This window comes from Kineosphaera limosa NBRC 100340 (assembly GCF_000298215.1).
Classification (GTDB): Bacteria; Actinomycetota; Actinomycetes; order Actinomycetales; family Dermatophilaceae; genus Kineosphaera; species Kineosphaera limosa.
On record NZ_BAHD01000015.1, the window covers coordinates 1 to 55,162 of the forward strand.

56 protein-coding genes and 2 riboswitches (1 of these 58 cut by a window edge) are annotated in these 55,162 nt (G+C 70.7%); of the genes, 30 read left to right on the top strand and 26 right to left on the bottom strand.

Translation table 11 applies throughout. The annotated features are described in order from the left end of the window. Nucleotides 1-8: 8 nt before the first annotated feature. Nucleotides 9-223, top strand: a riboswitch (cobalamin riboswitch). Between the two features lie 108 nt (nucleotides 224-331). The 4 genes from KILIM_RS04640 (at nucleotide 332) to meaB (ending at nucleotide 6,053) form a co-directional block, all read left to right on the top strand. After that, nucleotides 332-790 (top strand): hypothetical protein, encoded by a 459-nt coding sequence (locus tag KILIM_RS04640; protein ID WP_006591474.1) that lies wholly within the window; start codon nucleotides 332-334, stop codon nucleotides 788-790. Between the two features lie 87 nt (nucleotides 791-877). Then, on the top strand, nucleotides 878-2,794 hold the full coding sequence (gene mutA / locus KILIM_RS04645) for a methylmalonyl-CoA mutase small subunit (protein WP_255247608.1): 1,917 nt from the start codon (nucleotides 878-880) through the stop codon (nucleotides 2,792-2,794). Further along, complete coding sequence (scpA, locus tag KILIM_RS04650) at nucleotides 2,794-5,022, top strand: methylmalonyl-CoA mutase (protein ID WP_006591476.1); 2,229 nt, start codon at nucleotides 2,794-2,796, stop codon at nucleotides 5,020-5,022. The genes mutA and scpA overlap by 1 nt, the downstream gene beginning before the upstream one ends. Nucleotides 5,023-5,030: 8 nt before the next feature. Next, nucleotides 5,031-6,053 (top strand): methylmalonyl Co-A mutase-associated GTPase MeaB, encoded by a 1,023-nt coding sequence (gene meaB, locus KILIM_RS04655; RefSeq protein ID WP_006591477.1) that lies wholly within the window; start codon nucleotides 5,031-5,033, stop codon nucleotides 6,051-6,053. A 15-nt stretch (nucleotides 6,054-6,068) separates the two neighbouring features. Here the strand turns inward: meaB and KILIM_RS04660 are convergent, their stop codons facing one another. Together KILIM_RS04660 and KILIM_RS04665 are read right to left on the bottom strand one after the other, a co-directional pair. Next, nucleotides 6,069-6,347, bottom strand: a complete 279-nt coding sequence (locus KILIM_RS04660; protein ID WP_006591478.1) for a type II toxin-antitoxin system Y4mF family antitoxin — start codon at nucleotides 6,345-6,347, stop codon at nucleotides 6,069-6,071. A gap of 203 nt (nucleotides 6,348-6,550) precedes the next feature. Then, a complete protein-coding gene (locus KILIM_RS04665) occupies nucleotides 6,551-7,294 on the bottom strand; it encodes a (2Fe-2S)-binding protein (RefSeq protein ID WP_083875915.1) in 744 nt (247 codons plus the stop codon). 112 nt (nucleotides 7,295-7,406) lie between these two features. Next, a riboswitch (cobalamin riboswitch) is annotated at nucleotides 7,407-7,587 on the top strand. A gap of 257 nt (nucleotides 7,588-7,844) precedes the next feature. Here KILIM_RS04665 and KILIM_RS04670 point away from each other — a divergent pair. From KILIM_RS04670 to KILIM_RS04705, 8 genes are all read left to right on the top strand, one after another. Then, nucleotides 7,845-8,663: an ABC transporter substrate-binding protein gene (locus KILIM_RS04670; RefSeq protein WP_217997050.1), complete on the top strand. Its 819-nt coding sequence runs from the start codon at nucleotides 7,845-7,847 to the stop codon at nucleotides 8,661-8,663. 6 nt (nucleotides 8,664-8,669) lie between these two features. Then, entirely contained in the window at nucleotides 8,670-9,734 is a 1,065-nt protein-coding gene (locus KILIM_RS04675) for a FecCD family ABC transporter permease (protein ID WP_006591481.1), read from the top strand. Between the two features lie 28 nt (nucleotides 9,735-9,762). Then, nucleotides 9,763-10,560 carry an ABC transporter ATP-binding protein gene (locus tag KILIM_RS04680; RefSeq protein ID WP_006591482.1) on the top strand — a complete coding sequence of 266 codons (798 nt, stop codon included), beginning with the start codon at nucleotides 9,763-9,765 and terminating at the stop codon, nucleotides 10,558-10,560. Then, nucleotides 10,554-11,222, top strand: a complete 669-nt coding sequence (locus tag KILIM_RS04685) for a (2Fe-2S) ferredoxin domain-containing protein (protein WP_006591483.1) — start codon at nucleotides 10,554-10,556, stop codon at nucleotides 11,220-11,222. Before KILIM_RS04680 ends, KILIM_RS04685 begins: the two co-directional genes overlap by 7 nt. A 204-nt stretch (nucleotides 11,223-11,426) precedes the next feature. Further along, complete coding sequence (locus tag KILIM_RS04690; RefSeq protein WP_006591484.1) at nucleotides 11,427-12,170, top strand: hypothetical protein; 744 nt, start codon at nucleotides 11,427-11,429, stop codon at nucleotides 12,168-12,170. Nucleotides 12,171-12,426: 256 nt separating this feature from the next. Further along, nucleotides 12,427-12,750, top strand: a complete 324-nt coding sequence (locus tag KILIM_RS04695; RefSeq protein WP_157551463.1) for an alpha/beta hydrolase — start codon at nucleotides 12,427-12,429, stop codon at nucleotides 12,748-12,750. Nucleotides 12,751-12,753: 3 nt separating this feature from the next. Beyond that, nucleotides 12,754-13,038, top strand: a complete 285-nt coding sequence (locus KILIM_RS04700; RefSeq protein WP_006591486.1) for a hypothetical protein — start codon at nucleotides 12,754-12,756, stop codon at nucleotides 13,036-13,038. A 112-nt stretch (nucleotides 13,039-13,150) separates the two neighbouring features. After that, nucleotides 13,151-13,951 (top strand): hypothetical protein, encoded by an 801-nt coding sequence (locus KILIM_RS04705; protein WP_157551465.1) that lies wholly within the window; start codon nucleotides 13,151-13,153, stop codon nucleotides 13,949-13,951. 24 nt (nucleotides 13,952-13,975) lie between these two features. On the opposite strand, the gene KILIM_RS04710 is transcribed toward KILIM_RS04705, so the two are convergent. Beyond that, entirely contained in the window at nucleotides 13,976-14,611 is a 636-nt protein-coding gene (locus KILIM_RS04710) for a DNA-3-methyladenine glycosylase I (protein ID WP_051988645.1), read from the bottom strand. A 283-nt stretch (nucleotides 14,612-14,894) separates the two neighbouring features. Here KILIM_RS04710 and KILIM_RS04715 point away from each other — a divergent pair, with 283 nt between their 5' ends. Next, nucleotides 14,895-16,283 (top strand): citrate:proton symporter, encoded by a 1,389-nt coding sequence (locus tag KILIM_RS04715; protein WP_006591489.1) that lies wholly within the window; start codon nucleotides 14,895-14,897, stop codon nucleotides 16,281-16,283. 36 nt (nucleotides 16,284-16,319) lie between these two features. Here KILIM_RS04715 and prpB read toward each other — a convergent pair whose 3' ends face one another. From prpB to KILIM_RS04730, 3 genes are all read right to left on the bottom strand, one after another. Then, nucleotides 16,320-17,219 (bottom strand): methylisocitrate lyase, encoded by a 900-nt coding sequence (prpB, locus tag KILIM_RS04720; RefSeq protein WP_006591490.1) that lies wholly within the window; start codon nucleotides 17,217-17,219, stop codon nucleotides 16,320-16,322. Between the two features lie 64 nt (nucleotides 17,220-17,283). Beyond that, a complete protein-coding gene (locus KILIM_RS04725; protein ID WP_040562252.1) occupies nucleotides 17,284-18,798 on the bottom strand; it encodes an MmgE/PrpD family protein in 1,515 nt (504 codons plus the stop codon). A 2-nt stretch (nucleotides 18,799-18,800) separates the two neighbouring features. Next, nucleotides 18,801-19,478: a GntR family transcriptional regulator gene (locus KILIM_RS04730; protein ID WP_006591492.1), complete on the bottom strand. Its 678-nt coding sequence runs from the start codon at nucleotides 19,476-19,478 to the stop codon at nucleotides 18,801-18,803. 188 nt (nucleotides 19,479-19,666) lie between these two features. Here KILIM_RS04730 and KILIM_RS04735 point away from each other — a divergent pair, with 188 nt between their 5' ends. Then, complete coding sequence (locus KILIM_RS04735; protein ID WP_006591493.1) at nucleotides 19,667-21,037, top strand: citrate:proton symporter; 1,371 nt, start codon at nucleotides 19,667-19,669, stop codon at nucleotides 21,035-21,037. Between the two features lie 36 nt (nucleotides 21,038-21,073). Here KILIM_RS04735 and KILIM_RS04740 read toward each other — a convergent pair whose 3' ends face one another. Next, a complete protein-coding gene (locus KILIM_RS04740) occupies nucleotides 21,074-21,781 on the bottom strand; it encodes a VIT1/CCC1 transporter family protein (RefSeq protein WP_006591494.1) in 708 nt (235 codons plus the stop codon). Nucleotides 21,782-21,913: 132 nt separating this feature from the next. On the opposite strand from KILIM_RS04740, the gene KILIM_RS04745 reads away from it, so the two are divergent. Continuing rightward, nucleotides 21,914-22,504: a protein-L-isoaspartate O-methyltransferase family protein gene (locus tag KILIM_RS04745; RefSeq protein ID WP_051988638.1), complete on the top strand. Its 591-nt coding sequence runs from the start codon at nucleotides 21,914-21,916 to the stop codon at nucleotides 22,502-22,504. 68 nt (nucleotides 22,505-22,572) lie between these two features. Further along, nucleotides 22,573-23,037, top strand: coding sequence for an SRPBCC family protein (locus tag KILIM_RS04750; RefSeq protein ID WP_006591496.1), 465 nt, complete (start codon nucleotides 22,573-22,575; stop codon nucleotides 23,035-23,037). A 183-nt stretch (nucleotides 23,038-23,220) separates the two neighbouring features. Here KILIM_RS04750 and KILIM_RS04755 read toward each other — a convergent pair whose 3' ends face one another. From KILIM_RS04755 to KILIM_RS04775, 5 genes are all read right to left on the bottom strand, one after another. Then, nucleotides 23,221-23,826 carry a response regulator transcription factor gene (locus KILIM_RS04755; RefSeq protein ID WP_006591497.1) on the bottom strand — a complete coding sequence of 202 codons (606 nt, stop codon included), beginning with the start codon at nucleotides 23,824-23,826 and terminating at the stop codon, nucleotides 23,221-23,223. After that, on the bottom strand, nucleotides 23,823-25,124 hold the full coding sequence (locus KILIM_RS04760) for a sensor histidine kinase (protein WP_246308474.1): 1,302 nt from the start codon (nucleotides 25,122-25,124) through the stop codon (nucleotides 23,823-23,825). Before KILIM_RS04760 ends, KILIM_RS04755 begins: the two co-directional genes overlap by 4 nt. 67 nt (nucleotides 25,125-25,191) lie before the next feature. After that, a complete protein-coding gene (locus KILIM_RS04765) occupies nucleotides 25,192-26,088 on the bottom strand; it encodes an ABC transporter permease (protein WP_006591499.1) in 897 nt (298 codons plus the stop codon). Next, on the bottom strand, nucleotides 26,085-27,005 hold the full coding sequence (locus KILIM_RS04770; RefSeq protein WP_040562255.1) for an ABC transporter ATP-binding protein: 921 nt from the start codon (nucleotides 27,003-27,005) through the stop codon (nucleotides 26,085-26,087). The genes KILIM_RS04765 and KILIM_RS04770 overlap by 4 nt, the downstream gene beginning before the upstream one ends. A gap of 106 nt (nucleotides 27,006-27,111) precedes the next feature. Further along, entirely contained in the window at nucleotides 27,112-27,603 is a 492-nt protein-coding gene (locus tag KILIM_RS04775; protein WP_006591501.1) for a DnaJ family domain-containing protein, read from the bottom strand. Between the two features lie 129 nt (nucleotides 27,604-27,732). On the opposite strand from KILIM_RS04775, the gene KILIM_RS04780 reads away from it, so the two are divergent. Continuing rightward, complete coding sequence (locus KILIM_RS04780; protein WP_006591502.1) at nucleotides 27,733-28,923, top strand: MFS transporter; 1,191 nt, start codon at nucleotides 27,733-27,735, stop codon at nucleotides 28,921-28,923. A 303-nt stretch (nucleotides 28,924-29,226) separates the two neighbouring features. Then, nucleotides 29,227-29,913 (top strand): winged helix-turn-helix domain-containing protein, encoded by a 687-nt coding sequence (locus KILIM_RS24595; RefSeq protein WP_006591503.1) that lies wholly within the window; start codon nucleotides 29,227-29,229, stop codon nucleotides 29,911-29,913. A gap of 13 nt (nucleotides 29,914-29,926) precedes the next feature. Here KILIM_RS24595 and KILIM_RS04790 read toward each other — a convergent pair whose 3' ends face one another. The 5 genes from KILIM_RS04790 to KILIM_RS04810 all read right to left on the bottom strand — a co-directional run bounded on the left by KILIM_RS04790 (nucleotide 29,927) and on the right by KILIM_RS04810 (nucleotide 35,628). After that, entirely contained in the window at nucleotides 29,927-31,003 is a 1,077-nt protein-coding gene (locus KILIM_RS04790; protein WP_217997051.1) for a Glu/Leu/Phe/Val dehydrogenase dimerization domain-containing protein, read from the bottom strand. Nucleotides 31,004-31,155: 152 nt separating this feature from the next. Next, nucleotides 31,156-32,688, bottom strand: coding sequence for an amidohydrolase (locus KILIM_RS04795; protein WP_006591505.1), 1,533 nt, complete (start codon nucleotides 32,686-32,688; stop codon nucleotides 31,156-31,158). Nucleotides 32,689-32,816: 128 nt separating this feature from the next. Continuing rightward, nucleotides 32,817-33,734, bottom strand: coding sequence for an AEC family transporter (locus tag KILIM_RS04800; RefSeq protein WP_006591506.1), 918 nt, complete (start codon nucleotides 33,732-33,734; stop codon nucleotides 32,817-32,819). A 183-nt stretch (nucleotides 33,735-33,917) separates the two neighbouring features. Then, a complete protein-coding gene (gene fmdA / locus KILIM_RS04805) occupies nucleotides 33,918-35,171 on the bottom strand; it encodes a formamidase (RefSeq protein WP_006591507.1) in 1,254 nt (417 codons plus the stop codon). A 34-nt stretch (nucleotides 35,172-35,205) separates the two neighbouring features. Further along, nucleotides 35,206-35,628, bottom strand: a complete 423-nt coding sequence (locus KILIM_RS04810) for an FmdB family zinc ribbon protein (protein ID WP_006591508.1) — start codon at nucleotides 35,626-35,628, stop codon at nucleotides 35,206-35,208. Nucleotides 35,629-35,677: 49 nt separating this feature from the next. Here KILIM_RS04810 and KILIM_RS04815 point away from each other — a divergent pair, with 49 nt between their 5' ends. Then, complete coding sequence (locus KILIM_RS04815) at nucleotides 35,678-35,911, top strand: helix-turn-helix transcriptional regulator (protein ID WP_040562256.1); 234 nt, start codon at nucleotides 35,678-35,680, stop codon at nucleotides 35,909-35,911. Next, nucleotides 35,904-36,431, top strand: coding sequence for a hypothetical protein (locus KILIM_RS04820; RefSeq protein WP_006591510.1), 528 nt, complete (start codon nucleotides 35,904-35,906; stop codon nucleotides 36,429-36,431). Before KILIM_RS04815 ends, KILIM_RS04820 begins: the two co-directional genes overlap by 8 nt. Nucleotides 36,432-36,438: 7 nt before the next feature. Here KILIM_RS04820 and KILIM_RS23875 read toward each other — a convergent pair whose 3' ends face one another. Further along, nucleotides 36,439-36,612, bottom strand: coding sequence for a hypothetical protein (locus KILIM_RS23875; protein ID WP_006591511.1), 174 nt, complete (start codon nucleotides 36,610-36,612; stop codon nucleotides 36,439-36,441). A gap of 22 nt (nucleotides 36,613-36,634) precedes the next feature. Between KILIM_RS23875 and KILIM_RS04825 the strand changes: the two genes are divergently transcribed. The 3 genes from KILIM_RS04825 (at nucleotide 36,635) to KILIM_RS04840 (ending at nucleotide 40,747) form a co-directional block, all read left to right on the top strand. Further along, on the top strand, nucleotides 36,635-38,329 hold the full coding sequence (locus tag KILIM_RS04825; protein WP_006591512.1) for a plasmid pRiA4b ORF-3 family protein: 1,695 nt from the start codon (nucleotides 36,635-36,637) through the stop codon (nucleotides 38,327-38,329). A 15-nt stretch (nucleotides 38,330-38,344) separates the two neighbouring features. Further along, entirely contained in the window at nucleotides 38,345-39,523 is a 1,179-nt protein-coding gene (locus tag KILIM_RS22070; protein ID WP_006591513.1) for a bifunctional GNAT family N-acetyltransferase/NUDIX hydrolase, read from the top strand. Between the two features lie 93 nt (nucleotides 39,524-39,616). Then, nucleotides 39,617-40,747 (top strand): hypothetical protein, encoded by a 1,131-nt coding sequence (locus KILIM_RS04840; RefSeq protein WP_006591514.1) that lies wholly within the window; start codon nucleotides 39,617-39,619, stop codon nucleotides 40,745-40,747. Nucleotides 40,748-40,843: 96 nt separating this feature from the next. Here the strand turns inward: KILIM_RS04840 and KILIM_RS04845 are convergent, their stop codons facing one another. Both KILIM_RS04845 and KILIM_RS04850 read right to left on the bottom strand, forming a co-directional pair. Further along, entirely contained in the window at nucleotides 40,844-42,352 is a 1,509-nt protein-coding gene (locus KILIM_RS04845; RefSeq protein ID WP_006591515.1) for a fatty acyl-CoA synthetase, read from the bottom strand. 43 nt (nucleotides 42,353-42,395) lie between these two features. Continuing rightward, the gene (locus KILIM_RS04850; protein WP_006591516.1) at nucleotides 42,396-43,586 is read right to left on the bottom strand and encodes a ferrochelatase; all 1,191 of its coding nucleotides are present in this window, start codon (nucleotides 43,584-43,586) and stop codon (nucleotides 42,396-42,398) included. Nucleotides 43,587-43,755: 169 nt separating this feature from the next. On the opposite strand from KILIM_RS04850, the gene rocD reads away from it, so the two are divergent. Beyond that, the gene (gene rocD, locus KILIM_RS04855) at nucleotides 43,756-45,033 is read left to right on the top strand and encodes an ornithine--oxo-acid transaminase (protein WP_006591517.1); all 1,278 of its coding nucleotides are present in this window, start codon (nucleotides 43,756-43,758) and stop codon (nucleotides 45,031-45,033) included. A 10-nt stretch (nucleotides 45,034-45,043) separates the two neighbouring features. On the opposite strand, the gene KILIM_RS04860 is transcribed toward rocD, so the two are convergent. Next, complete coding sequence (locus tag KILIM_RS04860) at nucleotides 45,044-45,706, bottom strand: LON peptidase substrate-binding domain-containing protein (protein ID WP_006591518.1); 663 nt, start codon at nucleotides 45,704-45,706, stop codon at nucleotides 45,044-45,046. Nucleotides 45,707-45,790: 84 nt separating this feature from the next. After that, on the bottom strand, nucleotides 45,791-46,282 hold the full coding sequence (locus tag KILIM_RS04865) for a hypothetical protein (RefSeq protein ID WP_006591519.1): 492 nt from the start codon (nucleotides 46,280-46,282) through the stop codon (nucleotides 45,791-45,793). Nucleotides 46,283-46,512: 230 nt separating this feature from the next. Here KILIM_RS04865 and KILIM_RS04870 point away from each other — a divergent pair, with 230 nt between their 5' ends. The 6 genes from KILIM_RS04870 to KILIM_RS04895 all read left to right on the top strand — a co-directional run bounded on the left by KILIM_RS04870 (nucleotide 46,513) and on the right by KILIM_RS04895 (nucleotide 51,285). Beyond that, the gene (locus KILIM_RS04870; RefSeq protein WP_006591520.1) at nucleotides 46,513-47,535 is read left to right on the top strand and encodes a metal ABC transporter substrate-binding protein; all 1,023 of its coding nucleotides are present in this window, start codon (nucleotides 46,513-46,515) and stop codon (nucleotides 47,533-47,535) included. Next, entirely contained in the window at nucleotides 47,532-48,428 is an 897-nt protein-coding gene (locus tag KILIM_RS04875) for a metal ABC transporter ATP-binding protein (protein ID WP_006591521.1), read from the top strand. The genes KILIM_RS04870 and KILIM_RS04875 overlap by 4 nt, the downstream gene beginning before the upstream one ends. Beyond that, nucleotides 48,421-49,542, top strand: a complete 1,122-nt coding sequence (locus tag KILIM_RS04880) for a metal ABC transporter permease (RefSeq protein ID WP_006591522.1) — start codon at nucleotides 48,421-48,423, stop codon at nucleotides 49,540-49,542. Before KILIM_RS04875 ends, KILIM_RS04880 begins: the two co-directional genes overlap by 8 nt. Further along, entirely contained in the window at nucleotides 49,542-49,958 is a 417-nt protein-coding gene (locus tag KILIM_RS04885; RefSeq protein WP_006591523.1) for a Fur family transcriptional regulator, read from the top strand. Before KILIM_RS04880 ends, KILIM_RS04885 begins: the two co-directional genes overlap by 1 nt. A 51-nt stretch (nucleotides 49,959-50,009) precedes the next feature. Then, the gene (locus tag KILIM_RS04890) at nucleotides 50,010-50,837 is read left to right on the top strand and encodes a hydroxymethylpyrimidine/phosphomethylpyrimidine kinase (protein ID WP_040562291.1); all 828 of its coding nucleotides are present in this window, start codon (nucleotides 50,010-50,012) and stop codon (nucleotides 50,835-50,837) included. A 184-nt stretch (nucleotides 50,838-51,021) separates the two neighbouring features. Next, complete coding sequence (locus tag KILIM_RS04895) at nucleotides 51,022-51,285, top strand: hypothetical protein (protein ID WP_157551469.1); 264 nt, start codon at nucleotides 51,022-51,024, stop codon at nucleotides 51,283-51,285. Nucleotides 51,286-51,392: 107 nt separating this feature from the next. On the opposite strand, the gene KILIM_RS04900 is transcribed toward KILIM_RS04895, so the two are convergent. From KILIM_RS04900 to KILIM_RS04915, 4 genes are all read right to left on the bottom strand, one after another. After that, complete coding sequence (locus tag KILIM_RS04900; RefSeq protein ID WP_255247609.1) at nucleotides 51,393-52,754, bottom strand: multidrug effflux MFS transporter; 1,362 nt, start codon at nucleotides 52,752-52,754, stop codon at nucleotides 51,393-51,395. Next, nucleotides 52,751-53,278 carry a gamma carbonic anhydrase family protein gene (locus KILIM_RS04905; RefSeq protein WP_006591527.1) on the bottom strand — a complete coding sequence of 176 codons (528 nt, stop codon included), beginning with the start codon at nucleotides 53,276-53,278 and terminating at the stop codon, nucleotides 52,751-52,753. Before KILIM_RS04905 ends, KILIM_RS04900 begins: the two co-directional genes overlap by 4 nt. Before the next feature lie 82 nt (nucleotides 53,279-53,360). Continuing rightward, a complete protein-coding gene (locus KILIM_RS04910; RefSeq protein WP_006591528.1) occupies nucleotides 53,361-54,263 on the bottom strand; it encodes an N-acetylmuramoyl-L-alanine amidase in 903 nt (300 codons plus the stop codon). 359 nt (nucleotides 54,264-54,622) lie between these two features. Continuing rightward, nucleotides 54,623-55,162, bottom strand: partial view of an alkaline phosphatase gene (locus KILIM_RS04915; protein ID WP_006591529.1) — the final stretch only. It continues 810 nt past the right edge of the window; only the last 540 of its 1,350 coding nucleotides appear in the window; its start codon lies beyond the right edge, outside the window — the gene reads right to left on this strand; its stop codon occupies nucleotides 54,623-54,625.

Genomic DNA, 55,162 nt, shown 5'->3' on the forward strand with positions numbered 1-55,162 from the left:
GCACCGGGATAGAGTGGCGATGCTGGTTCTCCCGCCCTCGGGCGGGAGTCGTAAGAGGGAATCCGGTGTGAATCCGGGACTGCCCCCGCAGCGGTGAGTGGGAACGACCGCCGTATTACGCACTGGGACGACCACCTGGGAAGCGACGGCCAGTAGGAGCCCGATCGGCAGCTCGATCGACGTGCCCGCGAGTCCGAAGACCTGCCAGTGCGTCGCGCTCCCGCGCGGCGCGCCCGCACTCACCGCCTCGAGGGACGGCGCGGCTGCTGTGCGATGCCGGAGCGTCGCCAGGGTTCGCGCAGCTCCCGAGAGCAGCATTGGGAGGTCTGACATGTCCGCCGTTCTCCTCACGTCGCACGGATCCGCGACGCTTCGCCGTTACGACGCCATGGGTGTCGCGGCCCTCTCCGAGCACCTTGAGGCGATTCACGCCTCCGCGCTCGCCCTGCCCGACCGGTTGTTGGCGGCCGGTGAGCAGCCTGGTTTCGCCCTCATCACGGCCGCGCTCGATGCCCGGCTCGTGGGCTTCGCGGCGAGCGCGCAGCACGACCACCTGCTGCGCATCGACCCGATCGTCGTCTCGAACCAGCTGGACACCGGGCTGGCGCACGACATCGCGACCGAGCTCGTCGCCGCCATCCTCGCCGAGAGCGACCTGCCGTGGGCCGACGTCGCCGTCACCCATGACTCGTTGGCGTTGCCGGTGCTGTTGCGCGCCGGGTGGCGGCCCACGTCCGCCCAGAACGGGTCGGGCCTATTGGTCCTTTCGGGTGCGCATGCGGTCCCATAGTCTGCCGTGAAAGGCCACGGCACGCGCCCTGCCTGATCCTCTAATCGTCATCCCTGCACGCGAAAGGCAAGAGCGAACGTGACCTCCGTGGACGAAACCGATGACATCACACCGTCGCTGGCAGACGGCTTTCCCGAGTTGAACCACGAGCAGTGGCAGGGCTTGGTCGCCAAGGTGCTCAACCGAGGGCGCCCCGCCGACCGGGCGTTCGACGGTCCGGCCGCCGAGGCCCGGCTGCGCACGAGCACGGTCGACGGCGTGGCCATCGACCCGCTGTACGAGCCCGGCGATCAGATCGCGCCGACGGGGCACCCGGGCGTCATGCCGTTCACCCGGGGCAGCGGCTACCGGCCGGCGCACGTGCCGTGGGGGGTGCGGGCGCTCTACGACGATCCCGACGCTGCGGTCACCCGTAAGGCGGTCCTGACCGACCTCGAGCACGGCGTCACGTCGTTGTGGTTCGAGGTCGGTGAGCACGCGGTGTGCCCTGAGGATCTGGGCGCGGTGCTCGCCGAGGTGCTCCTCGACCTGGCTCCGATCGAGGTGACGAGCGCCTCCGATCAGGCCGCGGCGGCGAACGCGCTGCGCGCAGTGTGGCGCGATCGCGGTCTGGTGACCCGGCAGGCTCGCGGCAACCTCGGGTTCGACCCGCTGGGCCACGTGGCGCGCACGGGGGCGGCGTTCGAGCCCGAGCCGATGCTCGCGGCCGCGGCCGACTGCGTCGCCGACTACCCGCAGGTGCGGGCGATCTCGGTCGACCTGCGGCCCTACCACGACGCGGGCGCCGGCGACGTGGAGGAGATCGCGTTCGCGGTCGCCACCGGCGTCGAGTACTTGCGGCTGTTGGAGCAGCACGGCATCGACCCGGCGAGCGCGTTCGGGCAGATCGAGTTCCGCGTCAACGCGACGGCCGACGAATTCGTCACCATCGCCAAACTGCGGGCGTTGCGCCGGTTGTGGGCCCGCGTCGGCGAGGAGTGCGGGGTGCCAGCAGCGCAGCGCGGCGCCCGGCTGCACGCCGTGACGTCGTGGCGGATGCTCAGCCGCGACGACCCCTACGTCAACATGCTGCGCACGACAATCGCCTGCTTCGGTGCGGCGGCGGGCGCGGCCGAGGCCATCACCGTGCTGCCGTTCGACACGGTCATCGGGCTACCCGACGCGTTCAGCCGCCGCATCGCCCGCAACACCGGCATCTTGCTCGCGGAGGAGTCCAACGTCGGTCGCGTGCTCGACCCGGCCGGCGGCAGTTGGTACGTCGAGACGTTGACCGACGAGTTGGCCCGCGCCGCGTGGGCGATCTTCGGTGAGGTGGAGGGGTCCGGCGGCATGATCGACGCGGTCGCCTCGGGTGCGGTGCGCGAGCGCATCGACGCGACCAGCAAGGAGCGCGACCGGCGCCTGGCCACCCGCTCGTTGCCGTTGACGGGCGTCAGCATGTTTCCCCAGGTCGATGAGCAGCCACTCACGCGCGTGGCCCGATCACCGCGACCGGAGGGCGACGGGTTGGTGCCGCGCCGCGACTCCGAGATCTTCGAGGCGTTGCGCGACCGCTCGCTGGCGCACGCCGCGCAGCACGGGCAGCCGCCCGCAGTGTTCCTGGCCTGTCTCGGCCCGCGGCGCGAGTTCGGCGCCCGCGAGACGTTCATCAGCGCGCTGCTGGCGGTGGCTGGGTTGGCCACTCCGCGCAGCGAGGGCGGTACCCCCGAAGAGATCGCCGCCCAGGCCAAGGAGGCCGGCGCGCGCGTCGCGGTGCTGTGTTCGTCGGCCGGGCAGTACGCCGAGTCCGGCGGCGCTGTCGCCGCCGCGCTGCGGGACGCCGGCGTCGAGCGCCTGTACATCGCTGGCAACGCCAAAGAACTCGGTGACGACGCGGGAGTCGTCGACGACGCGCTGTTCGCGGGCATGGATGTCGTGACCGCCTTGACGTCGATCCTCGACCTGCTCGGCGCACCCGAGACCGCTGACAACCCCGACCTCGTGACGGCCAGGAAGGACGCCTGATGAGCACCATCCCCCGGTTCGACGCCGTCGACCTCGGTGACGGCAACCCGCCGTCGGACTCCGCGCAGCGCTGGGCCGACCTCGTCGAGAGCAACGCCTCGTACAGCAGCGGTTGGCAGACGCCGGAGCACATTCTCGTGCCGCCGCTGTACACCGATGACGACCTGGCCGGTCTCGACTTCTTGCAGACCGTGCCGGGCGCGCCGCCGTTCCTGCGCGGCCCGTATTCGACGATGTACGCCAGCCAGCCGTGGACGATCCGCCAGTACGCAGGGTTCTCGACCGCGGAGGAGTCCAACGCGTTCTATCGGCGCAACCTCGCGGCCGGGCAGAAAGGCCTGTCGGTCGCGTTCGACCTGGCCACGCACCGCGGCTACGACTCCGACCACCCGCGGGTCGCCGGCGACGTGGGCATGGCCGGCGTGGCGATCGACTCGATCTACGACATGCGCACGCTGTTCGACGGCATCCCGCTGGACCGCATGAGCGTGTCGATGACGATGAACGGCGCGGTGCTGCCGGTGCTGGCGCTCTACGTCGTCGCCGCCGAGGAGCAGGGCGTGAGCCCGGCGCAGCTCTCGGGGACCATTCAGAACGACATCCTCAAAGAGTTCATGGTCCGCAACACCTACATCTACCCGCCGACGCCGAGCATGCGGATCATTTCCGACATCTTCTCGTTCACCAGCGCGAACATGCCGCGGTTCAACTCGATCTCCATCTCCGGCTATCACATGCAGGAGGCGGGGGCGACCGCCGATCTCGAGCTCGCCTACACGTTGGCGGACGGGGTGGAGTACATCCGCGCGGGCCGCACCGCGGGCCTCGATGTCGATGCGTTCGCGCCGCGGTTGAGCTTCTTCTGGGCGATCGGCATGAACTTCTTCATGGAGGTCGCCAAGATGCGGGCGGCCCGCCTGTTGTGGGCGCGCCTCGTGCGCGATTTCGACCCCAAGAACGACAAGTCGATGTCGCTGCGCACGCACAGTCAGACCTCGGGCTGGTCGCTGACCGCCCAAGACGTGTTCAACAACGTCATCCGCACGTGTATCGAGGCGATGGCCGCCACGCAGGGGCACACGCAGTCGCTGCACACCAATGCCCTCGACGAGGCGATCGCCCTCCCGACGGACTTCTCCGCGCGCATCGCCCGCAACACTCAGCTGTTCTTGCAGCAGGAGTCGGGCACGTGCCGGGTCATCGACCCGTGGGGCGGCAGCGCCTACGTCGAGAAGCTCACCGGTGACCTGGCGCGTCGCGCGTGGCAGCACATCAGTGAGGTCGAGGCGGCCGGCGGCATGGCCAAGGCGATCGAGGCCGGCATCCCCAAGCTGCGCATCGAGGAGGCCGCGGCCCGCACGCAGGCCCGCATCGACGCCGGGCGGCAGCCGGTGATCGGCGTGAACAAGTACCAGATCGAGGGCGACGAGCCCTTGGAGGTGCTCAAGGTCGACAACGCCGGCGTGATGCGCAGCCAGCTGGCCAAGCTCGAGCGGCTCAAGGCCGAGCGCGACGACGAGGCGGTGGCCCAGGCGCTGGCGCGGCTCACGCACGCGGCGGCCAACCCGGGCGGCGACAACCTCATGGCGTTGATGATCGACGCGGCGCGGGCCAAGGCGACGGTCGGTGAGATGTCGGAGGCCCTGGAGCGGGAGTTCGGGCGGTACACGGCGCAGATCCGCACGATCAGCGGGATCTATTCGAAGGAGGCCGAGGGCGTGGAGGCGGTGGCGCAGGCGCGCGACCTCGTCGCGGAGTTCGAGAAGTCGCAGGGTCGCCGGCCGCGCATCCTCGTGGCCAAGATGGGCCAGGACGGGCACGACCGCGGGCAGAAGGTCATCTCGACGGCCTTCGCCGACCTCGGTTTCGACGTCGACGTGGGCCCGCTGTTCCAGACCCCGGCGGAGGTCGCGCGGCAGGCCCTGGAGGCCGACGTGCACGTCGTCGGGGTGTCGTCGCTGGCCGCGGGGCACCTGACCCTCGTGCCGGCGCTGCGCAAGGAGCTCGACGGGCAGGGGTTGGAGGACCTCATGATCGTCGTCGGCGGCGTGATCCCCACCCAGGACTTCGACGAGCTGCGGGCCGCCGGTGCGGACGAGATCTACCCGCCCGGCACGGTCATCACCGAGGCCGCGGTCGGTCTGCTGCACCGGCTGCTGGAGCGACTCGAGGGTGACTCGGTTGGCGACTCGACCGGCGACTCGGCCACCAGCTCGGCGACCTCCTAGGCAGCCTCGTGGCAGACCCTTACGACGTCGACATCCTGGTCGAGGGAGTCCTCGCGGGCCGGCGGTTGCAGCTGGCCCGCGCCATCACCCTCGTCGAATCGTCCCGACCCGACCACCGCCAGCGAGCCCGGCTGCTGCTGCAGCGGCTGCTGCCGGCCGCCGGACAGGCCGTGCGGGTGGGCATCTCCGGGGTGCCCGGCGCGGGTAAGTCGACCTTCATCGACGCCCTCGGTAGCCGCCTGGTGCGGGCCGGGCACAAGGTGGCGGTGCTGGCCGTCGACCCCAGTTCGTCGCGCACCGGTGGCAGCATTCTCGGTGATCGCACGCGGATGGCCGAGTTGGCGGCCAGCGACAACGCGTTCGTGCGGCCCTCCCCGTCGGGCGGGCAGCTCGGCGGGGTGGCGCGCGCGACGCGGGAGTCGATGACGGTGCTGGAGGCGGCCGGCTTCGACGTCGTCATCGTCGAGACCGTCGGGGTGGGCCAGTCCGAGGTGGCGGTCGGCGACATGGTCGACACGTTCCTCATGCTCGCGCTGGCCCGCGCCGGTGACCAGCTGCAGGGCATCAAACGCGGCATCCTCGAGCGGGTCGACGTCATCGCGGTCAACAAGGCCGACGGTGACCAGGCCGGCGAGGCCCGGGTGTGCGCCCGCGAACTGCGGGGCGCGATGCGGCTCATGACGGGGGACTCGGCGAAAGCGCCGGAAGTTCTGACCTGCAGCGCCCTGACCGGAGACGGTCTGGACGAGGTGTGGGAGAAGGTCACCGCGCACCGCGCAGCCCTTGTCGAGGCCGGTTCGCTGGCGCAGCGTCGGGCCGACCAGCAGCGCTCGTGGTTGCACACCCTCACGGAGAGCGAACTGCTCGACGCCCTGCGCTCCTCCCCGCAGGTGCGCGCAGCCCGCGCAGAGGTCGAAGCCGGCATGACCGACGGCACCGTCAGCGCGCCTGAGGGCAGCCAGCGACTCATCGAGACGTTTTACGCAACCGTCCGAGCGGTCGACCCCCGACGAGCACATCGGCCTGAGTGACCCGGCGTGGGTCGTTCACGTGGTGCTCCGCAGGCGGGCGGTCAGCTCGAGGCCGAGCACCTCAAGGAGGGGCCGCAGCTTGTCGAGGCGGATCGTCGCCTTGTCGTGTTCGACCGCGCGGACGAAACGCTCCGAGACTCCCGCCAGGTCGGCGACTTCGGCCTGGAGGAGCCCGAGCTCGAGTCGGCGGCGGCGCACCTGCTCACCCAGGGTGGGCGCCGACTCGCCGGCGCGGGGGTTGTCGGCTGACTTGTCGTCAGCCGTCTGCTCCCTCGGAGTACCGCCCTCGCCCATCACGCTCCCTTCGTTGGATCAGCACGATCGTGCCGATTTGCCAATGATGTCCGTTCAGTCGGGGCGGATACAAGGTTGAGCGGCACGATCGTGCTGGTTCGGTGGTCAAGTTGGTCGTCAACCGCGAATCGCCCGCAAACCGGCACGATCGTGCTGATTCACACTGCCGTGCTGCCCGATGCCTGCGCTCCTCCCCGGAGGGGTCAGGCCGACTGTTGCAGGACGCAGTCGCCGCAGATTGCCTGACGGTCTGCGGCGAGGCGGTAGATGAGGCAGCAGCTGCGGCGGCGGTAGCCCGCGCCGCTGCGGGTGCTGCCGCCGTCGACGCGGGGGTCGCGCAGAGTGTCGTCGGCGGCGGATCGGGCGGCGCTGGCCAGGTCGGGTCGGGCCCGGGCGACGCTGTTTGCGGCGCCGTTGGCGGCCGAGCCGACGTTGCCCCAGGCGACCGCCTGCCCCAGCCGATGCCGGTCGGCCATGAGCACCGTGAGCGCCTCGACTCCGATGGGGATGCGATCGGGCACCGACCCCGCCTGCGTGCCGGAGGTGGGTGCCGGCCGGGCCACCACCGACAGCGGCACCGGGCCACCCAGCACGTCCTGCCACCAGATGGACCCCGGGTCGGGGTCGATGTCGAGCGGCTCGGGCAACGGTATGGCGCGGGTCGCGATGACGGGGGCCAGCAACCGCGCGACGATTCCCAGGTGTGCCACCGACGCCGCAACACGCGCATCGATCGGGCCCGCCGCGCCGGCCGGTCGGCGCTCCCCGAGGGCAGCGGCGACGGCGGCAACTCGCGCCTCGATTGCGTCCGCGCGCGTGAGTAGGTCGGTCAGCGGCAGCCAGGGCGGTGTGGGCATCGCGTCGTCGTCGTGGGTCTCGACCGCAACGAACGGACCGAACACACAGAGTTCGTCGCGCAGCACGCGACCAGCTCTGTCGGGGGTCATGGTCGTCAGGTTACGCGGGAGGGCCGCGCACACTCGGGCTTCGGCAGTACTGGAGGGAGCTGAGGTAGCCGCTTTCCCGCGCCGGTCGAGGACCTGACCGAGGCGGCCGTCTGCTACCGTTTCGGCCACCAGCCGCCCGAATGGGCCAGGGAATCCGGTGCGAATCCGGGACTGACGCGCAGCGGTGAGGCAGACGGTCGAGACACGACGTCACTGGGGTCACACGACTCTGGGAAGGCGTCTCGCGCCGGATGAAGCCGAGTCCGAAGACCTGCTGGTGACCGCCTGTAACACGCAGGCGCGACCGATTCCGAGCCTCGCGACGCAGGCTCACGATCGCCACGAGGTACCTCATGTCTCGACTTTCCCCACGCGTTCCCTTTCTCTGCGCGAGCGCGCTGGCTACCCTCCTTACGCTCAGTGCCTGCGCCGGAGCCCCCGAGAGTTCCGGCGCCGCGAACACCGGCGCTGCCGCGACGACTTCGGCCGCCCCGGTGTCTTGGACAACTGTGGCGAAAAGGTCACGGTCGACACCCCTCCGCAGCGGCTCGTGACCCTGAACCAGGGCGCCACCGAGGTCGCCCTCGCCCTAGGCCTGGCCGATCGGATGGCGGGTACGGCCTACCTGGACGACGCCGTGGCAAGTCAGTACCAGCAGGCCTACGACTCGATCCCGGTTCTCGCCAAGGAGTATCCGAGCAAGGAGCAGTTCCTCGCGGCCACCCCCGACTTCGCCTACGCCGCCTACTCCAGCGCCTTCACCGACAAGGCCGTCGGCACCCGCGCCGAGCTGAAGACCGAGGGCATCAACACCTACATCAGCCCCTTCGGTTGCCCGAAGGGCACCCCCAAGGCTGACGCCACCTTCGACAGCGGCTGGGCCGAGATCACCGATGTCGCCACCATCTTCGGCGTGCCCGACAAGGCGCAGCAGGTCATCTCTGAGCAGCGGACCCAGCTTGAGGAGGTCAAGGCGAAGAAGGCCGGGGAAGGCCTGAAGATCTTCTGGTACGACTCCAACACGCAAACACCCTTCGTCGGGACTGGCGGCGGCGGGCCGCAGCTCATCGTCGACGCCGTCGGGGCCACCAACATCTTCGGCGACGTCAAGGACTCAGGCTGGGCCGACGGCTCCTGGGAGAAGGTCGTCGCAGCCGAGCCGGATGTCATCGTGTTCGCCGAGGCGTCGTGGAGCACCGCCAAGGAGAAGCAGGACTACCTGGCCGCCGATGCCACGCTGAGCCAGTTGGCGGCGGTGCGCGACAAGCGCTACGTGGTCGTCCCCTTCTCCGAGACCACCCCCGGCGCCCGCCTCGTCGACGGCGCGGCACACGTCAGCGAGCAGCTCGCGCAGCTACCGGCCCGCTGACCGCCCATGCTGCACCCGGCTGCACCTAGGTCGTCGGCCACCGGCGTCCGCATCGTGCTGGTCGGCGCCCTGTGCGTCGCGATCCTCGGCAGCGCCGTGCTCGCCCTGGGCGTGGGCTCGGTCAACCTGTCCGCGGCCGAGGTGCTGCAGGTCGTCGCGCGTCGGATGCACCTGAGCGCGGGGGCCGAGGTGACCGTCATTGCGGATCGCATCGTCTGGGAGCTGCGCCTGCCGCGGGTCTTGGCGGCGATCTGCGTCGGCGTCGGCCTGGCTCAGTGCGGGGTGGTGCTGCAGGCCTTGACGGGCAACGAACTCGCCGACCCCTACCTGCTGGGCATCTCCAGCGGCGCCGCCACGGGTGCCGTGTCCGCGATCATCCTCGGCTGGTCGCTGCCCGGCCTGCCGGAGACGGTGCGGGTGGCCAGCAGCGCCTTCGTCGGGGCTCTCGTCGCGCTACTCGTGGTGTTGGCGCTGGCCACGGGACGGTCGGGTGAGTTGCCGCCGGCCCGGACGATCCTCGCGGGGGTCGCGGTGGGTCAGCTCGCCGGGGCGGCGACGTCGCTGATCGTCATGGTCTTCGGGGGCCGCGACGGGGCGCGGGCGGTGCTGCAATGGACGCTGGGGTCGTTCGCCGGTGTCCGCAGCGACCACGCGATCTTTCTCGCCGCGCTGGCGCTCGTCACGGTGCTCGTGCTTACCGCTGCCGCCTCGACCCTCGACGGCTTCGCGTTCGGGGAGACCTCGGCCCGGTCGTTGGGGATCGCCGTGACCCGCGTCCGTTGGTCGTTGCTGGCCGGGTGCGCCCTCGTCACTGCGGGGACGGTGGCGGTTGTCGGGCCGATCGGCTTCGTGGGCTTGACGATTCCGCACATCGTGCGGCTCATCACGGGCCCCGCCCACCGCATTCTGCTACCGGTCTCCGCGCTGGCCGGCGGGCTGCTCATGCTGTGGTCGGACACCGTCGCGCGTTCGGCGGCCCCCGGGCAGGAGATCCCCGTCGGCATCGTCACGGCCGCGGTGGGGGCGCCGGTGCTCGTGGTGCTGCTGCGCAGACAGGCCCGACGATCATGAGGGCGGCGATCGTGAGGGCGGTGCGCCGATGCGGGTGACGACACAGTCGCTGGGGTGGTCCGCGGGCCGCGGTCGAGAGGCCGTGCCCGTGCTACGTCCGCTCGATGTCGCGGTCGAGCCGGGGCGTCTGACCGGGGTCGTGGGACCCAACGGGTCGGGCAAGACGACGCTGTTGCACCTGATCGCGGGGTTGCGCCGGCCCACTCAGGGCACCGTGCACTACGCGGAGGCCGACGCGGCCCGGTTGTCGTCTCGGCGCCGCGCCCAACTGGTCGCGCTGGTCGAGCAGCATCCGCAGACGACGCTGGAGCTCACCGTGCGCCAGGTCGTCGAGCTGGGCCGAATCCCCCATGTGGGTCGCTGGCCGGGGAGTAAGGACGGGGACGCCGACGCGGTTGCGCAGGCGCTGGCCGTCGCGAGCGTCGGGCATCTGGCGCACCGAAAGTGGCCCACGCTCTCCGGTGGGGAGCGCCAGCGCGCCCAACTGGCCCGGGCGATCGCGCAGCGACCCCGGCTCCTACTGCTGGACGAGCCGACGAATCACCTGGACCTACGGCATCAGATCGCGCTGCTGCAGACGGTCGCCGGGTTGGGCGTCACCACGGTGGCGGTGCTGCACGATCTCGATCTGGCCGCCGCGTTCTGTGACGACCTCGTCGTTCTTGACGAGGGTCGCCTCGTGGCCGCCGGCCCCACGGCGCAGGTGCTCAGCGAACGTCTCGTTGCGGAGGTTTTCTCGGTGCGGGCGCGGGTGCAGCACACCGACCGACTGCGCATGAGCTGGTCCGGTCTCGTGCGCCCCGATCAGCTGGAGGGCGCGTGGTGAGGGTGAGCGGGAGCGGCGTCGTCGTGGCAGTGCTGGTGTCACTGACCGACCTCGACAATGCGGCCCGGCATGAGGTGGACGCGGCCCGCTCCGGTGCCCGGCTCGCCGCCCTACAGGGTGCGACCCTGACTCCGCTCGTGCGGATGCTGGACGAGCTGGCCGCTGACGGGTGCCCGCAGGCCCGGCTGGTCGCGGTGACCACAGCCGCGCGCGAGACCGGGCCGTCGTGGGTCCGGCGGGTCGCCGGGCACTGGGTGCGCAGCAGCGCGGCGACACGGCAGGCGGCCATGCGGGTGCAGACGGCGGTCGGCGCTCAGGCCCGGCTTGACCCGCCGACGCTGACTCGACTGCAGTGGCGGGACGTCACCGGCGACGAGGCGCCGCTGCACAGCCCGGCCTGGAGCGAGCCGCCGCCGCACGACCGGCATGTGCTGCTGTGTCGCGGTCCCCGCTGCAACGCCCGCGGCGCCGATGTGGTGGCCCAGGCCCTCACCGAGCAGTTGCGCAGGGCGAAGCGGCTCGACGACGGCGTCCTGCTCACGCAGACGTCCTGCCTCTTCCCCTGCAATCGCGCGCCGGTTGTCGTCGTCCACCCCGACGGTGAGTGGCTCGGGCCGGTCCACCCCGAGGACGTGCCCGATCTAGCCCAACGGCTGCTGTGACTCGCAGCCTCGCACTGGACAACCGCGAGCCCCACTGGACAACTGCTCGAGTTGTTGTCCAGTGGGTCGGTGATGGTCCAGCTGGGCCCAGCGATGGTCCAGCCCAGGGCCGAGTTCGTGGCCAGCGCGTTCTGCAGGGGTTCACCCTGAGCGGAGACCGGCGAGACGTTGCGTCGATAGTTAGGTAAGGCTAACCTAAGCGGCGTGAATGTCCCCCCTTCTCACCGGTTGGCCGCCAACGCGCGACGTGCGCGCACCATCCTTGCCACCAGCAGCCCCGTGGAAATCGGGGTGCTCGGCGACATGCGCACCGTCGGCAAGCACCTGGTCGACACCGACGGATCGGTCATCTGCCGTCCCGACATGATGGTCGGCGACTGTCAGCGCTATCTCGAGGCGGGATCGCCTTCGCCGCTGCTCGACCTCGTGGCGGTCGACGTGTGCCCGGTGCCGCAACCGGATCGCCAGCGCGGCTCCGTTCAGTTGCGCGGCCGCGTTCATCTGGACGCGCGCGGGCTGGCCGAGCCCTGGGCCTCGTTTCTGGGGATGCCTGGGGGTGGCCCCTTCGCCCGGTTCGTGCCGGAGTCCGTCATGCTGCGTTCCTACGTCCCGCCGGGCACCTATCCGTCGACGCCGGTGGCGGTCGAGGACTTCGCCGTGGCGAATCCGGACTTCCTCGCGGGCTGGGAGAGCGAGTGGATCGCCCACCTCGACGCGCACCACTGCGACCAGGTCGAGCTGGTCGTGGCCACCCGCTTCCGGCTCGGTGCGCAGGCGCGGGTGCGCGCGCTGCGCGCCCACGAGAGAGGTCTTGATGTCCGCGTCTACCAGGCGGGAGGCGTCAGCGACCTGCAAGTGCCCTTTCCGGCGCAGGTGCAGTGCGGCTGCCGCGCCGTCCGCGCCTTCAACGAGGTGCTGGTGGCCGCCGGCGCCGAGCCCGTGCAGTAGGCAGTCGGGCAGGCCCGTCCGGGCGTCCTCGGTCGCCGGCTGTGGACCCGCTCAACCCGCTTCGCATCGACCACCCGCGTCTCGGCCCGTCCTCGGTGCTGCTCGGTCCACGAGTGCCGGCCCATCCGGCGTGGAGCCCGTGCGCCCCGACGGTCACCGTCCGCGAGCAGGAGGAGCTGCGGCTGCCCGATCGGCGTATCGCTCTGGTGCGTGACCCCCGCGATCCGTGGGGCCGGCCGGGCAGGCTCCGCTGCTCGTGCTCTTCGACGAGGCGGCCTGGGTGCGCATGGGGCTGGTCGAGGCGCTGCAGCGGTACCTACCGGTCGTCCACGTGGCCCTCGTCGACACCCTCGACGTGAGCCGCAGAGCGCGGGACCTTACCAACCTGCAGCGGGCCCAGGTGCTGCTGGCCGGGGTGCTCGACGCGGTCGGTGGCCGCCTGCGTCGCCCGTTCGATCCGGAACAGGTGATCGTCGCCGGCCAGTCCTACGGGGGATTGGCGGCGGCATCCTTGGCCACCTGCCGACCCGATCTGGCCGGTGCGGCGATCCTGCAGTCGGCGTCGCTGTGGCACCGCTGAGGTATGGCACCCGACGATCCGCGTACCGAGCCCGGCGATCTGCTGACCTATCTGCTGTCCCGATCCGGCGCGCTGGGTCTGACGGGGTTGTGCGGCCGGGCGAGGCCGGGTCGCATCGTCGTGCAGGTCGGCACCGACGAGCGAGACCAGGCCGCGCACGGCCGGGCCTGGCGCGATGCGGCCCGGGCGGCCGGGCTGCTGGTGGACTACCGGGAGTTCCGCGGCGGCCACGACTACGCCTGGTGGGCCCACGGCCTGCTGCACGGCCTGGACCTCCTGCTGGCCTGAGGACTACTGGGGTCGCAGACCGGAGGCGAAAACCTCTGTCTGACGCTATGGTTCGCCGCCCTGCGGCCGATCTGAAAGGGGAGATCTCCAGGCGGTGAAGGGTGGCGCGCAGATGAGTGCGGTGACGGCTCACATCGTCGTGGGGACCAAGCACCGTAGCGATCCGGGCATCCAGCCGCGCTGGGTGCTGCTGCTGCACGAGGGGCAGAACTACGCCTGGCACATCGTGCGCCTGCAGCTGACGACCGGCGATCTCCCCTCGACGCACCCCGATGACCCACCCGGCGTGCTGTGGCAGGCCTCCCGCAACCGCGACCTCATCGGCGAGATGGCGCTGCTCGTGCACCTTTACGCCGCCCGGACCCCCGAGATCGTGCGGGCGGCTGCACGACTGGCGCCGCTGCGCAAGCAGCGGGTCGACCTGGCGGCCCTCTCGGCGCCGGACCGCGACCAGGTCGACCTGCTGCTCGACATGGCGCGCGAGCGCGGTCGCGAGCTCACCCTGGCCGCCACGATCCTGCCCGGTAGCCGGTTGACCGAGCAGGCCTTGCTGGAGCTGCCCGACTGGGAACTGAACATCGCCCACACCGAGGTGACGCGGACCTGGAGCAGCGACGCCAACGGTCTGGTCGTGACCGACCTGCGAGTGGCCGCCGCCGCGGACTCCGACGAAGACGTCTATCGCCCCGAGGGTGACGAGGCGCAGAACGCGAGCTGGGAGCACGAGCTCGACGAGGACGCCGCGGCCGCGGCGCAGGCGCAGGGCGAGGCCGCCGAGCACGCGGTGGCGGCTGCTGACGCGCCGCGCCCGGGTCGTTTCGGCCGACGTAAGCACCGCGCTCCCGCCGAGCGCGACGACCGAACGATCAGCCTCGCCGAGTTCTTCGGCCGCGGCGGCCACGATCGCTCCTGACCCCGACCACCATCGCGGCTGCACCTAATGCGGCCATACCCCGGAGCTGCCGCGACGGTGGCTGCCGACCAGGTGGGTGTCGACGATCCCGATGGCCTCCATCAGCGCGAACACCGTGGTCGGCCCGACGAAGGCGAACCCGCGACGCTTGAGCTCCTTGGCCAGCGCTACGGACTCCGGCGAGCTGCTCGGCACGTCGGCCGCCACCTGCGGGCGCGGCGTCTGTTCGGGCTGGAACGACCACACGAGGGTCGCGAGCCCTTCCCTGTCGCGACAGGCCACCGTGGCCCGCGCATTGCCGATCGTCGCCTCGATCTTGCGCCGGTTGCGCACGATCCCGGCATCGCCCATGAGTCGTGCGACCGCCGACTCCCCGTAACCGGCTACCCGGTCGGGATCGAAGCCCTCGAACGCGGCGCGAAACCCGGGTCGCTTGCGCAGGATCGTCGCCCACGAGAGACCCGACTGAAAGGCCTCCAGCGACAACCGCTCGAAGACCCCGCGCTCGTCGCGCACGGGCATGCCCCACTCGGTGTCGTAGTACTCGCGCAGCAGGGGGTCCTTCGACGCCCACACCGGCCGCGCCAGCCCGTCCGCCCCGAGCACCACGTCGGCCTGCGGGACCCCCACATCCTGCGTCACATCTCTCACCTCAGCCATGGACCGATCCCACCACCGACCACCGACCACCGACAAGAGTTGCTGCACCACCGGTCCGCGGACTCCTGCCTGCAGACAAGGCAGGCAAACGGTAAAGGCCAAGAAGTCTTGGCAGTAAATGGAGATTCCAGGTGGTCGGCCTTTATCGAAGAATGGGTGCAAAGTCCCACGAGTAATTCTCCAGACCGTCGATAGGGTCGGCTGCGCGCCGAAATCTGCTGTGGCCTATCGGTGGGTGAGCGCGACCGCAGACGACGATGTCGAACACCTCAGGGAGACGCCCATGCTCACGGAAACGACGTTGACGGAGCCCGACACTCTGCTCACCACAACGGGTCTGCTCATCATCGCGGTCACGGTGGGCCTGCTCATCTGGGGCCGGGTCGCACCGATCGTGGCGATGGTCGTCGTGCCGGTCGTCGGTGCCCTGGCCATCGGCTTCGACCTGTCCGAGCTGCAGGAGTTCTTCGCCGGTGGCCTGTCTTCGGTGATGAACGTCGTCGTGATGTTCATTTTCGCGATCATCTTCTTCAGCATCCTTTCGGATGCCGGGCTCTTCGATCCGCTGATCCGAACGCTCATCTTGATGACCAGAGGTCGAGTGGTTCTGGTGTGTATCGGCACGGTGCTCATCGGCGCGATCGCGCACCTCGACGGCGCCGGTGCCACCACCTTCCTGCTGACGATCCCGGCGCTGCTGCCCCTGTACAAGGCGCTGAACATGAGCAAGTACCTGTTGCTGCTGCTCATCTCGCTGTCCGCGTCGATCATGAACATGGTCCCGTGGGGTGGGCCCCTGGGGCGCGCGGCCGCCGTCACCGAGATCGACCCCGTGGAGCTCTACCAACCGCTCATGGTCGTGCAGGGCATCGGCCTGGTGCTGCTGCTGACCCTGGCGACGCTGCTGGGGCTGCGGGAGATCCGCCGGATCGACAAGGGTGTCGAGGCCGGTGAGTTCGAGGCCGTCGGCAACATCGACGTGCACCAGGTCGCCGACGACTTCACCAAGCGCCAGATCGAGGCACGTGCCCACGTCGAAGACAAGATCAACCGCAATCGCATCGTCTTCTGGCTCAACGTGCTGCTCGTCGCCATCGTGCTGACCGTGATGCTCGCCGGCTGGCTGCCGCCGGCACTGACGTTCCTCATCGGTGTCGCCGTCGCCCTGCCGCTGAACTTCTCGCAGGCCAAGACCCAGATGGACCAGCTCAAGGAGTACGCGCCGAACGCCCTCATGATGGCGGCCGTCATCATCTCCGCCGCGGTCTTCCTGGGCGTGCTCAACGAGTCGGGGATGTTGGAGTCCATCGCCTTGTCGCTGCTCGGGGTGATCCCCGCGGCGGTCGGCCCGTACCTGCACCTCATCGTCGGCGCCTTCGGGGTGCCGCTCGATGTGCTGACCAGCACCGACGCGTACTACTTCTCGGTGCTGCCGCTGGTCGACGCCACCGCCAGCCAGTTCGGTGTGCCGACCGCCTCGACCGCTTACGCGCTGATGATCGGCAACATCATCGGTACGTTCGTCAGCCCCTACGCACCGGCCATGTGGCTCGCGCTGGGTCTGGCGGGAGCCAACGTCGGCAAGCACATCCGCTACTCGTTCGGCATCATGTGGGCCTTCTCGATCGTGCTGCTGCTGGTCGCGGTCCTCGTCGGAGTCGTCGAGGTCTAGCGACCCCGACGACGAGCAACGAAGCCGGGTGATCGCTCAGCCGGGGACCGAGAAGTTGAAGACGCCGGAGTCGAAGGCGTTGTAGGCCTCGTAGTCGAGCAGGTCGTACAGCTCCCGGCGGTGCTGCATCTGCGGCACCAGGCGCTCGAAGCCGCCCTCCTGCGACAGCACCCCAAGGGCCCCGTCCATCGCGTGCATCGCGATGCGCAGCAGCGACACCGGCCAGATGATCATGTTCACGCCGACGTCGCGCAGCTGCGCCTCGGTGAACAGCTCGCTCTGGCCGAACTCGGTGACATTGGCCAGGATCGGCACGTCGATCGCCGCGCGCACCGCCGCGAACTCCTCCAGCGAGCGCATCGCCTCGGGGAAGATCGCGTCGGCGCCGGCCTCGACGAGCCGGGTTGCCCGCTCGATCGTGGCGTCGAGACCGTCGACGGCCCGGATGTCGGTGCGGGCCACGATCAGCAGGTTCGGGTCGCGCCGCGCCTGGACCGCCGAGCGGATCCGCCGCAGCGCGGCCTCCTCGTCGACGACCTGCTTGCCGTCGAGGTGGCCGCACCGCTTGGGGTTGACCTGGTCCTCCAGGTGCAGCCCGGCGATGCCGGCGTTCTCCATCTCCTGCACGGTGCGAGCGACGTTCATCGCCTCACCGAAGCCGGTGTCCGCGTCGACCAGGGTCGGCAGGTCGGTCATGCGGGCGATCTGCCCCGACCGGCCCGCGACCTCGGTCAACGTCGTCAGGCCGATGTCGGGCAGGCCCAGGTCGGCGCTGAGCACCGCCCCGGAGACGTAGACGCCCTCGAAGCCGTGGCGTTCGATGAGTCGGGCGCTCAGCGGATTGGCGGCGCCGGGCAGGCGGACGAGTTCGCCCGCGGCCAGTCGCTCACGCAGGGTCGCCCTCTTGGCCTCGGGGGTGGCGGTCGAATACAGCACGGGAACTCCGTTCGGTCAGCCGGTCGCGCCGGCGGGTTCAAGGGTCAGAGGGGTTCGCTGGGGTTCAGAACATGCCCGGGAGGCCCTTCTCCGGCAGCTGGCCGGGGGCGGCGACGAACGTCAGCTGCGCCAGCTCCGTCGCGGTCAACTCCGGCAGCCGCTGCGCGATGTCGAGGAAGCGCTCGACCTCCGCCTCGCCCAGGACCGGCTCGGCCAGGGTGCGGAACTTCTGCACGTACTGCGGGCGGGCGAACGGGCGAGCGCCGCCCGGGTGGGCGTCGGCGAGGGCGATCTCGCGCTCGATCGTCTCCCCGACGCGCAACTGCACGACGACGCGACCGCCGTAGGAGGGGGTGTCGGCCCGCAGGTAGCGCTGCGTCCAGTCGTCGCTTTCGACCGTGGAGATCGAACGCCACAGGGCGACGGTGTCGGGCCGGGTGGCGCGCTCGCGGGCGTAGGAGTCGACGTGGTGCCAGCGGCCGTCCTGCAGAGCGACGGCCAAGATGTACGGGAGCGAGTGGTCGAGGGTTTCGCGGCTGGCTTGCGGGTCGTACTTCTGCGGGTCGCCCGCGCCGGAGCCGATGACGTAGTGCGTGTGATGCGAGGTGTGCACCACGATCGACTCGACGGCTTGGGGGTCGGCGACCTGTGGGTGATCGGCGCGCAGGCTGCGGGCCAGGTCGATCCAGGCCTGCGCCTGGTACTCGGCCGAGTGCTCCTTGGTGTAACTGTCGAGAATCGCCTGCTTGGCCTCGCCGGGTTCGGGCAGCGGAACCTCGTAGCGGGCATCGGGCCCGTCGAGCAGCCACGCGATGACACCGTCCTCACCTTCGTAGATCGGGGAGGGGCTGCCCTCTCCACGCATGGCGCGGTCGACGGCCTCGACGGCGACCTTGCCGGCGAAGCCGGGCGCGAAGGCCTTCCACGACGAGATCTCGCCCTTGCGGGACTGTCGAGTCGCTGTCGTGGTGTGCAGTGCTTGCCCGATGGCCTGGTAGATCGTGTCGGCCGGCAGCCCCAGCAGCGTGCCGATGCCGGCGGCGGCCGAGGGACCCAGGTGGGCGACGTGGTCGATCTTGTGCTTGTGCAGGCTGATCGCCTTGACCAGGTCGATCTGCAGTTCGTACCCCGTGGCCAGGCCCCGCACGAGGTCGGCTCCGTCGCGGCCGCAGTGCTGGGCGACGGCAAGCACGGGCGGAATGTTGTCGCCCGGGTGGGAGTACTCCGCGGCCAGGTAGGTGTCGTGAAAGTCGAGCTCGCGGACTGCGGCGCCGTTGGCCCACGCGGCCCACTCGGGACTCGTGCGCTGCGTCGCCGGCAGGCCCATGACCGTGGCGCCGATCCCACCGGAGCTGGGGCCATGCGCGGTCGCCTGAGCGCGGGCGGTGCTCGGTGCCGACCGCCCGATCGCGGCGGCGGCCACGGCGGCGTTGTCGATGACCCGGTTGACGATCATCTCCTCGACGTCGGCGGTGACCGCGACCTCGTCGGCGGCGACCTGCGCCATGGCCCAGGCCAGCTGCTGCTCGCGGGGGAGTTGGTCTTCGCTGCGGTGGGCTCGAACCTCGTGAATGCGCATGACTACCTTTCGTCGGATTGGGCGGATGCCGCGATGCGTCCGTAGTGCTCGCGGCTGGCGTGCAGGTGGATGTGGGTGGCGTGGACGGCCAGGTCGGGATCGCCGTTCGCGATAGCGCTGGCGATGAGGGCGTGTTCGGCGGCGGACGCGCTGATGCGGGCCAGGCTCGCGCTGGACTGCCGCCGCAGCCGGGCGGTGTGCGTGTTCAGGGTCTCCAGCGCCTGGGCCAGGTAACGGTTGGCGGCCGCCTCGGTAATTGCCCGGTCGAACCGGGCGATGGTCTCGAAGTAGGAGTCCACGGCGATCTGGGCCGGATCTCCCGCCAGCGCCGCGTGCCACGCCGCGAACTCGGCGGCGAAGCCCTCGAAGACCTCGGTTTGCCCCCGCTGGGCGGCGAGCTTGGCCGCCTGGGGCTCCAGCGTCGCGCGCATCTCGAAGATGCTCGCCGCCTCGCTAGGGTCCAGGTCGGTGACCACTAGCCCCCGCCCGCCGGTTGGGGTGGCCAGGCCGTCGTTGACGAGCAGCGCGAAGGCCTCTCGCACGGGGGTGCGGGAGACGCCGAGCCGCTGCGACTGAGCGACCTCCAGCAGGGGGTCACCCGGGGCCAGCGTGCCGTCCAGGATCTCGTCCCGCAGCCGTTGGTACGCCCGGGCCGCTGCCGTGATGGAACGCGTGGTCATGGTTTATGTATACATAAACTCACGTCGGCTGTCTAGCCTCGAAGGTATCTGAGCACAAGAATCCTAAGTATCCCGCGACGCTCTTGTTAGATCACCGCAGTTCTGTATACAGTCGAGGCATCGTCGCCTGGGCAGCACACCGATGCCGGGATCCAGGCTCCACGCCTGTCACTACGTAAGGGAGCGTCATGACAGAACCCAGCACTCTGCTCACAGCCGTCGGGCTGTCGATCATCGTCATCACCGTCGGCCTGCTCATCTGGGGCCGCGTGGCCCCGGTGGTGGCGATGGTCCTCGTGCCGGTCGTCGGCGCGCTGGCGACCGGCTTCGGGCTCGACCAGATTCAGGAGTTCTTCGCGGAGGGCCTGTCCTCGGTGATGAACGTCGTCGTGATGTTCATCTTCGCGATCATCTTCTTCAGCATCCTCTCGGACGCCGGTCTCTTCGATCCGCTCATCCGAACGCTCATCGTGATGACTCGCGGGCGGGTCATCCTCGTGGCGATGGGTACCGTGCTCATCGGTGCGATCGCGCATCTCGACGGAGCGGGCGCCACGACCTTCCTCCTTTGTATTCCGGCGCTGCTGCCGCTGTACAACGCCCTGAACATGAGCAAGTACCTCTTGCTGCTGCTGGTCTCGCTGTCCGCCTCGATCATGAACATGGTTCCGTGGGGTGGCCCGCTGGGGCGTGCCGCCGCCGCCACCGGTATCGACTCCGCACAGCTCTACCAGCCGCTGCTCATCGTGCAGGTCATCGGGCTGGCGCTGCTGCTGGGCCTGGCTGCGCTGTTGGGGCTGCGGGAGATCCGCCGCATCGACAAGGGCGTCGCCGCCGGCGAGTTCGAGCGGGTCGACAACATCGACGTACACCAGATCGCCGACGACTTCACCAAGCGTCAGATCCAGGACCGCGCCGAGGTCGAAGGCAAGATCAACCGCAATCGAGTCGTCTTCTGGCTCAACGTAGTGCTTGTCGCCATCGTCCTCACGGTGATGCTGGCCGGCTGGCTGCCGCCGGCGTTGACCTTCCTCATCGGCGTCGCGGTGGCGCTGCCGCTGAACTTCGCCCACGCCCAGACCCAGATGGACCGACTCAAGGCTTACGCGCCGAACGCCCTCATGATGGCCGCCGTCATCATCTCGGCCGCCGTCTTTCTGGGGGTCCTGCGGGAGTCGGGGATGCTGGAGTCGATCGCCCTGTCCCTGCTGGCCGTGATCCCCGCCAGCGTCGGCCCCTACCTACACCTCATCGTCGGTGCCCTGGGTGTGCCCCTGGACCTGCTGACCAGCACCGACGCCTACTACTTCTCGGTGCTGCCGTTGGTCGACGCGACCGCGGGCCAGTTCGGCGTGGCGACGACCTCCACCGCCTACGCGCTGATGATCGGCAACATCATCGGCAGCTTCGTCAGCCCCTACGCGCCGGCCATGTGGCTCGCGCTCGGCCTGGCGGGCGCCAACGTCGGCAAGCACATTCGCTACTCGTTCGGCATCATGTGGGCGTTCTCGCTCGTGCTGCTGCTCGTAGCCGTGCTCGTCGGCGTCGTGCAGGTGTAGCCGGCCTCGGCTGAGGCGGTGCCGGTCGGCGCTGCCTCAGCCGAGCGTCGCCCCGACCAGCGAGCCGATGCCGTAGGTGACGAGCAGACCGACGGCGCCACCGACCACGACCCGCAGCGCAGCGCGCCCGGGTGGGGCCCCGCCCAGCCGGGCGCCCAGCGCCCCCGTCAGACCCAAGGCGATGAGCACCGCGGTATACGTGATCGGCACGCGCAGGGCGGCCGTTGTCAACACCACCGCCAGCACCGGCAGCAGGCCTCCGGCGACGAAGGCAGCGGCCGACCAGAAGGCCGCCACGGTCGGGCTGACGTAGTTGTCCGGGTCGATGCCCAGCTCGATGTCCAGGTGCGCGCGCAGCGCGTCCTTGGCGGTCAGTTCGTTCGCCACCACCGTCGCGGTCTCGTTCGAGAGTCCCCGGGCCTCGTAGAGCTGCACGAGCTCGGCCAACTCCTCCTGCGGCATCGTCGCCAACTCGCGGCTCTCCTTGACGACGAGGGCCTTCTCGCTGTCGCGCTGGCTGCTCACCGACACGTACTCACCGAGCGACATCGACACCGCCCCGGCGACCAGCGCCGCGATGCCCGCCAGCAACACCTGGGTCTGATCCGTCGTCGCGCCGGCCACCCCGAGCACCACGCCCGCCGTCGAGAGAATCCCATCGTTGGCGCCCAAGACGCCGGCGCGCAGGGCGTTGAGGCGCTGGCTCAGGGCGCCGCCGTGGGCCTCGTTCGAATGTGTTGTCATGGTCCGCTCCAAGGGCGACGAGTGGTGGTCAGCGCTCAGGTTAGGCCCGTCTGGCGGGGGCTGTCATCTACGGAAAGGCTTGCCTGACCTGCAGTGGTGCGCCCGGCGCAAGGCTCGGGGGAGACTGTCGGGATGACCGGCGATCAGCACTCGCGCGAGGCCCATCCAGCCGTCGACGAGGCCTTCGCCGCCACCCCGAGGCAGGATTACCTGCCCGACGCGGTCCGCCACCTGGCTCACCATGACCTGCCCCTGCCGTTGGCTCGCGGCATGACCAATTCCCAGCCGAGCACGGTGCGCGACATGCTCGAGCACCTGCAGGTGCCGGCGGGCGCGCGCGTCCTCGACGTCGGCTCGGGATCAGGTTGGAGCACGGCCCTGCTGGCCCATCTGTGCGGGCCCAAAGGGCGGGTGCTCGGCCTCGAGATCGAGCCCGAACTCGTCGCCTTCGGCACTCGAAACCTGGCCGCCAGCTGCCGGGATTGGGCGCGCATCGAGGCGGCGACACCCGGGGTGCTCGGTGCGCCGGATCGCGCACCGTTCGACCGGATCCTCGTCTCCGCGATGGCCACCGACGTGCCCACCGATCTTGTCAATCAACTCGCTCCGTGTGGCGTGCTCGTCGTACCCGTCAAGGGCCGGATGGTCCGCATCCACGTCGATGACGCTGGAACGGCTCATCGCCGGGCATTCGGGTTCTACCGTTTCGTGCCCTTGCGGTGACGGGCCGACTCGGCCGATCGCGGCGGCCACTGACGACGCGTGCGGCCAGCGCCTCGTAGGCTCCCCCCATGGCCGGCCACGAACTGCTGCTCACCCGCGACGTCGACGCCCCACCCGAGGCGATCTGGCGCGTACTCACCGATCTCGACAACGCCCCCCGCAACCTCTCGCAGGTCGTGTCCATCGAGCGGATCGGCGGGGACGGCTACGGACCGGGCACCCGCTGGCGCGAGACCCGCACGATGTTCGGCCGGTCCGAAGCCCAGGAGATGTGGGTGGAGAGCGTCGACCCGCCGCGCGCCACCGTGGTGCGGGCGCAGGCCGGCGGCGTCGACTACACGACGACCTTCGAGGTGACGCCCCGAGACGGCGGATCGCGGATCACGATGCGTTTCGCCGGTGCGCAGCAGGCCCCGAGCGTGTTGCAGCGGCTCGCCTGGACGGTGCTCGGGCCGATCGGCATGCGCGTCACCCGCAAGGCGATGCAAGGCGACCTCGACGACATCGCCGCGGCCGCCGAATCACTCAACTGACTGCTGCGAGCGTCGCCGGGAGCCCTGGCAAAAGGAACGAATCAAGCAAACCGGGCCAGGTGAGGGTGGCCGCGAGGATGGAGCTCGAAAGAGACCGTTCACTTTTGCACCTCAGACGGTGCAAAAGTGAACGGTCTCTTTCGCGCCCTTCGAGGCCGCGCGGGGCACTGGGCGCGCACGCGGTCACAGCCAGCCGTTGCCCTCGGCGATCTGGGCGGCATCGGCGCGATTGCGGGCACCGGTCTTGCCGATCGCGTTGCTCAGGTGGTTGCGCACCGTGCCCTCGGACAAGAACAGGGCCTTGGCGATGTCGGCAACCGAGCCGCCACGGTGCGCCTCGCGCAACACATCGGTCTCGCGGGCGGTCAGCGGCGAGTCGCCCGCGGCCATGGAGTCGGCGGCCAGCGTCGGGTCGATGACGCGCAGTCCCGCGTGCACCCGCCGCACCGCCTCGGCCAGCTCGGCGGCGGGGGTGTCCTTAACCACGAATCCGCTGGCGCCCGAACGCAGCCCGCGCCGCACGTAGCCGGGTCGGCCGAACGTCGTGACGATGAGCACCTGCACGCCCGGAAGCGCCGCCCGCAGCGCCGCGGTCGCCTCGATGCCGTCCATGCCCGGCATCTCGACGTCGAGCAGCGCCACGTCGGGGGAGTGCTCGCGGGCGGCATCGACCACCTCGTCACCCCGCCCGACCTGCGCGACGACCTCGAGGTCGGACTCCATCGACAGCAGCGCCGCGAGCGCGCCACGCACGAGTGCCTGGTCGTCGGCCAGTAGCAATCGGATCATCGGGCTGACTCCTGCGTCTTCGTGGCGAGACTCGACGGGGCCGTTGGGCGCGGCGGCGCCGGTTCGGTGGCGCGCACGCACAGTTCGAAACCGCCGTCCGCGGCGCGCCCCGCGGTGGCCTGCGCCCCCACCTGGCGGGCCCGCTCGCGCAGGCCGGTCAGCCCGTTGCCGGGCTCCATCTCACCGCCGGGCCCGGTGCCGTCGTCGCGAACGACCACCTCGTCGGCGCCGAGGGTGATCTCGCAGGTGGAGGCCCCGGAGTGCCGCACGACGTTCGTGACACCCTCGCGGACGACCCATGCGAACAGGTCGCGCAACCGCGTGTCGACGAGGTCGGCGGCACCGGGCACCCGAGCCGTGATGCCCGCGGACTGCAGGGCTTTGCGCGCGCGGATCAGTTCAGTGGGCAGGGACAGCTGCCGGTAGCCGGAGACGGTGGTGCGCACGTCGGCGAGGGCGTCGCGGGCCAGCCGCTCCAGATCGATGATCTCGGCTTTCGCTTGGGCCGGGTCGGTGTCGATGAGACGTCCGGCGAGTTCGGCCTTGACGGTAATGACCGTGAGGCTGTGGCCGAGGATGTCGTGCAGGTCGCGCGCGAGGCGGGTGCGTTCGAGTTCGACGGCCAATTCGGCCTTCTCCTCGCGGGCGCGGGTCAGCGCGTCGCTGTGTCGGCTCATGGCGACCGAGCCCCACACGATGGCGCCGATGCCGGCGGTCCAGAACGCGAGGCCGCTGGCCCACAGCCACGAGCCGGTGTAGGCCAGCGTCCCAATGAACATCGCCATGCCGCACGCGGCGATGGCCGACAGCGACTGCCGCGTCGGCAAGGTGGCCCCGGCTCCGGCCGCCACGTACGTCAGGCAGGTCAGTCCCGGCAGCCCGAGGATCGCGGTGAGGCCGGCGGCGAGCGCGGTGAGGCCGATCAGCCAGGGCCATGGCCCGGCGCGGGTCAGCCACCGGAACGCCCGCATGCCGAGCAGGCGGCCGAGGTAGCCACCCGCGTAAGCGAGTACGAAGAGCGCCAGCAACGGCAGCCCGACGGCGGCCCGCCATCCGCCTTCGCTCCACAATTCCACCGCGGGAAAGGCGAGAAAGACGAGGAACGCGATGGCGTAGGCCGCAGTGATCCGGCGCTGCCGCAGGTCACCGGCGGCGAGGGCCTCGTCGCGTCGCCCGGCGTCCGCCACATCCCCCACCAACACATCACCCACGAGGGGGTCGTCGCGGCGGTCGACCCCATCCGCGAGGCCCCCCGGTGCACCATTCGGGGGCCCCGGGTCGGCGGACGGTGACGTCATGGCCGCCACCGTAACCCGCGCGGGAAGCACGTCTTCGGCGGCTCGCTCCCCGCGCATCGGCTCGCGGTCACGACCGGCCGGCGGCGGCGCGGAACCGCCAGATCGCGATGGCACAGAACAACACGAACCAGCCGGCGATGTTGAGCAGCGCCCCCGCCCCGACCGGCTCGCCCAGGATCGGCGCCTCCACAAGCATCCGCACGCCGTACATCGGCGTCCAGGCACCGACGGTCTGCATGAGCGTCCCGAGCTGCTCCAGCGGGATGAACACGCCGCCGAAGAACGCGAACAAGCTCATGAACGGCCCGACGACGCCGAGCACCGCCTCACCCGTGAACAGGTAGCCGACCGCCAGGCCGAACGCGGCGAACAGCGCGGTACCGGCCAGCCACGCGACGACGAAGCTGCGCACCCACGTCGCAGGATCGAGCTGCGCGCCGGTAAGGGCGCCGACGGTGAAGGTCACGGCGACCACCAGAAACGTCAGCGCGAGGGCCGCGATGAGCTTGGAGGTCACGTACACCCAGGGCCGCAGCGGGGACAACCGCAATTGGCGGTGCCAGCCGACCCCCCGCTCGTCGGCGACGGCTCCGGCGACGTTGACGGCGGCCATCATCGCCCCGAACAGCGCCATGTTCGCCATGATCATGCCCGCGACCGTGCCGTGCGCCACCGGTTGCGAGCCGTACGCGGGGGCCGCCCCGAACAGCAGGTAGAGCGCCGCGGGCATGATCGCGGCGAAGCCGATCGTCCACGGGTTGCGCAGGTTGCGCACGAGTTCGAGCCGCAGGTAGGTGCGCGACAGCCCACCGGCGCGTCGCTCGCGCGCCCCAACAGGTCCGTCGGCTGCCTCGGTGGGCAAAGAGGTGCCGCGGGCGGCGGAGGGGATCCCCTGGTCGGTCGGTGACATGATCGGATGCCTTTCGGTGCGCGGGTTGGGCGAGGTGTGTGCCTGCGTGCTCATCGGGAGCCTCCGGAGGTGAGGGCGACGACGGCGTCGTCGAGGGCCTCGGCGGCAATCTCGACGTCGCAGGCGTTGGTGTGGGCGAACAGGTGCCGGGCCAGGGCGTCGGAGTCGGTGGTGCGGATGTCGAGCGTGCGGCCCAGGCGGGTCAGCTCCAGCACCCCGGGCAGCGCACGCAGGGCCTCGTCGACCTCGGGCCCCACCTCGGCCCGGACTCGCCGCGCCAAGGCGGTGGCCTTGATGCCGGCGGGAGTGTCGTCGGCGACGATCCGTCCGCCGCTCATGAGCACGATGCGGTCGGCCATCTCGTCGGCTTCCGCCAGGTAGTGAGTGGCAAAGAGCACTGTGCGGTCTGGGCGGCGGGCCAGATCGTCGCGGATCGCGGCCCAGAACGCGCGGCGGCCGCTGACGTCCATGCCGGCGGTGGGCTCGTCGAGCACGAGCAGGTCGGGATCGGGCAGCAGCGCGAGCGCGAACCGCAGCCGCTGCTGCTGTCCGCCGGAACACTTGACGACCCGGCGACGCAGGATGCCGTCGACCCCGGCCCGCCGCGCGACCTCCGGTACGTCGGGCAGGCGGCCGTGCAGGTCGGCGACGAGTTCGAGGGTCTCGCCGACGGTCAGCCGCGGCAGCAGCCCACCGGTCTGCATGACCGCGGCGACGCGGCCGCGTTCGACGGCGCGCACGGGCTCGTCACCGAACAGCCCGGCGCTGCCGCTGCTGGGCGCGATCAACCCGAGCAGCAGGTCGATCGTCGTCGTCTTGCCGGCGCCGTTGGGGCCCAGGAGCGCGACGACCTCCCCGGGCTGGATCGTCAGGTCGACGCCGTCGACGGCGCGCACGCGCTCGGACGTGCCCCCGCGGCGGCCGAAGTCCCGCGTGAGATCGGTGAGCTGGATGGCGGGCTGGTTTGTCATGCCCTCAGGGTGGTCCAGCGGCGCCCAGCGCACCTGGGCCGCCGATCACGTCCGCGGCATGACGTCTGTCAGGGGTCCTGCGGCGGTGCCTTCGCCCGCCTGGCTATTAGCCACGCCTCCACCACCGACGGCGCCGCGAACGCACAGGAGGCTGTGCTGCCGCGGGGTCGGGCACGTCGCCCGAGCGGTCGGTGGCGTTCGCGACCGCCAGCGCCGCCCGCAACTCGCGCCACCGACGCACCATGTCATCGACGTCGATGCGGGGTGCGACCGGCGGCATCGCCCGCCCCAGCGTCGGGCGGCGACGATCCTGCACGACGCGCAGGTTGTAGTCGCGCAAGATCTCCCGCACGGACGCCTCATCGGGCACGTCGGCCAGCGACTGCGGGTACCCGGCCGCCTCGGCGCGCAGCTGCAGCACCGGCGGCATCGTGGCCGACGCGTCGAGGCCCTCGCGCTCCAGGTACCGCTTGACCCACCAGTCGGGATCGTCGGGGTTGCCCAGGTCCAGGGGCTTGCCCGACCCCGCGAGCCCGCTGAACTCGCCCCGCTCGGTCGCCTCCCGGATCTGCCGCTCCACCCAACTCTCGTACCGCATCGCTCCATGGTGCCTGGTGCAGACGATAGGGGGCCCGCTGTGCGGTACTGCCCTACAGTGGCGCAGGTCCGCGTCGCCTTGGGCGCCGCAGGCGAACGTCGCCAAGGCGAACACGAACAGGGGAGAGCGATGTCGAGGCAGCAGGCGGCGAGCGCGGGCCTGTTGGCGGTCGGCGTGTTCGCCGTCTCCCTGTTGCTACGGGCCCCGATCACCGCGCTGCCGCCGTCGCTGGAGATCATCAGCGCCGACCTCGGCCTGAGCAGCACCGCCGCCGGCGCCACGACCTCCCTGCCGCTCGTCTGCTTTGGCGTGTTCGCGTTCCTGGCGCCCTTTCTCATCCTGCGCCTCGGGCTCGAGCGGACGATGCTCCTGCTGCTCCTCCCGTTGCTGCTGGGGATCGTCGTGCGCAGCGCCGGTGGGGTGGGGGCGCTGTACGTGGGGGCGGTGCTCGTCGGCGTCGGGATCGCCATCGGCAACGTGCTGTTGCCGGCCTTCATCCGCGCCCGGTTCGCCGACCGACTCGCGCTGATGATGGGCACGTACGTCGCGGTGCTGCAGATCAGCGGTGCCGTGGGCTCCGCGGTGACGGCGCCGCTGGAGGACGGTCTGGGCTGGGGCTGGCGGCCCGCGCTGGCGGTGTGGGCGCTGCCCGTCGCGCTGCTCATCCCGCTGTGGATCGTCATCGCCCGGCGCCGCACCCCGCCGACCGCGACCCGCGCGCCCAGCGGCCTGGGTTACGTCATGCGTCGCCGGCTCACGTGGGCCATCACGCTGTTCATGGCCGTGCAGGCCGCGGCGTTCTACACGATGCTCACGTGGATCCCGGCGCATCTGACCGCGCAGGGCGTCTCCCCGGTGACCGCCGGCGTCGTGCTGGGCCTGTTCAGCATCCTGGGGCTGCCTGGCGCCTTTCTCGCCCCGCGCTTGGCCACCGGGCCGCGCGCTCGCCTCTTCATCGTGTCCGCGTACTCGCTGCAGGCCGTGGCGATGATCGGATTCAGTGTGGGCCCCGGGCCGGCCATCGCGGCGGCCGTGGTCGCCGGGGTGAGCCAGGGCGCGGGCTTCTCCATCGCGCTGACCTTCATCGCCGACCAACCCGACCCGCACGATGTGCCGGCGATCTCCGCGCTCGCCCAGGGGGTCGGCTACCTGGCCGCCGCCGTGGGGCCGGTGGCGATCGGCGCCCTGCACGAGCTGACCGGATCGTGGTTCTGGCCGGACCTGGTCATCACCGCCACCGTGCTCTTCGTGGCCGTGCTCGGCGGGGCCATCGGGTCGCGGCTCGCGCAGGCGCACGACCTGCGCCGACTGGCTTCTTGAGGGCCGTTCTGGGGCCTCGACGCGCCGAGGGCGGCCGCGCTGATCGCGTGCCGCCCTCGTGTCGACCGCTGCCCGGGGAACCGGATGGGTCGAGCCTCCCCCGGGGAGGTCTGGTCCCTGTGGGCTCGTGGCCGCACAGGGCAAATCTTAAGGTCCGATCGGTGTCAGCACCCATTTTGCCCGAAGAAGCTGTGGTGCCTAGCCCCCAAGTCCCGGCGACCTCGCAGGTCAGCGGCCTGAAAATGACCTGATAACGAGTGTCGTACATTGCCCACCGCATCGACCACAGATAAGTTTGCAAACATGGCCCCGATAGCGAAGTCCCCCGACAAGAGCCCTGGTCAGGGCAGACTGCGTCGCCGAGTCCCGGCGCCCGATCGACTGCGCGGTCTGGCGCACCCGGTGCGCGTGCGCGTCCTCTCCGCATTGCGGACCGCCGGTCCCTCCACCGCCACCGCCCTGGCGAACCGCCTCGGGTTGAACTCCGGGGCCACGAGCTACCACCTGCGTCAGCTTGCCGCGTACGGCTTCATCGAAGAGGCCAACGATCTGGGCAACCGTCGCGACCGGTTCTGGAAGGTGCCTGAGGGCACGACCGTCCCGAGTGCGCTGCCGACGACCGGCAAGGCGCCGAAGGCCTCCATCGGTGACGTCGACGCCCGAGCGGCGTTCTTGCAGGCCCGGCTCGTCGAGCACCACGACGCCGCGCAGGCCGCCGTCGAAGGCCACCCCGAGCTCGATGAGGGCTGGAGCGCCGCGAGCGACATGACGACCCACATCGTCACGCTCGACCACACGCGGGCCGCCAAGCTCATGCACGACATCAGCGCCCTCATCGAGGCGGCGCAGGCGCAGTCCGGCAGCACCAACGGTTCGAACGGCAACGGTTCGAACGGCAACGGCTCGAACGGCAACGGCTCCGAGTCGGCTGCGCGTCCGTTCGTCGTGCAGGTCCAGGGCTTCCTAGCGCCGGCTCAGCCGGAGGGGTAGGCCGTTACGCCGGCTAGATGTCGCGCGCGTGGCTGAGGCGCTCGTGGGCGCGGTCGACGGCGACCCGCCAGGGCGTCTGCCCGGTTTCGGTGGCCCGCGCGAGCAGCTCACCGACGCGCGTGCCGATGCGGTCGACATCCTCGGCCAGCCGCTCGGTGTCCCAGCCCATGGCGCGGGCGTGCTCGTGAATGACGCCGCCGGCGTTGGCGACGAAGTCGGGTACGAGGCTCACTCCGGCTGCCGCGATGGCTTCGGCGGCGGCGTCGTCGGCCAGGATGTCGTTGGCGGAGCCGGCGATGAGCCGGCACTGCAGCCGGTCGGCGGAATCGACCCGCAGCACCTGGGCCACGGCGCACGGCACGAAGACGTCGCACTGCGCATAGGGCGCGTCGGCCGGGTCGATGACGAGGCCGCCGACGCGGTCCGCCAGCCGTCTCGCGCGGTCGTGGTCGACGTCGCCGACGAGCACCCGGGCCCCGTCGTCGGCGAGTAGGCGCGCGAGTGCCGCGCCCACGTGCCCGGCGCCCTGCAGCGCCACCCGCATGCCGACGAGGTCTGCGCTGCCCCACGCGTGCCCCGCGCCCGCTCGGATCGCCGCGTGCACGCCACGTGCGATCCACGGATACGGGTCCTCGCCCACGCTGTACACGCGCGCGCCGGCGCTCTGCATGCAACGCATGTCGGCCTGGGTCGTGCCCATGTCGACGCCGGGGATGAAGTGTCCACCGAGTTGCCGGACCACCTGGGCGAATTTCTCGAAGACCCGCTGCCGGCCGACGCCGGCGAGTTCGCTGCGCGCGCTGTGCTCCAGGATCACGGCCTGCGCCCCGCCGTAGGGTAGATCGGCGAGGGCGTGTTTGCGGGTCATCGTGGCGGCCAGGCGTTGTGCCTCGACGATGGCGTCCAGCGCGCTGGGGTACGGGGCCAGGCGCACGCCGCCGAACCCTGGCCCTAGGGTCGTGTCGTCGATGGCAATGACAGCACGCAATCCTGTGTCGTCATCGGAGCAGGTGAGCACCTGCTCGCTCACCCACGGGTTCAGTGCCGTTCCCTCGACCATGACGACCTCCTCGACCTCTGGGGCCATCATGGACCGAAGTGCGCCCGTGGGTGCCGGTGATGTGTACGCATCCTGCCCGCTGCGCAAGGGGTTGCCCTGTTCGGGTGCTTGGTCGCACGCCCGTGAGCCGCCGCGCTGGTCGGCCCCGGTCATTCGACGCTGGACGACCCCGATCACGCGACTCAGCCGCGGTGCACGACCCGGCCCGCGACGATGGTCAGCACCGGCCGAGTGCAGCGCAGCCGGGCGGCGGCGGCCTGCGAGGGCTCGCCCGTTGGTCCGCGCGGGTCGGCCTCCAGCACGATGAGGTCGCCGGGGTGCCCCGGCGCGACCGTGCCCCATCCGTCGGTGCTGGCTGCGAGCGCTTGCGCCGCGGTGAGGGCCTGTTCGGGGTGCCAGGGCTCGCGCTCGTCGGCGCTGCGGTGCACGGCGGCGGCCATGGCCAGCCACGGATCCGCGGGGGCGACGGGAGCATCCGATCCCAGCCGCACGTCGACTCCGGCGGACAGCAAGGCGCGCAGGGCGAAGGACCGAGCGGCGCCGCCGGGCCAGGTGGCCTCGGTGGGGTCGCGATCGTCGAGCAGGTGCGCGGGTTGCACGCTGGCGCGCACCCCGAGCTGGGCCATGCGGGGGACGTCGGGCCAGCGCACGAGCTGGGCGTGTTCGATGCTGCCGCGGGCGCCGGTTCGGGCGAAGACGTCGAGGGCCTGCGACACGGCGGCGTCCCCGATGGCGTGCAGGGCGACCTCCAGCGCGCCTGCCCGCGCCGCGTCGGCCAGTTCGAGCAACTCCTCGACGGGGTAGTTGCGGGTGCCGTGTGGGTCGACCATGCCGCCCGCCTCGGGATACGGCTCGCAACACCAGGCGGTGCGAGTGTTCAGCGATCCGTCGCTGATGATCTTCAGCGGCCCCATCGTGACCAGCGGGCCGGCGACGACATCACCGCTGCGCACCTGTGCCGTCAACGCGCTGGCCAGAGCCTCGGGGTAGACGCTGGCACGCACCCGCAGGGTGTCGACACCGGCCGCCACGCGGGCGGGCCAGTCGCGGTATGCGGCGGCGTGTTCCATGTCGACGACGCCGACGACCCCCAGGGCGTTCAGGTCGGTGACGAGCTCGGCCAGCCCTCGCTCGGCCACCTCTCGCGCCCCGGGCAGGTCCCGCAGCCGCGCCATGACGGCGAACCACTCGCTCTCCTGCATCGGCCCGTCGCGGTCCGGCAAGCCGAGCAGGCGCAGGGCGGCCGTGTTGAGCCAGCCGTTGTGACAGTCTCCGCTGATCGCCACGACAGGGTGGGTGCCCGATACGGCATCGAGTTCGGCAACGCTGCCCAACCGCGACCAGTTTCCCCGGCGGTAGCCGGACGCGGTGACGATGCCGTTCGGGTCGTCCATGGTCATGCTGTGCGCCCCGATGAGGCCGCACACCGCCTCCGGCCCGTCGGCGGCGCTGAGGTCGAGGCGCTCGCGGTCGGCGCCCGCCTGCAAAGCGTGGACGTGTTGATCCCACAAGCCGGGCATCGCCCAGGCGCCGCGGCCGTCGACGACCGGTTCGCCGACAGGCCGCAATCCGTTCCCCACCTGGGTCACGACACCGTCGACGATCCGCACGTCGACCGGCTCGGCAGCCGTCGGGCCGGGGCTGCCCGGCTGGTCTTTGGCCAGCGGAACCAGCCGCACGGTGGTCAGGAGGAGCGAGGGCAGCGAGGGGACCATGCCCTCCAATATCGGGCACGCCAGCGAAGGGGGCCTCCCGGCCACCGGTTCTGCAGCTGAACAGCTCCCTCTTGCTGCTGTGTACCGTCTGCACCGTACGCGCGGGGCTTTCGCGCTGGCCACCAACGTCAGGAGAGCAGCAGCACGGCCAACAGGATGACCGGAACGGACCCGAGGGTGGTCAAGAGGATGGTGTCGCGAGCCAGGCCGGTGGCGACGTCGTAGCGGGTGGCGTGCACGAAGATGTTCTGTGCGGTGGGCAGCGCGGCGGTGACGACGATCGCCAGCAGCGGCACCCCCTGCGCCCCGAGCAGACCGGCGGCGATGGCCCAGGCGACGACGGGCTGAACGACGAGCTTGAGCGTGCACGTGGCCCAGAGCTTGGCGCCGATGCCGGCGCCCAGGCCCGGTCCGAGGCGCAGGGCGATGCCGTAGCCCAGCAGCATGGCAGGGACGGCCAGTTCGGCGAGCAGTTCGACGGGCGCGTGGATCATCGTGGGTAGCCGCAGGCCGGTGAGCGCCATGAGCAGCCCGATGAGGGAGCCGATGGTCAGGGGGTTGGTCGTCGCCGTGACCAGCACCCGCCGCACCCCGCCGCCGCCGCGCGTGTGCCGGTCGAGCACGACCATGGCCAGCGGCTGAATGACGATGAGCTGCATGAGCAGGGTGGGGGCCACCAGCGCCGCGTCGCCCAGGGCGTAGGCCGCGATGGGAATGCCGAGGTTGCCGGCGTTGACGTAGGCGCTGGACAGGGCCCCGATCGTGGTCTCACCGGCGTCGGACTTGAACAGCAGCCGTGCCAGCAGGATCCATCCGCCGCCGGCCACGACGACCGAGCCGGCGCTGGCAATGAGGTTGGCCGACAGCATCTTCGCGACGTCTGCCTCCGAGATCGTCAGTGCCATGAGGCACGGGCTGCCGACGAAGAACGCCAGCCGCGACAGCACCTGCTGCGCGCGCAGATCGAACAGCCCGAGGTGCGCCACGAGTATCCCGACGCCGATGACTACGCCGATGGTCACGAATCCGGTGAGGGCACCGAGCACGCGCAGAGACTAGCTCACATTGCCAAAGAAGATGTCGAGCTGACTCACTCGGCCCTCCCCGCCGAATTAGAGTGTTCGCTTTTGCACCGTCAGGGGTGCAAAAGCGAACACTCTAATCCGGCGTCGGCGCTCCGCGCGCGTCTTCCCGGCGCCCCAGGAGTCCGGCATCCTGCCCAAAACGCCTCACAAGGCGGAGTGCGGCGCTCCCTGACCGGGGTCGATGCGCACCGGACCGTCAGCGGAGGGGCCGACGGGGAAGTCGAAGATCGCCGTGGGCAGGTAGACGGTCGCGCAGGCGTTCGGGATGTCGACGACACCGGACAGACGCCCTTCGATAGGCGCGGCGCCGAGCAGCAGGTAGGCCTGCTCGGGGGAGTAGCCGAACTTCGTGAGGTAGTCGATGGCGTGCAGGCAGGCCCGCTGGTACGACAGATGGCTGTCGAGGTAGCGCTGCTCGCCGTCGAGAGTCACCGAGGTGCCGGAGAACGCGAGCCACTGGGAGTACTGCGGGTCCGTGTTGCCGGGCATGAAGATGGCGTTCTCGTGCACCCCGTAGGTGTCCATGCCGCCCTTGATGAGGTCGACGCGCAGGTCGATGAAGCCGCCCATCTCGATGGCGCCGCAGAACGTGATCTCGCCGTCGCCCTGGCTGAAGTGCAGGTCGCCGACGGACAGGTTCGCGCCGTCGACGAACACCGGGTAGAAGACGCGGGTGCCCTTGGTGAGGTTCTTGATGTCCTGATTGCCGCCGTTCTCCCGCGGCGGCGCGGTACGGGCGGCCTCGCCGGCGACTCGCTCGTAGTCGCTGTCGGCCAGCCCGCCGAGGATCGCGTCGCGCGGCTCCGGCGGCAGCGCCAGCGGCGGCACCCGCTGGGGGTCGGTGGCGATGAGCGCCGCCTCGCGGCTGTTCCAGCGGCCGAGCAGTTCGGCGCTGGGGGCGGTGCCCATGAGGCCCGGGTGGATGATGCCGGTGAACGACACGTGCGGCACGTGCCGGGAGGTCGCGGTCTGCCCCGAGAAGTCCCAGATCGCCTTGTACGCGTCGGGAAACTGCTCGGTGAGAAAGCCGCCGCCGTTGGCCGTGGGGAAGATCCCCGTGTAGCCCCAGCCCTGGCCGGCCAGCGGGCCCGAGTCCTCCTGCGGGATCGGCCCGACGTCGAGGATGTCGACCACGAGCAGGTCGCCGGGTTTGGCGCCCTCGACCGCGAACGGCCCGGAGAGGCGGTGCACGGTGGTCAGCGGGGCGTCGCGGATGTCGTCCGCGGAGTCGTCGTTGTGGATGGCCCCGTCGAACCACTCCCGGCAGTGCACACGGAACGAGTCGCCGGGCTTGACGGTGGCCGCCGGCGGGATCTCGGGATGCCACCGGTTGTGACCCAGCAGTTGCTGATCGGTGAAGGACTTCGTGGAGTCGAGGGGGAAGATGACGTCGGGCATGGCGGGCTCCTTCTGCTCGAACTGGGCTGTCTGGCTAGGGGCGGGGGAGTTTCGCGTGGCGCGGGTCGCGGCTGATGGGTCGACCTCGCTCGCCCGGAGGCGGTGCGGAGACGACGGAGGGTTCGCTGGCTGACCGCGCGGCCGAGTCCAGGGCCCGCATGGCCGGGGAGGCGCCGTGGCCCAAGCCGACGGCGGTCCAGCGACGGGACGCCGGTGTCGAGCACCCCGGACAGATCTGCCGGTCAGGCACCTCGTGCATCGGGTGGAGCCGGTCGAAGTCGCCGCACTCTGGGCAGCGGTAGGCGTAGGTCGGCACGTCAAGGACTCCCGAGTCGAACCGCCGCAGGTGCGCGGCGAATTGGAGGTGCTGCCATCCTGCGACGCTACTGGGCACCGGACCGTTACGGCGCTGTTGCGCTGTCATGACGAGGGCCAGCCTGCCCGGCCGCAGTGCCATGAAGTCAAGAATCCTTGACAAAGTGCGACAAGAATAGTTGACTTATGTCATGCCGAACGACGCGCTCATCAACACCGTCCGCGAGACGCGGCGTGCTCGGCGCATGACCCAAGCCGACCTGGCCGGCGCCGTCGGTGTCTCGCGGCAAACCATCGTCTCGATCGAAGGCGGCGACTACGCCCCCTCGGTCTTGCTCGCTCTGCGCATCGCGCATGTGCTCGAGCACCCCATCGACCAGCTTTTCGCTATCGACCACTCCCGTTTGGAGGCCACAGATGTCTAGCAACACGCCCCCGCGCCGCACCGTCCTGAGCACCATGGCCGGGCTCGACGAAACCACCTTCGGCGACGAGCGCGAGCGCAGGATCTGGATGGAGTCCTATGTCATCGCCTTCGAGGTCGCGATCCTTGCGGCTTTCGGGGTCGCCACGGCCATGGTGTGGCTGGGCGACCAGACGGTCGCCCGTTGGTCGATCGGAGTCGTTGCGATCATCGGCGTCGGCAACATGGCCGCCTTGGCGCACCTGCGCCAACATGGCTTGACCGACATCCCGTGGCGAGCCCGTTGGGCCTTCTGGTCGTTCCGGCTGCGAATGCTGCTCGTCGCAGTGTGGGGCGTCGGCATTGTCCTCGCCGTCCTGGGTGAGGGCGGCAGCCTCGCCGAGCGCGGCGGCTGGAGCTATGTCGCCGGGCTGCTCGTCGGCGCCACGGTGGCGATCGCCGGCTTCTGGATCGCCGACCGCCAGATCAAACGCCGCACGCAAGCCGAACTCCCCGCAGACGACACCTTCGACGACCGCTGAGCCACGGCTACGCGATCCCCTCACCGGCCACGGCTCGCTGGCAGGCGGCGGCGAGGCTCAGATGTCCGCGCAAGGCCTGCTGGAGATCCTTGGTGCTGATAGCGAACTCATCGGCGACGTCCGCGACGTCGACGCCCGCCTTGAAGAGGTCGACATGATCGGCGGCGCCGGTGCCCAACACTGGGCCGTGGCAAGGTGGCCTCATGGCACGGCGACAGCGAGAGACGCCCGACGATCTCGACCCGACTCGGGTCGCGGCCCGACAGATGGCGCAGGAGCTGATCGAGGCTCACGGGGGTGACCCGATCGCCGCCTGGCAGGCCTTGAACGCGCCCGGCGGAATGATGGAGCAGATCCGGACAGCCAATGCAGCCAACGCTGGCAAGGGCAGCGCGTTCGGCCTCTTCAACCCTTCGGCCGCACTCGACGACCCGGCTGTCGGCCTGGGGCGTGAGATCGGGGAGCCGCCGCCGTTCCGGGTGGGTGAGCCGCCGGAGCAGCCGATCACGCTTCGCGTGCGGGTCGACATCGACGACGCGAAGCCACCCATCTGGCGGCGCCTCGAACTCGCCGGCGACCTGACGCTGGAGCAGCTGCACGTCGTCGTGCAGTCGGCCTTCGGCTGGGTGGGATATCACCTGCACTCCTTCGCGCCCCAGGTCGGCGGCACGGTGGATCGCCGCCGACGCCCCTTCCCGAACGAGGGCACGGAGGAGTTCTGCGACGAGCGGCTTCCCCCGGAGTCTGAGGTGCGGCTGGACCAGGTACTGCGCGCCGAGGGTGATCGGCTGATCTACGAGTACGACTTCGGCGACAGCTGGGAGCACACCATCAGGGTCGAGAAGGTCCTTCCCCGGGGCGAAGGCGACCCGCGCGCCCGCTGCGTCGCCGGCCGCCGGGCCGGGCCGCCGGAGGACGTCGGCGGGATCTGGCGCTACAACGACCTCGTAGCGAGTTGGGACAGCTTCGGCGAAGAAAATCCCACCCCACCCGAGTTGGGCGAGGACGAGTTGCTCGAGCTGCGTGAATGGGTCGGCATCGAATTCGACCCGGCCGACGCAGAGCTGGAGGGACTGGACCTCGACCAGATGTTGGGGCTGGTCGAGCGAGCGATGGAGTCGGGCAAACTCCTGGTCGACAACCCTCGCCTGGCCCCGGCGTTCACCGAACTGGTCCAGGGCGCCGCGCGAGCCGGCGCCCTGCCCCTCATCAGCCCATCGGTAGCCTTGAGTGGCCTCGACCTGGCGGCCGAGCCGGTCGGGGCGGCGCGAGCCGGCGTGTTCGCCGGCCTGACCCCGCAGGAGGCTGCGGCCGTGACCGAGCCCTGGCAGCACCTGCTGCGGTTCTTGGGCCCGCAGGGCGTCGAGCTGACGGCGGCCGGCAACCTGCGGCCCGCCGTGGTCGAGTCCATGGTGACCGAGTTCCAGCTCAGCACGGAGTGGGCCGGGAGGGGTTATCGCGAGGACCAGACCCCGTCGGTGGCAGGGCTGCGTAAGGCCGCGACCAGCCTCGGCCTGGTACGCAAGGTGAAGGGGCGGCTGCTGCCGACGAAGGCGGCCATCTCGGCCACCGAGCCGGTGCGAATGTGGCGCATGGTGGCCGACCGTCTCACCCGCGGGCGGGAAGAGTTCGAACGGCAGGCCGCCGTCATCGCCTTGCTCGTGGCCGCCGATCGGTCCTTAGAAGTCTCCGCGCTGGAGGTGTTTCGGATCCTTGCGCCGCAGGTGCTGGGCGCGGTGGGCTGGCGCGTCGGCGGCGACGCGCCCTCGGCCTGGCACGTGGTGCACGCTTCGGAGGTCGTCTGGGCGGTGCTGGAGTTCTCCGGCTGCCTCGATGCCGATGGCCACGTTTCCGAGGCCGGCGGTCGATTGGCGCAGGCCGCCCTGCTGGCCCCCTGAGCCGAAGATCCGCCCGTGGTGCTGACGATCAGTAGCGTGCGCCTGGCCGAGGCGGCGGATGTGCCGTTGCTGCAGTACATCGAGGCGGCCGGGGATGCGCAGTTCGTTCCGTATCTGGATACCGCGGCCTTCGGGGAGCCCACCAGCGGGCGGGAGCGGGTAGCGGAGGGAGTGGTGCTCGTCATCGGCACGCCCGCTCTGGGTTTCGCTCACCTCATCGAACTCGACGACGGTACCGCCCACCTCGAGCAGCTGGCGGTGCACCCCCGGGCCCAGCGCCGCGGCCTGGGCCGCACACTGTTACGTGCGGTGTACGGGCTGGTGCGGGACCGCGACCTGGATCGGCTCACGCTCACGACCTACGCCGACGTGCCCTGGAGCGCGCCCTTCTACGCAGCCCACGGTTTCCGCGTGGTGCCCGAACCGCGCGGCGCCCTGGGTCGCGTCGTCGCGCATGAGCGGCAGCGCGGCCTGGAGCGGGAGCTGCCGCGGGTGGCGATGCAGCGCATCGTTCGCGACGAGCCCACCCCCATCCCCGCGGTCAGTGTGCTGCCGGTGCGCGACGGGGCGGACGGCCTGGAGGTGTTCGTGCAGGTTCGCGCCGCGACCATGGACTTCGTGCCCGGCGCCCTCGTCTTTCCCGGTGGCCGCATCGACGCAGGCGACAGGGTCACGGGGGCCGCTCTCGACCTCCCGGGCGACCTCGTCGACGACCACGCCCGCGCCTGGCGGCACACCGCCTACGGCGTGCTCGGCGATGCCCGCCAGGCCGCGCGCACCGTGCTGGCCTGCGCGGTGCGGGAGGTGGCGGAGGAGACCGGGGCCGTCATCGACCCCGCGCGGCTGCTGCCGTGGGACGACTGGGAAACCCCGCTCGGCTCACCCAAGCGCTTCGACGTGCGCTTCCTCCTGCTGCCGGTTCGCTCGGATGCCGAAGCGGCAGAGTTCACCCACGCGACGACCGAAGCCCACCGCTCGGAGTGGATGCCGGTGCGCGACGTCGAGGCCGGCGCCGAAGACGGATCTCTCTACCTCGTGGCACCCACCCGCGTGCTCGTCGAAGAACTCGCGACCCTCGGCTCGGTCGACGCCGCCGCGGCCCTGCGACCACCGATCACCCGAGTGCGCGACGACATCTGCCCCACCCCGCCGCTGCGCGGCCGACTCGCTTCCAACGACCCGACAGGGGACTGATCGACGACCCTGAAGCCATCGATGCCATGCCCAGGCAGGCGACGAGCCCACGCGCCGACTAGCCTGGTCGTTCCGCGGGGTCGAGGGGGAGTCGTGACGCAGGAGCGGGCGCTGGCCGTGTTGCGCGCGCAGCGGCGTGCGCTGATGGTCCGTCGGGGCGGGTACTGGATGGTCTTGGTGGGCATCGCGGCCGCCGGGCTGTGGGCGTGGGCGTCGCCCCCGTACGGCCTCGAGCTCGGACCTGTCCCCGCGTATCTCTCGGCGGTGATCGTCGTCGCCGTCATGGTCCTGGCGGATCGGCGTCTTCCGCTCGTGACGGAGGGCTCGCCCGCGTTGGGCGTCAACGCCCTGCAGCCGGCCTACGTCCTTGCAGGCGGCGCCGAAGGGGTGGCGGTCCGCCCAGCTGGCGCGGCTACCGCCACGAATGGTGATGACGGTCGGCGGTGGTGGTCGCTCGCGCGTGGCCAGCAGCCCGTCGCCGTCGGTCAGCAGGTCTGGGTGAATGCCGAGCTGAGCAGCGAAAGTAAAACGCCGATGGTGTGGCTCGGTGATGCCACTCAGCCGCCACGCGTCGTGTGGCCGCAGACGACCGCGACCCAGGAGGACGGGACCCGCCTCCGGCTCACGGGCCCCGACGAAGCGGCGTTCAGCGTGGGTGCTCCGGCGCCACCGGAGGTCGTCGCTGCTGCCCGCCGGACAGGTCGACGCACCGTCGCGTTGTCGGCGCTATGGGTCTTGGCGGTGATGCTCCTGGCGATCTTCGCCGTGCTTCTCGACATCCGGATGAACCAGAACAGCTCCGCCGTATCGGGCGTGGCGCTGGTGCTGGCGACGGGCGGCGTGCTGAAAGACAGCGGGCCCCGCTTGGTCGCCGCGTGGCGAATGAGCCGCGCTCGAACCCTGCGCCGCGCGATCCTTGCGGCCCGACGCCGAGGTGCCCCCTTCAAGGAGGACGGCGTCGTCACCGTTCGCGTAGCCCCCGACCGCTCATCCTCCGGGCTGTGGTCCTGGACCCTGGTCGGCAAACCACCGAGGAGGGATAGCCCACAGGAAATCTGGCTCACGGAGTCCGCGCGACCCCATCGCCTGGCCGCGATCTTCCTCCCGAACAGCGGCGACGGAAGCCCGAAACTGCTTGCCCCGAACAGTCCCGTCCGCGAGTTCATCGACCGGGAGGCCGACGTGGTCGACAGCCCAGCCTCGCGACCCAGGAGCCCGCGATGACCAAGGATGAAGCGCTCCGCAACCGCTGCCCGCGAGGTGACCGACCTCGACGTACCAGCCGGCGACGAGCAGGCGCCCCGAGGCGAGGGCCCCGAATCAGCGGCGTAGTTCGCGTTTGAGGATCTTGCCGGAGGCGTTGCGGGGCAGGTCGTCGACGAAATGCACGGCCTTGGGCACCTTGAAGCCGGCGAGTTGCTCCCGTACGTGCGACTGCACAGTCTCCTGTGTCAAGGCGGTGTTCGGTCGGCGGACGACGAAGGCGGTGACGGCCTCGATCCAGGTGTCGTCGGGCTGGCCGATGACGGCGACCTCGGCCACCTGCGGATGGGTGTAGATCGCGTCTTCGATCTCGCGAGAGGCGACAATCACCCCGCCGGTGTTGATCACGTCCTTCACCCGGTCGACGACCGTGATGTAGCCCTCCTCGTCGAGAGTCACGAGGTCACCGGAGTGAAACCACTCGCCCTCGAACGCCGCCGCGCTCTCCTGCGGCTCGTCCCAATACCCTTCGCACAGCTGCGGGCTGCGGTACTGAATCTCACCCGGCTCGCCCGGCGCCGCCTCCGAGCCGTCGGCCGCGACGACCCGCATCTCCACGAAGAACACCGGACGCCCGGCAGAGGAGGGTCGCTGCGCGTGCTCCTCGGGTCGCAGCACCGCCGACAACGGCGCGATCTCGGACTGGCCGAAGCAGTTGTACCAGCCCAACTCGGGCAGCTTCGCCGCGATCCGCTCCCGGATCGGGCCCGGCATGATCGACGCCCCGTAGTACGCCTTGCGCAGCGCCGACAGGTCGCGGGTCGCGAAGTCGGGGTGATTGGCCAACGACACCCACAGCGTCGGCGCCGCGAAGAACGCCCGATGCCCGTCCCGCTCCATCCGCTCCAGGATCGCGGCGGCATCCGGCTTCTCCATGATCGTGTTCGTCGCCCCCACCGCCAGCCACGGCAGCAGAAAAACGTGCATCTGCGCCGAGTGATACAGCGGCATGACGTGCAGCGGAGCATCGTCCGGCGACAGGTCGAGCGCGATGATGCACGACACGTACTCGTGCACCAGCGCCCGGTGTGTCATCATCGCGCCCTTGGGCCGCGACGTTGTACCAGACGTGTAGAGCAACTGGGCGAGGTCTTCGGTGTCGACACGGCTCGCCACCCGCGGCACCTCGCCGGTCGAGGCGACCGCGAGCAGGCTGTCGTCGGCATCGCGCAGCGGCACCCGGATGTCCGGGGTCGACGGCGCCTGATCCAGCCGCGGCGCCAACGCCGGATCCACGAGAATCCCGCGCGCCCCGGACTGTCCCAGCAGATAGTCGAGTTCGCGACCCACCAACTGGTTGTTCAGCGGCACGTGCACGAGCCCGGCGCGGGCGCAGGCCAGGAAGCCGATGAGGTAGGCGTCCGAGTTCAACCCGAACGAGGCCACCCGGTCGCACTGCATGAGCCCCAGGTGCAGCAGGTGGGCGGCGGCGCGGCTCACCGCGTCGTCGAGCTCGCGGTAGCTCCACGTGCGGTCTTCGAAGATCACGGCCGGGCGGTCCCGGAAGGTGCTGGCGCTGCGGCGGATGACGTCGGCGACGGTGCTGCTGCGCAGAGGGGGATTCATGGTGGCGCTCCTCATGGGAATCGGCCTGGTGGCCACCACGCTGTCACCGGCACCCCCGTGCGGCAACCGATTCGCCAGAATGCGGAGAAATCTCTGCATCCGCCGGACTCGCTTCGTCGCTGACGGTCGGCTTGGCGGGGCTGCGACCGGCGCAGCATCCGGCCGGGCACCGCAGCCCCGGCGTGGCGGGGGCCTCCCGTTCGGCGCGGGCGCGCTCCAAGAGCAGGTCGACCAGACCGGAGACGAAGCGCTGGTCGTCGCGGACCGTCGGCACCCGCAGGGCCGCCAGTCCGTGCTCCCCGGCGGTCGCCATCGCCTCCTCGTCGAGGTCGTACACGACCTCCATGTGGTCGGAGACAAAGCCCATGGGCACGATGAGCACCCCGCCGACCCCGCCCTCTCCAGGGTGCTCGTCGCGGTCCGCGGCGATGGCCGCGATGGCGTCGTTGACGTCCGGCTCGAGCCACGGCTGCGTCGGGGGACCGGAGCGGGAGCAGTAGACCAGCTGCCACGGCACCGCCACCCCGGTCTCGGCCCGAACGCCCGCCGCCAGCTCGTCACACACTGTTGTGTGCATTGTGATGTACGTACTGGGCTCCTCGGTCGGGCCGGAGGCGGCGTTCATCGCCTCGGGAATCGAATGCGTGACGAACAGAATGCGCACCTGCTCCGGCGTCAGGCCGGCCTGCGCGCACAGGTCCCGCAGGCCCGCCACGGTCAACGTCTTCATCGGCTCTACGAACGCCCGGGTCTGCCCGTAGGGCCGCAGCACGTCGATCTGCAGCGACTCGGCGCCCGCCGCCGCGGCGGATGCTTCGAGTTCTGCGCGGGCCGCCGCGAGGTCCTCCCGGTACGAGCGGCACCCCGAATAGCTGGGAAAAGCACTGGTCACGACCGTCAGCAGGCGCCGCGCGCCAGCCTCCTGCGCCGACCGCAACGCCTCAACCGTGTACGGGTCGAAGAACTTGTTGCCCCACACCACCGGCACCTGCACCGCCCGCGCCGCCAACTCGGCCTCCAGCCGGGTGAGCACGGCCCGGTTCTCGTCGTTGATCGGGCTGCGGCCGCCGCGGGCCCGGTAGTGCGTGGCGACCTCTTCGAGCCGCTCGTCGGGGATGCCCCGCCCGGCAGTGACGTTGCGCAGGAACGGCATGACGTCCTCCTGCCGTTCGGGCCCCCCGAAGGAGAGGTAGAGCAGCGCGTCGTACGGGGCCAGGGGGTTCTGGGCAGACATGACGGTCCTTCTCGCTCGTCGGCAGGCGGGGGCCGGGGCAGGTGGCCCGCCGGCTCCGGCTTCGACCCTACGGTCTGCCGCAGAGCGCTACTTGCCCGGACCGGGCAGGTGTGCGCAAGCTGTGGGTGACCCGGACACCACCGGCCTCGTCCCACCGAAGGAGCAGCCAATGGCGGCCACCCACACCGCGACCCCCGCGACCCCCGCGACCTCCGGAGCGCCCGAGGGCACCTCGGTCGGTGCGCCGTCGACCAGCACCGAGCACATCGCCTTGGTCGAGCAGTACGCGGCGCACAACTATCACCCCCTGCCCGTGGTGCTGGCGCACGGTGAGGGCGCCTGGGTCACCGATGTCGAAGGGCGCCGCTTTCTGGACTGCCTTGCCGGCTACTCCGCCCTGAACTTCGGCCACAACCACCCGCGCCTCGTGGCCCGTGCCAAGGCCCAGCTCGACCGCCTCACCCTCACCAGCCGCGCCTTCCACAGCGACCAGCTCGGCCCGTTCGTGCGCGATCTGGCCGCGCTGACCGGCAAGGAGTCGATCCTGCCGATGAACACCGGCGCCGAGGCCGTCGAGACCGCCGTCAAGGTCGCCCGACGCTGGGGCTACGACGTCAAGGGCGTGCGCCCGGACGGCGCGAACATCGTGACGATGGAAGGCAACTTCCACGGCCGCACCACCACCGTGGTCAGCTTCTCGACCGACGACGAGGCCCGCCGCGCCTACGGCCCCTACACCCCGGGCTTCCGGGTCGTCCCCTACGGCGACATCGAGGCGATCGCCGCGGCCGTCGACGAAGACACCGTCGCGGTGCTGCTCGAGCCCATCCAGGGGGAGGGCGGGGTGCTGCTGCCGCCGGACGGCTTCCTGCGGCGGGTGCGCGAGCTGTGTACCCGCGAGCGGGTGTTGCTGATCGCCGACGAGGTGCAGTCCGGCCTGGCCCGCACCGGCCTGACCTTCGCCTGCGACCACGAGGAGGTCGTGCCCGACATCTACGTCATGGGCAAGGCGCTCGGCGGCGGCATCCTGCCGGTCTCGGCGATCGCCGCCGACCGCGACATCATGGACGTCATCGTGCCCGGCTCACACGGCTCGACGTTCGGCGGTAACCCGCTGTCGGCCGCGATCGGTGCCGAGGTCGTGGCGATGCTCTCGACCGGTGAGTATCAGGAACGCTCGCGGGAGTTGGGCGACTACATGCGCGCCGGGCTCGAGCCGCTCCTGGGTAAGGGGCTGGTCGCCGCGCGGATCCGCGGCGCTTGGGCCGGCCTCGACATCGACCCCGAGCGGATGACGGGGTACGAGTTGTGCTCGCGGATGGCGCTGCGCGGGGTGCTCGCCAAGGACGCCCATGGCTCCACGATCCGGCTCGCCCCGCCGCTGGTCGCCTCCGTCGAAGACATCGACGTGATGGTCGAGGCGATCGAGGACTCCCTCAGCGTGTGATCCGCCCGCTCTAGTTGGCGCTGATCGGGGGCATGGGCAGGGTGCCGGGCACGGCCCGCAGCTCTTGGACGATGGTGTGCTCGCGGCGCAGCAAATGCGCCGCGAGCGCCAGGCGTTCGGCCGTCGACTCGCAGGCCAGCAGCGCCTGCCGGTCGTCCAGCGGCAACGCGAACAGGCTGCCGACGCGGTGGGAGAGGGCCGTGGGATCGTTCGGCAGCATCGCCAACGTGGCGCTCACGTCGGCGCCGAAGAGTTGCCGGTAGGCCACCAGTCGGGCACCCACGCGTTGCGCCCGACGGTGCACCGTCTCGGGATCACCGAGCGGCTCGGGCAGCCACTCGACGCTGCCGATGTGGTACTGCGACGAGGGTTCGTCGGCCAGGCCGCGCAGCGCGAACCGACGCGCCCCGACCGTCTCTACGTCGAAGGTGCCGTCCGGGCCCTGATCGACCCGGGTCAGCACGGCCGTCGTGCCGATGCGATGCAACGCCCGGGCATTACCGCGCCCGACCTCGTGCCCCGCGCGGATCGCCACGACCCCGAAGCGTCCCGGCTGCGGCCCGGCTGCCAGGTCGTCGAGCATCGCCAGGTATCGGGGCTCGAAAACGCGCAACGGCAGCCGCGCACCCGGGCACAGCACGGTGCCCAACGGAAACAAGGGCAGCAGGGGCACGTCCCCAGGCTATGAGAACTGCCGTCGCGTGCAGGCGATAATCGGTCGGGCCGAGTGCGCGCGGCACCCGGCCCGACCGCCGGCTCAGGCTGAGGGGGATGCCGTGGGGGTCGTGGTCGAGTTGCCCCGGTGGCCGCCGTCGCCGCCGCGTCCCTGACCGTCGCCGCGAGGTCCGCCGGGTCCGCCGGTGCGGACCTCGATGGTGGCCAGGTCGGCGCTGACTTCGACCATTACGCGCTGCCCGTCCTTGGTGCCCAGCACGTCGTAGGACCCGTCGGGGTCCTTGCGGACGGACTCGACGGTGACGGTGGAGTCCTTGGCCGTGACCGCCTCGGTGACCTTCGTGGCCTCCGCGCCGGTCACCTCCGTGTGCGCGTGTGAGCCGCGGTCGCCGCCCCGACCGGTCTGGCAGCCGGGGCCGTCGGTCGCGGTGTAGCCGCCGGGGCCGCCGTAGCCGTAGCCGGCGCCGCCGGAGCCCTGGTTGGAGGCGTTGGAGATCGCGGCGCCGCCGCCGACGATGGCGCCGGCGGCAGCGAGCGCGGTGGCGCCGAGTGCGAGGTTCTTCTTGGTGAGCATGTGGGTGCCCTGGACCTTTCGTGTCGTCGATGCGATTCGTCATCGCGATGGCATGCCGCTACCCGCTGGACGCCTCTCGGCCTCCGGGGTGCGACACCATTACCGTCGGGTCCGGCGCTGTCGTGCGTCCTTCCGCCGGATATGAGGAGCCTGAGAATCGGCGCGGACACCAGTGGCGAGCGGCCCGCCTGAATTGACAACGATTATCAATAAGCGGCAGGATGGCGGCCATGCCCTCGCGCCGCACGCTCGCCGTCACCCTCGCCGTGATCCCCTTGCTCGCCCTCGCCGGGTGCGGCTCCGGTGACGGCACCGCCGACTCGGGGCAGGCCGGCGAGACCGCGACCCCCACGGCCAGCCGGTTCACGATCGTCACCGGCGCCTACCCCGTGGAGTGGCTCGCCCAGCGCATCGGCGGCGATCACGTCAACGTCGTCAACCTGACCAAGCCCGGCGCCGAGCCGCACGACCTCGAGCTCTCTCCGCAAGACGTCGCGACCGTGGCCGACGCCGATCTCGTCATCTACGAGCAGGGTCTGCAGCCGGCGCTCGACGACGCGGTGACCAGCGAACAGGGCGGCCCGCAGGGCGCGAAGGTGCTGGAGATCGGCAAGAGCGCCGACCTGACCGCGCCGCAGGGCACAAGCATCGGCGCCGGCCACTCCGCCGACGACGGCCACGACCACAGCGCCGACGACGGTCACGGAGCCGACGACGGCCACGACCACGGCGACCTCGACCCGCATTTCTGGCTCGACCCCATCCGCTACGAGAGCGTGGCCCGCGCCATCTACAACCAGCTGGGCAACCTCGACCAGGTCAACAAGCAGACCTTCGCGACCAACCTCTCCGAGCTGTCCCGCGAGCTGACGACCCTGGACGGCGACTTCTCCGCCGGCCTGCGCCAGTGCCAGAACACCTCGATCGTCACCGCCCACGCCGCCTTCGGCTACCTCGCCGGCCGCTACGGACTCACTCAGGTCGCCATCACCGGCCTGGCCCCGGAGGGGGAGCCCGACCCGGCCCGCATCGCCGAGGTCACCGACTATGTGCGCGCGCACAACGTGACGACCATCTACACCGAGCCGCTCATCAACCCCGCCGTGGCCAAGACCGTGGCGCAGGAGACCGGCGCCGCCACGGCCGTGCTCGACCCCATCGAGAGCCTCACCGACTCCAGCGCCGGCCAGGACTATCTACAGATCATGCGCGCCAACCTCGAGACCCTGCAGAAGGGCCAGGGCTGCTCGTGAGCGCCGGAACGGGCGACACAGCCCCCGCGCGGGCGGCGCAGCCGTCTGCGGCGGCCAATGGCGATGCGCAACCGGTCATTTCGTTGCGCGATGCTTCCTTCGGTTACGGCGACAAGCGCATTGTGATGGGCGTCGACCTGCAGATCCGTCGAACCGAGACGGTGGCGCTGCTGGGCGCCAACGGCTCCGGCAAGTCCACGCTGGTGCGTGGGCTGCTCGGGGTCTGCGAACACCTCGGCGGGCAGGTCGACGTGCTCGGTCGGCCGCTGGCCAAGTTCAGCCAGCGGTACCTGCTCGGCTACGTGCCGCAACGGCTGCCGTTCACGCCGACGACCCGGGCCACCGTCTCCGAGATCGTCGCCGTGGGGCGCATCGCGCGGCACGGACTGTTCGGGCGCACCACCGCCCGCGACCGGCGACTCATCGCCGAGGCGATCGACATCGTGGGGTTGGGCGACTTCGCTCGGCACGACGTCTCCACCCTCTCCGGCGGGCAGCAACGGCGGGTACTCATCGCTCGCGCGCTGGCCGCGCAACCGGAGGTGCTCGTCATGGACGAGCCGATGGCCGGCGTCGACATCGCCAACCAGCACCTGCTCGTTGCGGTGATCCGGCGCCTCGTCGAGGGCGGTGCCACCCTGCTCGTGGTCACCCACGACTTGGCGGCGCTGCGCCCGGTGCTGCACCGGGCCGTCACCATGGAGGCCGGTCGGATCGCCTCCGACGTGCCGTTGCCGCCGGTGACGGCCGGCGCCTTCGATGCTCTGACCGGCGAATTCGATGGTGCGCCCGGCGAACTGCCTGGGCACTGCCACGATGTCACCGACCTGTCCGGCCCACCCACCGGCAGCCTGCTCGCACCCGTCTACTCACCCGGGGGCCCCCGTGCTTGACCTCCTCGACTACGACTTCATGCGCCGCGCCCTGCTGGCTGCGCTGCTCGTCGGGATCGCCGCGCCACTGGTCGGTGTCTTCCTCGTGCAGCGCGGGCTGTCGCTCGTCGGCGACGGCATCGGGCACGTCGCGTTCGCCGGCGTCGCCGTCGGACTTGTCACGCAGAGCTCCCCGATCTGGGTCGCCCTGCTGTTCGCCGCCGCCGGCGGCATCATCATCGAACTCGTGCGAGCCAACGGGCGCACCAACGGCGATGTGGCCCTCGCCCTCATGTTCTACGGCGGCATCGCCCTGGGAGTGGTCGTCATCTCCGCGGCGCCGCGGGCCGGGACGACGATGACCAGCTACCTCTTCGGCGCCATCACGACGACGACGGCCGCCGATCTCGCCGTCTTCGCGGCCTTGACCTTGGGAGTGTTGGCGGTGACCGGGGTGTTGCGGGCGCGCCTGTTCGCCGTCGCCAACGACCCCGAGTACGCGCGCGCCGCCGGGCTGCCCGTGCTCGCTCTCAACATCACCCTGTCGGTGCTGACCGCCGTCACCGTCGTCGTGTCGATGCGGGTCGTGGGGCTGCTGCTGATCAGCGCGCTGATGATCGTGCCGACTGCCACCGCGCAGCTCCTGGCCCGCAGCTTCCGCGCGACGACCGTCATCGCGGTGCTCATCGGGGTGCTGTGCTCCGTCGGCGGGGTCGCCGCTTCGTTCACCTTGCAGACCCCCTCCGGGGGCACCATCGTGCTGGGCGCCATCGCGATCTTCGCCGTGGTCGCGGCCGTCGATACCGTGCGGCGGCGGGTGGCGGGCCGCCGCGATGCCAGGCACGGGCACGACGGTCCCGGGCAGCACCGGCACGCCCACCAGCACGGCGACGGCTGCGGGCACGAGGTGGTCGAGCACGACGGGCACCGCGATTACCTGCACGACGGGCACCTGCATTCCCCGCACGGCGATCACTACGACGAGCACGACATCCGCAGCGGCCGCATCGAGCCCGTGGGGGCAACGACCGGAGCCCAGCCTGTCGTCTCCGCCCCCGTTCGTCGTGAGCAGGGGGCACCGGCCGCGCCCAACCGGGCTGCCGGTCCGGCCGACGGTGAACAGGAGGTGCGCTGATGGGTGAGGTGGAACGGCGCAACACCCGACAGCGACGCGCCGTGCAAGAGGCCCTTGCCGCGACCCCGGACTTCGTCTCCGCGCAGGACCTGCACGCGCGGATGCGATCCGGCGGCGACTCGATCGGCCTGGCCACCGTGTACCGAACGCTGTCGACCCTGGCCGAGGACGAGCGCGTCGACATCCTGCGCACCCCGGAGGGCGAGGCGCGCTACCGACAGTGCTCCACCGACGAGCACCACCACCACCTCGTCTGCCGCGAGTGTGGCCTGACCGTTGAGGTCGACGGCCCCGCAGTGGAGGAGTGGGCCGAGCAGACCGGACGCCAGCACGGGTTCACCGGCATCACCCACACCGTGGAGGTCTTCGGCACCTGCGACGACTGCGCCAAGGGCCACGCCACCGCACTGGGGTGATGCATCTCGACTGAAGGTATGACTTTCGGGCGGAGGGGGGCGGCGAGCATGATGGGCCGCATGACTGACCCGAACGTTCCCATCACCCTGACCATCGCCGGATCCGAAGCGACGGGTGGCGCCGGGGCCCAGGCCGATCTGAAGACCTTCCAGTCGCTGGGCACCTTCGGAATGGTCGCTCTGACCTGCATCGTCTCCTTCGACCCGAAGGCCGATTGGGGGCACCGGTTCGTGCCCGTCGACGCCGGCGTCATCGCCGACCAGCTCGAGGCGCAGTTCGCCTGCTACACCGTCGACGCCCTCAAGGTCGGCATGCTGGGGACGCCGGTGACGATCGAGACCGTCGCCGATGCCCTCTCCGGCCTGGGCGAGGCCCGACCCGCGCACGTCGTGGTCGACCCGGTGCTCATCTGCAAAGGCCAGGAGCCGGGCGCGGCGCTGGACACCGACAACGCGCTCAAGCAGCACATCCTGCCGCTGGCCACCTTCGTGACGCCCAACCACTTCGAGTCGATGGCGCTGTCGGGGATGGAGTCCATCGACTCGATCGAGGATCTGGCGCAGGCCGCCAAGCGCATCTACGACAGCTGCGGCGCGGCCGTGCTCGCCAAGGGCGGGGTGCGCCTGGCCGGAGCCGCCGCGCAGGACGTCTTCTACGACGGCACCTCCCTCGAGGTGCTCAGCGCGCCGAAGATCGGGGAGGTCGCGGTGAGCGGCGCCGGCTGCACGCTGGCCGCGGCGGTGACCGCCGAACTCGCTAAGGGCGCAACGCCGTTCGAGGCCGCGAGCGCCGCCAAGGCACTCGTCACCCGCGGCATCGAGGCCCGGATGCGCTCGAATGCGCCGTTCGATGCCGTTCGTCAGATCGCCTCTGCCTGAACCGACTTCGTCGCGTTCTAGCAGGTCAGGGCGGGTGCGGTCGCCGATTTTGGCCACACCCGTCTTGGACGGTCGACTTTTTTCTCCTCGGTTTTCCTCTTGATCGCCCGTCCAGTGTCGATGAGGGTGTTGTCGGATAGGGGTCCGGCAAGACCGACTAACTTGGGGAATTCACATGAACACCATGACAACTGACCGCCACGCCCGCATCGACACGATCGTCGACGAGCTACGCATCGGGCTGGCCCTGGAGTGCGCCCAGTGCACCGGGCTGATCTGCCTGGACTGCGCCGAGAAGATCGAACACGTCCGCTGCATCCGGGCCTGCACCTGGTGCGAGGACAGCGAGCAGGACGCAGCCCAGCTGTGGCAGACCGACGCGCTGCTGACCGAACTCAACGGTCTGCAGCGAGTCGACGACGCCATCCGGGCCCTGCCGGCCGACTGACGTCGCCGGGGGACGACGTCGGCGCGAGCAGAACCACATCGGCGGCCACCGCAGTCACTGCGGTGGCCGCCGATCTGCCTGGCTGGCTCCTTGAGGTCCCGACGCCCTTAGGGCGCGACCGGATCGGCTGGCCCGGCGAGCCCGGCGGCCCGTTGATGCCAGCGCCACAACCCCCACCCGAGCAGCACCAACACGAGGCTGGCGATCGCCAGGTGCAGGCGGGTGTCGGTGACGAACGGCGCGACGGCCCCGGAGAGGGCGGCGTTGAGCATGAGGGTGAGGAACGCCCCGACGGAGGATGCCGCTCCGCGCCGGTGCGGGAACAGGTCGAGCATGGCGACCTGCAACACGGGGAAGACCATCGCGATGCCGAACGCCATGAGCGCGGGCCCAACGACCGCCCACGGCAGCGGCGGCAATCCGGGGATGGCCTGCAGGGTCACGTTCAGCACCCCGGCGAACAGGGCGATCGCCAGGCCGAAGGACGCCAACCGCCCGGGCTCGATCTTGCCGGCGGCCCGCCCGGTCAGGTGCGCGCCGAGCACCATGCAGCCGATAGTCGGCACGAAGAAAATCCAAAAGTCCTGCTCGCCCAGGTCGAGCAGATCGAGCACGAAGATCGGCGCCGCGGCGATGTAGAGAAACTGGCCCGCGAACGCCAGCGAGCCAGCCATGGCGATGCGCAGGAACGTGGGCTGCCGACCGACCTCCCACAAGCCCGCGAGCAGCGGGCCGACCCGCAGCGGGGTGCGCGCCTGCGGCGGATGCGTCTCGGGTAGTCGGGACGCCGTGAGGGCGGCCATCGCCAGCCCGAAGGCCGCGAGAAACCAGAAGATCCACGGCCACGGACCGAACGCCAGAATCCAGCCGCCGACGATCGGCGCGAGGGCCGGGGCCACGGCGAAGATCATGATGATCTGGCTCATCGCGGCCTGCGCCCGCGGCCCGGAGTACAGGTCTCGCACGACCGCGCGAGCCACGATCTGCCCGGCCCCCGCGGTGGCACCCTGCAGTGCCCGGAACGCCAGCAGCATCGGCAGGCTCGTCGACAGCGCGCATCCGATGGACGCGAGCACGTAGGCCAGGATCCCGACGATCATCACCGGCTTGCGACCGACCGCGTCCGACAGCGGGCCGTGGAACAGGCTCATCGCGCCGAACGCCAACAGGTACACGCTGGTGACTTGCTGCATCGCCAGCGTGTCGGCACCCAGCTCGCGACCCATCACCGCGAACGCCGGGAACACCGTGTCGATCGAGAACGGCCCGAACATCGACAGCGCCGCGAGCAGCGCGATCGTGCCGGGCACGGCCACGGCGGCCGCCCCGGAGCTGGACGACTCGGCCAGCTTGGAGCCAGAGGGCTCGGCCAGCTCGGCAGAGCTCGCCGGATCGTCGGGTCGCGTGTGAGGTTCGGGCCGCGCCGGATCCTCACCCGGAGTTGGTTCGTCGGGCCGGCGGTCGCTCACCCGCGCTCGACGATCCGCACGCCGGCGCGGTACTGGACGCCCCGCTCGACGTAGCGCGCGGCGTTGCCGGCGATCTTGGCCACTTCGTCGTCGGTCAGCTCGCGCCGCACCTTGCCGGGGACGCCGACGACGAGCGACCGCGGTGGGATCTGCACGCCCTCGGAGATGAGCGTGCCGGCGCCGATCAGGGTGTCTTCGCCGACGACCGCACCGTTCATCACCGCAGCGCCCATCCCGACGAGCACTCGGTCTCCGATCGTGCAGCCGTGCACGATCGCGCCGTGCCCGATCGTCACGTCCTGCCCGATGGTCGCCGGAAAGCCGGGGTCGGCGTGGATGACCGCGTTGTCCTGCAGGTTGCTGCGCGCGCCGAGCGTGATCGTGTCGCCGTCGCCCCGCGCCACCGCGCCGAACCACACACTGGCGCCGGGGCCGACGCGCACGTCCGCGACGAGGGCCGCTGTGGGCGCCACAAACGCCTCGTCATCGACCTGGGGGCGCTGTCCGTCGATCTCGTAGTCCATGGTCAGCGAGCGTAGTAGCGCGCACCGACGAGCACCGCCGAACGCTGATCAGGCGGGCCGGCGCCAGCAGTGTCAGCGCAGGTCAGCGTCGCCGCAGAAACTGCTGGGCGGCGTCGGCCAGCGCCGCGGCCTGGCGCTGTTGGAACTGTCCGCTGCGCAGCAGCGCGGCGTCGCGGGCGTTGCGCATGTTGCCGGCCTCGAGCAGCACCGCGGGTACCCGGCTGTTGTTCAGGCCGGCGATGTCGGCCCGCGGGGTGATGGCGCTGCCCCGACCCAAGTACGTGGAACGGGGCATGCCGGTGCCGCGGGCGAAGGCGTCGCGGGTGATGGTGGCCAGGCGGGCCGACTCCTTGGTGACGCTCGCGCCGCCGGCCATCGACGACGACCTGATGATGTGGAAACCGCGGGCCGAGGCGGCCGCGCCGTCGGCGTGAATGGAAATCGCCAGGTCGGCGCGGTTGCGGTTGCCGATGGCGGCGCGCTCGTCGACGCAGGGCCCGACACCGCGGTCGTTCGGTCGCGTCAACACGACCGTCGCCCCGCGAGCCCGCAGCAGGTTCGACAGGCGGGTCGCCACGGACCAGTTGTGGGCGTGCTCGGCGAAGCCGGAGTTCGTCGACGTCCCGCTGGTGTTGCACGCCTTGCGGCCGCCGCGCCCGTCGGGCACGAGCCGAGTGTTGATCGCCCGGCTGTAGACACCGTTGTGCCCGGGGTCGACGACGATCACCGAGCCGTTGAGCGCCCCCCGCTTCGTGGGCGCCAACCGCACCCCGCCGGTGCTGGGCCGCGCATTCGGATTGACGCGCGTCGAGGTGGCGAGCGAGCTGCTGCTGCGGTCGACGAGGTCCGCCGTCGCGGCCGGCGCAGCGGTCGGTCCGTGCGCCGCGGCCTCCAGAGCGGGGGCTGCTGTCAGCGCGCCGGCGGCGACGACGACCGCCGCCCCTACCGCGGTGAGCAGCCGCAGCCGGTTGCCAGAGCGTGCCATGTGTCCTCCAAGTCGTGACCCCCGAGACCCCCGAGATCCCCGAGCCAGTATGCGACGTTCCAGGCGGGCTGCCAGGCATCAATGCGTTTCTGGGGGAACGCTCCGTAAGCCGGGCGCCACGGCACTACTTGCGACGGGTCCACGCGGACGTAGCGACTTCTCGACGTACTCGCAGGGGGCCCCCGCCGAGATCGTTTGGCGTTCCCGCAGGTCAGCGCGTTGGCCTCGGATCAGAGCGCATCGCGAGTACGTCGAGAAGTCGCTACGTCGGGCCTGACCTCGCAGCGAAGCGGCCCGCCACACACGCCGGAAGGGTTGCCGGGAGTGAGCAACGGGCCGCCTGGACCTGCCGAAGTGCGTCAGCGGCGCAGGCCCATGGCCCGGACCATCACGTCGTGCACGTGGGTGTTCGGGTAGACGCCGGAGAGCAGCTGGGAGCCCGGGCCCATCGCGGTGAGGGGCACGTCCTCGGCCGTGTGATTCGAGGTCGTCCAGTCGACCATGAACTTGCGGTCGGTGCCGGGGGCGCTGAAAGGGCCGTCCTCGGCGGTGCGGCCCTCGCCGCGCTCGTTGGGGTAGCCCGGGTCGTCCTGCAGCTCGGGAACGTCCTCGATGGCCAGGCCACCCGTCGCATGGTCGGCGACGACGATGACGAGGGTGTCGCCGTGCTTCTGGGCGAAGCGCTTGGCAACACTCACGGCATCGTCCAGCTGCTTGCCGGCCTTGGCGACCATGGTGGCGTTCGACTTGTGGGCCATCTCGTCGATGCCCTCCTCCTCGACCATGAGGAAGAAGCCCTTCTTGTTTCGGCTCAGCGTCGAGATCGCCTTACTCGTCATGTCGGGCAGCGACACGATCGGGTCGTAGATGTCGCCCTGACCCTCCGGGTTCTGCTGGAA

What these genes read in the sequence shown, in the direction of transcription:
- fmdA (WP_006591507.1), bottom strand. Translation starts at nt 35,171, where the DNA reads ATGCCCGACGTCATCTTCCCCCTCGACTCCACGAAGTCCTTCACCGAT.
- KILIM_RS04775 (WP_006591501.1), bottom strand. Translation starts at nt 27,603, where the DNA reads ATGCGGTACGAGAGTTGGGTGGAGCGGCAGATCCGGGAGGCGACCGAG.
- KILIM_RS04850 (WP_006591516.1), bottom strand. Translation starts at nt 43,586, where the DNA reads ATGTCTGCCCAGAACCCCCTGGCCCCGTACGACGCGCTGCTCTACCTC.
- KILIM_RS04700 (WP_006591486.1), top strand. Translation starts at nt 12,754, where the DNA reads ATGGCACCCGACGATCCGCGTACCGAGCCCGGCGATCTGCTGACCTAT.
- KILIM_RS04845 (WP_006591515.1), bottom strand. Translation starts at nt 42,352, where the DNA reads ATGAATCCCCCTCTGCGCAGCAGCACCGTCGCCGACGTCATCCGCCGC.
- KILIM_RS04705 (WP_157551465.1), top strand. Translation starts at nt 13,151, where the DNA reads ATGAGTGCGGTGACGGCTCACATCGTCGTGGGGACCAAGCACCGTAGC.
- KILIM_RS04730 (WP_006591492.1), bottom strand. Translation starts at nt 19,478, where the DNA reads ATGACCACGCGTTCCATCACGGCAGCGGCCCGGGCGTACCAACGGCTG.
- KILIM_RS04825 (WP_006591512.1), top strand. Translation starts at nt 36,635, where the DNA reads ATGGCACGGCGACAGCGAGAGACGCCCGACGATCTCGACCCGACTCGG.
- KILIM_RS04795 (WP_006591505.1), bottom strand. Translation starts at nt 32,688, where the DNA reads ATGGTCCCCTCGCTGCCCTCGCTCCTCCTGACCACCGTGCGGCTGGTT.
- KILIM_RS04660 (WP_006591478.1), bottom strand. Translation starts at nt 6,347, where the DNA reads ATGGGCGAGGGCGGTACTCCGAGGGAGCAGACGGCTGACGACAAGTCA.
- KILIM_RS04715 (WP_006591489.1), top strand. Translation starts at nt 14,895, where the DNA reads ATGCTCACGGAAACGACGTTGACGGAGCCCGACACTCTGCTCACCACA.
- KILIM_RS04770 (WP_040562255.1), bottom strand. Translation starts at nt 27,005, where the DNA reads ATGACAAACCAGCCCGCCATCCAGCTCACCGATCTCACGCGGGACTTC.
- KILIM_RS24595 (WP_006591503.1), top strand. Translation starts at nt 29,227, where the DNA reads ATGGCCCCGATAGCGAAGTCCCCCGACAAGAGCCCTGGTCAGGGCAGA.
- KILIM_RS04780 (WP_006591502.1), top strand. Translation starts at nt 27,733, where the DNA reads ATGTCGAGGCAGCAGGCGGCGAGCGCGGGCCTGTTGGCGGTCGGCGTG.
- KILIM_RS04765 (WP_006591499.1), bottom strand. Translation starts at nt 26,088, where the DNA reads ATGAGCACGCAGGCACACACCTCGCCCAACCCGCGCACCGAAAGGCAT.
- KILIM_RS04755 (WP_006591497.1), bottom strand. Translation starts at nt 23,826, where the DNA reads ATGATCCGATTGCTACTGGCCGACGACCAGGCACTCGTGCGTGGCGCG.
- KILIM_RS04665 (WP_083875915.1), bottom strand. Translation starts at nt 7,294, where the DNA reads ATGACCCCCGACAGAGCTGGTCGCGTGCTGCGCGACGAACTCTGTGTG.
- KILIM_RS04815 (WP_040562256.1), top strand. Translation starts at nt 35,678, where the DNA reads ATGCCGAACGACGCGCTCATCAACACCGTCCGCGAGACGCGGCGTGCT.
- KILIM_RS04905 (WP_006591527.1), bottom strand. Translation starts at nt 53,278, where the DNA reads ATGGACTACGAGATCGACGGACAGCGCCCCCAGGTCGATGACGAGGCG.
- KILIM_RS04745 (WP_051988638.1), top strand. Translation starts at nt 21,914, where the DNA reads ATGACCGGCGATCAGCACTCGCGCGAGGCCCATCCAGCCGTCGACGAG.
- scpA (WP_006591476.1), top strand. Translation starts at nt 2,794, where the DNA reads ATGAGCACCATCCCCCGGTTCGACGCCGTCGACCTCGGTGACGGCAAC.
- KILIM_RS04810 (WP_006591508.1), bottom strand. Translation starts at nt 35,628, where the DNA reads ATGGCACTGCGGCCGGGCAGGCTGGCCCTCGTCATGACAGCGCAACAG.
- KILIM_RS04870 (WP_006591520.1), top strand. Translation starts at nt 46,513, where the DNA reads ATGCCCTCGCGCCGCACGCTCGCCGTCACCCTCGCCGTGATCCCCTTG.
- KILIM_RS04865 (WP_006591519.1), bottom strand. Translation starts at nt 46,282, where the DNA reads ATGCTCACCAAGAAGAACCTCGCACTCGGCGCCACCGCGCTCGCTGCC.
- KILIM_RS04890 (WP_040562291.1), top strand. Translation starts at nt 50,010, where the DNA reads ATGGGCCGCATGACTGACCCGAACGTTCCCATCACCCTGACCATCGCC.
- KILIM_RS04885 (WP_006591523.1), top strand. Translation starts at nt 49,542, where the DNA reads ATGGGTGAGGTGGAACGGCGCAACACCCGACAGCGACGCGCCGTGCAA.
- KILIM_RS04910 (WP_006591528.1), bottom strand. Translation starts at nt 54,263, where the DNA reads ATGGCACGCTCTGGCAACCGGCTGCGGCTGCTCACCGCGGTAGGGGCG.
- rocD (WP_006591517.1), top strand. Translation starts at nt 43,756, where the DNA reads ATGGCGGCCACCCACACCGCGACCCCCGCGACCCCCGCGACCTCCGGA.
- KILIM_RS04710 (WP_051988645.1), bottom strand. Translation starts at nt 14,611, where the DNA reads ATGGCTGAGGTGAGAGATGTGACGCAGGATGTGGGGGTCCCGCAGGCC.
- KILIM_RS04760 (WP_246308474.1), bottom strand. Translation starts at nt 25,124, where the DNA reads ATGACGTCACCGTCCGCCGACCCGGGGCCCCCGAATGGTGCACCGGGG.
- KILIM_RS04790 (WP_217997051.1), bottom strand. Translation starts at nt 31,003, where the DNA reads ATGATGGCCCCAGAGGTCGAGGAGGTCGTCATGGTCGAGGGAACGGCA.
- KILIM_RS04675 (WP_006591481.1), top strand. Translation starts at nt 8,670, where the DNA reads ATGCTGCACCCGGCTGCACCTAGGTCGTCGGCCACCGGCGTCCGCATC.
- KILIM_RS04640 (WP_006591474.1), top strand. Translation starts at nt 332, where the DNA reads ATGTCCGCCGTTCTCCTCACGTCGCACGGATCCGCGACGCTTCGCCGT.
- KILIM_RS04750 (WP_006591496.1), top strand. Translation starts at nt 22,573, where the DNA reads ATGGCCGGCCACGAACTGCTGCTCACCCGCGACGTCGACGCCCCACCC.
- KILIM_RS04740 (WP_006591494.1), bottom strand. Translation starts at nt 21,781, where the DNA reads ATGACAACACATTCGAACGAGGCCCACGGCGGCGCCCTGAGCCAGCGC.
- KILIM_RS04895 (WP_157551469.1), top strand. Translation starts at nt 51,022, where the DNA reads ATGACAACTGACCGCCACGCCCGCATCGACACGATCGTCGACGAGCTA.
- KILIM_RS04680 (WP_006591482.1), top strand. Translation starts at nt 9,763, where the DNA reads ATGCGGGTGACGACACAGTCGCTGGGGTGGTCCGCGGGCCGCGGTCGA.
- KILIM_RS04820 (WP_006591510.1), top strand. Translation starts at nt 35,904, where the DNA reads ATGTCTAGCAACACGCCCCCGCGCCGCACCGTCCTGAGCACCATGGCC.
- KILIM_RS04735 (WP_006591493.1), top strand. Translation starts at nt 19,667, where the DNA reads ATGACAGAACCCAGCACTCTGCTCACAGCCGTCGGGCTGTCGATCATC.
- KILIM_RS04725 (WP_040562252.1), bottom strand. Translation starts at nt 18,798, where the DNA reads ATGCGCATTCACGAGGTTCGAGCCCACCGCAGCGAAGACCAACTCCCC.